Below are 57,033 nucleotides of genomic sequence, written 5' to 3'. Positions count from 1 at the left end.
CCCGGCTTCCGCCGCGGCGGCGAGGAGGTTCCGGGTGGACGTCTGGAAGAACTCCAGCACGGCGGCAGCCTCGAACGAGGGGGAGTTCGACACGTCGACCACGATGTCGGCGCCGTCGAGCACCGCACCCACCCCTTCGCCGGTCAACGTGTTCACGCCGGTCTTCGGCGACGCCGGGACGGCCTCATGGCCCTGCGCGCCGAGCTTGCCCACGAGCTTGGAGCCGATGAGGCCGCTGCCGCCGATAACGACGATCTTCATGGACCAGCCTTCCTGCTGTCAGCTGACGGATGACCCCCGGAGCGGACGGGGTCACGACGACATCAGGCTACGTACCTGCGGATACCTCGCGTGGAGACATCGCCCCTCATGACTGGGTACGGCCACCGGCCGCACCACGACAGCGCAGCTCGGCGGGGCGGCGGGGCGGCGAAAGTCGGTTGCCGGGCGCGGCGGGCTCCGAAAGAGTGGCGTCCATGACGTACTGACGGACAACGCCTCCTGCTCCGAGCACCGGTGACAACATCCCGGTGCCGTGATGCCGTCCGTCCCTGCGTTTCCCTCAGAAGCGAGCGTCTCTTGTCTGAGCACCACTCCCGTCGGGAGTCACTGCCCCCGTCCACTCCAGCGACCCTCTCGGTGGTCGCCTCACCCGTCGGCGCCGCCATGACGTCGACCGTGCGGTACCCGTTTCTGGTGGGCTCCGACATCGGGGGCGGCGTCGCCGTTCTCCCCATCCGGCTCACGGGCGTCGTACCCGAGTGCCTGGCCGGGCGGTTCCCCGACCTCGACCATGCGCTGGATCGAGCGGGACGCCGAGGACCCGACCCGGGCCGTCGTGCCGGGCGACAGTCCGGCCGGCGACCTGGAGGGCCTCGGGGCGGTCGGCCGGGGCAACCACTTCGAACGTACGCGCGTCGACACCTTCTTCGACCCCAGTTGCGCGGGCCGTCCCGGGCTCGGCGCCGGTGACCTCCGTGCTCATCGCCGAGAACGGGCGTGTCGGCTCGGGCGCGGGCGGCCTCGTAGGGTGATGGCATGGCTGAGCGATCTCTGACCTTGATGGCGGTGCACGCGCACCCCGACGACGAGGCGACGAGCACCGGTGGTGTCCTTGCGCGCTACGCGGCGGAGGGGATCACGACCGTGCTCGTGACCTGCACCGACGGGCGCTGTGGCGACGGCCCCGGCGGGGTCAAGCCCGGCGACCCGGGGCACGACGCGGCCGCGGTCGCGGCGATGCGCGAGGCCGAGCTGGAGGTCAGTTGCGCGGCGTTGAAGGTCACCCACCTGGAGACGCTCGGCTATGCCGATTCCGGGATGATGGGCTGGGCGACCAATGACCTGCCCGGCGCGTTCTGGGCCACGCCGGTCGACGAGGCCGCGGACCGGCTGGCGGAACTGATCCGCCGGTACCGGCCGGACGTCGTCGTCACCTACGACGAGAACGGCTTCTACGGCCACCCGGACCACATTCAGGCCCACCGGATCACCATGGCCGCTGTCGCGAAGACGGACGTTCCCGCAAAGGTGTACTGGACCACGGTGCCTCGTACGGCGTTCGCGGAATTCGGCCGGATCATGCGGGAGCTCGGCGTCGATTGGGCCGATCCGGACGCGTCGTCGGCCGAACCGGCGCCGGAGCTCGGCCTGCCCGACGAGGAGATCACCACCTGGGTGGACACGCGCAGCTATGGCGAGCAGAAGTTTGACGCGTTGGCCGCGCACGCCAGCCAGACCGAGAACATCTTCTTCCTGCAACTGGGCCGGGAGCGGTTCACCGAGCTGATGGGCCTGGAGACCTTCGTCCGGGTCCGGGACACCACCGGCGCGCCGGTTCCCGAGGACGACCTCTTCGCCGGACTGCGCTGACGCGTCGACGCGGCGCACAGGCCGCAGAGCTGAAACAGCGCGCAGGCTACCGTTGCCCGGTGCGAGCGGTGGTGGCGGAAGATCTCGTGTTGCTCCGGGACGGGCTGATCCGGCTGTTGGAGGCACACGGCTTCCAGGTGGTCGCCGCCGTGGGCAGCGGGCCGGATCTGCTGCGGGAACTGCTCGCGCAGCGTCCCGACGTGGCGGTGGTCGACGTGCGGCTACCGCCGACGTACACCGATGAGGGGCTGCGGGCCGCGCTCGCGGCCCGCAGCGAGGTGCCGGGGCTGCCGGTGCTGGTGCTCTCCCAGTACGTGGAGCGGTTGTACGCGCGGGAGCTGCTCGCCGACGGCCACGGCGGGATCGGCTACCTGCTCAAGGATCGAATCTCCGACATCGGCGAGTTCGTGGACGCGGTCCGCCGGGTCGCCGGCGGCGGCACCGCGCTCGATCCCACCGTGGTGGCGAAGCTGCTCGACAGCCGTCAGCGGGTGCTGCCGCTGGACCGGCTGACGACCCGTGAGCGGGAGGTGCTCGCGCAGATGGCACAGGGCCGGTCCAACGCGGCGATCGGGACCGCTCTCTTCATCACCGAGAAGGCGGTCGCGAAGCACACCAACAGCATCTTCGCCAAGCTCGGGTTGCAGTCGTCCGAGGACGACAACCGGCGGGTCCTCGCCGTCCTCGCCCACCTCGACGCATAGGGGTACTGGTACCACCACGGGAGGGGTTCCAGGCTCCTCGAAACGCGCCGCGCGAACGGCGAGCCTGGAGCCATGACCGCAACCCCCAGCACCGTGACCCCGCAGGCGGGTCCCGTCCCCCGCGCCGAACGCGCGCTCGCCCCGGACCTCGCCCGCGGCGCGATGCTGCTGTTCATCGCCCTCGCCAACGCCGCGAACTTCGCGTTCGCCGGCCAGCCGGGCCTCGACGGCACACCGCACGGCATGCAGCGCGCCATCAACTTCGTCCTGGCCACACTCGTCGACAGCCGCGCCTACCCGGTCTTCGGCGTCATGTTCGGCTACGGCCTGGTGCAGATCACCCGACGGCAGGGCATCGCGGCGCGTCGGATCCTGCTGCGCCGCAACGCCGCCCTGATCGGCTTCGGCCTGGTCCACGCGACACTGCTGTACTTCGGGGACTTCCTCGGCGCCTACGGCATCGTCGGTATCGCCGCCACCCTGCTGTTGCTGGGCAGGAGCGACCGCTTCCACCGCATTGTGCTGTGGCTGTGGGGCGTCCAGACGGTGTACGCCGGGTTCCTGGCGGTGCTGGCGCTCACCAGCGCGCGTGGCGGGGAGGCGGTGCTCACCAACACGCCCAACCCGTCGCTGGCCGCCGCCTCGTACGGCCAGTCGCTCCTGGACCGGCTCGCCGAGTGGCCGGTGCACACCGCCACCGTCCTCCCGTTCATCGTCATCGTGTGGCTGGGGATCTGGGCCGCCCGTCACCGCGTCCTGGAGGACCCCGCCACGCACCGCACGCTGCTGCGCCGTGTCGCCGTCGGCTGCCTCGGCATCTCCGTCGTCGGCGCGCTCCCCTACGCGCTCATCGCCGCTGGTGCCGTACACGTCGACGCGGCTACCGTCGAGTCCATGGCACTCCTGCACGCGGTGAGCGGCGAGTACGGAGGCCCGGGCTATGTCGCGTTGTTCGGACTGTTCGCGCTCCGACTCAGCGGCGCCCGTCGCGGCCGGGCGCTGCTCGCCCCGGTGATCGCGCTCGGGCAGCGGTCGCTGAGCGGGTACCTGCTGCAGTCCGTGGCCTGGCTGGCGCTGTTCTCGCCGTGGGCGCTGCACCTGACCGGCACGTACACCGCCGCCGGGGCCGCGGTCGCGATCTGGCTGGTCTCCGTCGCCGCGGCGCAGGCCATGAGCGCCACCGGCAACCGTGGGCCCGCCGAGACGCTGCTGCGGCGGATCACCTACCGTCCGGGCCGATGACCGCCGCCACCCGCAGGACCGTGGCCGGGACGCTCTGCGTCGCGGCCACGGTCGCCTGGCTGGTCACCGGCCGCGGCGAGTTCTGGCCACGCTGGGTGTACTTCGGCATCGGCACCGTGCTGCTCGGCCGTCTCCTGCTGCGCCGAGCGCTGCGGGTGCCGACCGGCCGGCGTCGCTGGCTCGCCCTCGACGTCGCCGCCTGCACGTTGCTCATGGCCGTGGACCTCAGCGTCTGGGTTCTCAGCGGTGGCGGGTACTTCTGGCCGATCTGGACCCTCCTCGGCGTGGCGCTGATCCTCGGACTGCACGCGTGGGTCGTCAGCCGCCCACCGGGCGCCCGCGAACGGGAACTCGCCGAGCGGATCGCCACCCTGACCCGTTCCCGGCGCGGTGCCGTGGATCGCCAGGCGGCCGAGCTCAAACGGGTGGAACGCGACCTGCACGACGGCGCCCAGGCCCGGCTGGTCTCCCTGGCGCTGACCCTCGGTCTGGCCGGTGACCTGGTACGCCGCGACGCCGACGGCGCCGAGCGCCTGCTGGAGGAGGCCCGCGCCACCGCGGTCGCGGCCCTCGACGACCTCCGCACGGTCACCCAGAGCATCCACCCGGCCGTCCTCGCCGACCGCGGCCTCGGTGACGCGGTCCGAGCGCTGGCCCTCGACCTTGCCGTGCCAGTCAGGGTGAGCGGCGACCCACCCGAGGACCTCCCACCTGCCGTGCAGACCGCGGCGTACTTCGCGGTGGCCGAGGCCCTGGCCAACGTGGCGAAGCACAGTGGCGCCACGCAGGCGTCCGTGGTGTTCGACCAGACCGGCGACACGCTGCGGATCGTTGTCACCGACAACGGCACCGGCGGTGCCGACCCGTCCCGTGGCACCGGCCTGCGCGGCATCATCGAGCGGCTCGACGCCATCGACGCCCGCCTGCGGGTGAGCAGCCCCGCCGCCGGCCCGACCCGGGTCACGATCACGATCCCGGTCGACCCGTCGCTAGGGTAGGCACATGTCCGACATCGACCCCTGCGAACTGCCAGCCGACCGCCAGCGCGGTTCGAACTTCGGGTGGTCGCTCGGCATGGTGCTGCGGCGCTGGCACGAGTACGTCGAGGAGGCTCTGATGGACCTGCCCCACGGCAGCCGCGGCTACCACATCCTGGCCGTGGTCGTCCACGAGGAGGTGCCGACACAGGTCGCCCTGGCGTCCCGCCTGGTGATCGACCGCAGTGTCCTCACGTACGTGATCGACGACCTGGAGAACGCCGGCCTGATCGAGCGGCAGCTGGACCCGCGCGACCGCCGTGCCCGCCGGATCGTGGCCACCGAGCACGGGAGGCTGGCCCTCGCCGACGCCGAGAAGCGGGTCGCGCACGCCGAGGACCACGTGCTGGCCGGGCTGCCCGAGGAGCAGCGGGCGAGTTTCCGCGACTTCGCCGACCGCGCCGCCGAGGCGATCCAGGCCGCCGCGCCCGGCACCGATCCCTGCGTCGCGGTCACCAGTGTCATGGGGCCGACGGACCAGTCCCCGCGCTGACCCGGGCCCGACGGTCTCACGCGGCATTGTCGGTCTCCTCTCCGCCCTGCCGGGCAGGCGCCGGTGGGATGGGGAAGTTGCGGTTGAAGACGTTGTCCGGGTCGTACGTCGCCTTGACGGCGCGCAGCCGGCTGAGGGTGGGCTCGGGGAAGGCGTCCAGGAGCCGCTCCGGGCTCGTGTCGGACTCGAAGCTGAGGTACATGCCGTCGAGGTGCTCGTCCAGGTCCGCCCAGAGCTTGTCGAGTCGGGACCGACGCTCCGGCACGGTGGCGGCGAGCACGGAGAAGTTCTGGTCCCGGTGCGCGTACGCGGTGGTTTCCCGGGCGAGGTCGTTGACCGCTGCCCCGACGGACCGGAACTGCATGACCATCACGTCACCGGAGCCGATCATCGTCGCCATGACCTCCGCGGCCTGCGGTGTGATGTGATGCAGCAGGCCGCTGTGGCTGTCCGACAGTCCCTGGCCCCGATGCTGGTTGCCGGGCGGCGCGACGAGCGCCGGATACGGCGCGAGCTGCGCCTGCTGGTCGAGGATCGGCCCGATCTCCAGGAACGGGCTCAGCGCGGACTGCGCCGCTTCGATGTCGTCTCCGGCGTACACCAGGGTGACCTGGGCCGTCGGCGGGTCGCCGCGGCGTCCGGGGAACAGGGAGAGGAAGCTGGTCAACTCCCGCGGCGCGTCCTCGACGAGCCGACCCCAGCGACCGAGAACGTCGGCCGTGTCGCTCGCGTCGACCACGAGCCGGGCGAAGACGACCTTGTCGACCTCGTACGCCTCCAGCTCGAGCGCGGTGACGACACCGAAGTTGCCGCCCGCGCCGCGGATCGCCCAGAACAGGTCGGGGTGCTGGTGTTCGTCGACCCGGAGCAGGCTGCCGTCCGCGGTGACGATCTCGGCGGCGACGATGTGGTCGATGGTCAGGCCGTACTTGCGCACCAGGTATCCGACGCCGGCGGTGGTGGCGAGGCCGCCGACACCCACGTCGCCGTAGTCCCCCGAGCTCATCGCCAGCCCGTACGGGGCGAGCGCCTGCGCGACGTTTCCCCAGCGGGCTCCCGGCTCCAGCCGGATCCGGCGGGTGGCCCGGTCGAGCACCTCGACCTTGTCCATCGTGGACATGTCGATGACGAGTCCGCCGTCGTTCGTCGACCGTCCGCTGATGCCGTGCCCGCCGCTGCGGACGGCGAGTGGAAGCTGCTGCGTGCGCGCGTAGGCCACGGCGTCGACCACCTCGGCGGCGTTCCGGGGGCGGATCACCAGGGCCGGTGAGCCCGGCCAGCTGTAGCTGTGCCGCACCCGCTCGTACTCCGGGTCGCCGGGCTCGACGGACGTGCTGGCCAGCGACGCGGGCAGAGCGTCGTAGTCGACGCCGGGCTGGCGCTTGGCCAGGGCGACGCTCGACCGGACCCGGCCGGTCGTGGTTCCGCTGCCGGCGCGCGCCTTGGCCACGGCCTCCCGCAGCGCGGGGGCGATCTCCTGCCCGAACGCCTCGATGAGGCGTGGGTCGTCACGGCCGATCAGGAAGGTGCTGAACCCCTCCTCGAGGACCAGTGGGAGGAGCTGATCGATCCACTGCTCGGCCGGCCCTTGGAGGAAGCCACGGCTACGCGACGACACGTCGACCGTGAACAGGTTGAGCAGGCGGCGGATCTGTCGCGGGTCGCGTCCGGCGGTCACCGCCGCCTCGTCGATGAGTCGGTTGGCGGTGGCCCGGTCCGGTGACCGGAGGTACTCCAGTGTCGGCAACCAACCGTCGGCCTTCTGGCCGGTCAACGCCAGCATCCGGGGCTGGTAGGCGCCGAGCCAGATGTTGATGTCGTGCTCCGGTGCCGGGCCGCGCCGCATGCCCGGAATCGGGTAGTACTTTCCCTCGCGCTGGAGCGGTCCGGCGGGGCCGTCGTCCCAGACGCCACGCAGCACGTCGATCGCCTCGCGCAGCGCCTCGACGCCCTGCCCCGCGGTCAGCCGGCGTACGCCCATCCCCTCGATCCCGTCCCAGGAGGCACCGGCGCCGAGACCGAGTTCGAACCGGCCGTGCGACAGCCGGTCCAGGCTCACCGCGGCCCGGGCCAGGACGGCCGGCGGGCGCAGCGGCAGGTTCAGGACGTTCGCGGAGACCCGGAGCCGCTCGGTGCGGGCGGCGACCCAGCTCAGCAGAGTCCAGGTGTCCAGGAAGTCGGCGTTGTAGGGATGGTCCTGGAAGGTGGCGAGATCCAGCCCCGTCGCCTCGGTCAGCTCAGCCAACGCCACCACCCGGTCCGGGTCGTGCGCGGTCGGCGTGAGGAACGTCCCGAACAGGAGGTCGTGTCCGTAATCGGGCATTGCCGTACCCACCAATCTGCTCCTCGTCAGGTATCTGTTGATCCACAACTTATTTACCCGCCCGCACATTCCGTCCAGGGCGAGGTGTGTTGGTCACAACATGAGTTGTCGAACAAACGGTGAGCATCGGACGCGTTCGGCCGGAGGTCAGGAGCGGTTGCTCTACGCTCACCACCGGGTTCTTGCCAACCGACGAAAGATCGACTCATGGCCACCACGGACACCCCCGCCGCCATCCGCGCCTTCATCGACGCGACCAACAGCGGCGACTCAGAGGCCTTCGCCGCCGCCTTCACCGACGACGCCTACCTCAACGACTGGGGCCGCGAGTATCGGGGCCGTGACGGCGTACGCGACTGGGACGGCACGGACAACATCGGCAAGCAGTCGCACTTCGAGATCGTCGCGATCGAGCCCGGGTCCGATCCCGACAGCTACGTCGTCACCCTCACGGTGACCGGAAACGGCTACAACGGCACCGGCCCGATGACCTTCCACCTGCGCGGCAAACTCATCGCGAGCCTGCGGATCAGCTGACGGCCGCGCCACCTCGGGGCGCCCGGAACCGCGCCGACCCGCCACTCCCGTGGACGTGCGTCCACGATTGACAGCACATCGACGCGCAGCTATTTGTTAACAGAGTTTCCTGATGCTTGCGGCGCCCACGGGGTCGATCCGCCGCACGGGGGCCACCGACCCGCCGGCGGCACGCCACCCCGTCCCCGAGGAGCACCATGCTTCGCAAGAGGTCAGCCGCCTACGTCGTGGGCGCGCTGCTCGGCGGCACCGCGGCGGTCGGGTACGGCCTGCCGTCGGCCAGCGCGGCGGCCGCCGGCCCGATCACCGGCCTCGGCGGCAGGTGCGTCGACGTCGCCGGAGCCAACCCGGCCAACGGCACCGCCGTCCAGCTCTACGACTGCAACGGCAGCGCGGCCCAGACGTGGACGGTCGGCAACGCCGACAACTCGGTCCGGGCGCTGGGCAAGTGTCTGGACGTCACCGCCGCGTCGACCGCCAACGGCGCCAAGGTGCAGATGTACGACTGCAACAACACCGGCGCCCAGAAGTGGACGGCCAACAACGGCGCGCTGGTCAACACGGGCTCCGGCAAGTGCCTCGACGTCACGGATCGGAGCACCGCGAACGGCGCCCGGTTGCAGATCTGGAGCTGCTCCGGCGCCACCAACCAACGGTGGACCCTGCCCGGTGGTGGCACCCCCACCCCGACCGTCCCGGCCGGGCGCAACCTCGACGACCCGGCGAAGAAGGACGTCGCCATGCAGCTCGTCTCGGCAGCGGAGAACTCGTCGCTCGACTGGCGCGCGCAGTTCTCCTACATCGAGGACATCGGCGACGGGCGGGGCTACACCGCCGGCATCATCGGCTTCTGCTCCGGCACCGGCGACATGCTCGAACTGGTCGAGGCGTACACCCGCACCAAGCCGGGCAACGTGCTGGCCTCGTACCTGCCGGCGCTGCGCGCGGTCAACGGCACCCCCTCGCACGCCGGTCTCGACCCCAACTTCCCCCGCGACTGGCGGGCCGCGTCCACCGACACCGTCTTCCGGGCCGCGCAGGAGGCCGAGCGGGACCGGGTGTACTTCAACCCGTCGGTACGCGACGGCAAGGCCGACCAGGTCCGGGCGCTCGGCCAGTTCGCCTACTACGACGCGGCCGTCATGCACGGGTACGAGGGCATGCGGGCGATCCGCAACCGCGCACTGGCCCGGGCGAAGCCTCCGGCGCAGGGCGGCGACGAGCGCACCTGGCTCCACGCCTTCCTCGACGAGCGGGTCATCGAAATGAGGAAGGAGGCGGCCCACTCGGACACGTCCCGCGTCGACACGGCTCAGCGGGTGTTCCTCAACAACGGCAACTTCGACCTGAACACGCCACTGGTGTTCGCCGTCTACGGGGAGCAGTTCCGCATCGGCTAGGTGCCCTTGCCTTGACGTCGGCGACAAGGTTTAGCGTGGTCGTGACGGGCTGGCGGAGGGGGTCGGATGCTGATCGGTGAGCTGGCGGAACGGGCTGGCACAAGCACCCGCGCCCTGCGCTACTACGAGGCGCACGGCTTGGTACGCCCAGAGCGCTCCGCCAACGGCTACCGGGTCTACGACGAGGCGGAACTCCGGGTCGTACGGGAGATCCGGGCGCTGCTCGACGTCGGCTTCGGCCTCGACGACGTCCGTCCGTTCGTCGCCTGTCTTCGGGCTGGCAACGCGTCCGGCGGCGTCTGCCCGGACTCGGTGGTGGTGCTGCGACGCAAGCTCACCGAGGTCGACGCCTACCTCGACCAGCTCGGCGCGGTCCGCCAGCAGCTCCACACCCAGCTCACCCACGCCATCGCGCACCGGGAGGAAACATGCCCCAGGAAACGACAGTCGGCTCACTAGTCACCGTCACCGACGACACGTTCGCCGAGCTGGTGCTGGCCAGCGATCGACCCGTGGTGGTCGACTTCTGGGCGGAGTGGTGCCCGCCCTGCAGGGCGATCGAGAAAAGCCTGGCCGAGCTGGCCGGGGAGTTCGGCGAGCGGATGGTCGTGGCCAAGCTCAACTCCGACGAGAACCCGGAGGCCACCCGGCGCTACGGCGTCATGTCCCTGCCGACGCTGCTGGTGTTCCGCCAGGGCGAGGTCGTCGGCTCGACCGTGGGGTCCAGGCCGAAGACACACCTCCGGCAGATCCTGACCACACAGGCCGACCTGTGAGGGTCAGCGGCGGCTGAGCTCCGCCTCGAGTCGCTGGATGAGCGTCTTGCGGGCTTTTCCATCGCGCTCCCGCCGCAGGGCCGACTTGAGCTGTCGCGTGTCGAGGCCACGGACCAGCTTGACGGCCTCGGCGACCGACATCTCCGGCATCCGTCCGGCCGTCGTGGCGTCCCGGCGGGCCCGACTGGCCGGCCCCGTGTTGGCCACGAACTGTCTGCCGGTTCGCGACGCCTTCCGTTTCTTGGTGTCGGTGGCGCGCTTCTCGTCCTCCGACAGCTCCTCCCAGGCCTTCTTCGGCAGGTAGCGACTGGTTGTGTCGCCGTGCCGGGCCCGGGTGTCGCCCTCCCTGGTCTGCCAGTCCTCCGCGCCCCACCGTTGCAGGGACTTCTGCCGCTCGTCCTTGGGGCCCAGGAATCCCCCGCCGCGCCTCTTGTACTCCTGGGTGACCAGTTGTGACTTCCGCGCCGACCACTGTCCCGGTCTGCCACCCTTGTCGGAGGACTTGATCTCTTCCTTGATCTGCTCTCTGAGCTCGGGCTTCGTGTACCGCGCCATGGATCGCAGCTACCCGGGACCACACCGTCCATGCCTCCCGCGCGGCGGCTTGACCTCAACCTCACACGAGGTTCTAGCCTTCTTCGCGGAGGTACGGCATGAGCATGGAAGTTACCGCGTGGACGTCCCTGCACCACGCGATGAACGCGCAGGACGAACGACCACTGTCCCGGGCGACCCTGAAGCGCATCGCGCGGTTCGCGCGGCCGCACCGAGCTTTGATCATCAGGTTCCTGCTGTTGAGTGTGGTGACAGCGGCCCTCACGGTGGCGGCACCGGTCCTCGCCGGACGGGTCGTGGACGCGATCGTCGACGGCGCCGACAGCGGCATCGTGATCCGGTTGGCCGTGCTGATCGCCGTGATCGCCCTGGCCGAAGCCGGCCTGGGCCTGGTGACGCGGTTCCTGTCCGCCAGCATCGGCGAGGGGCTGATCGTCCAGCTGCGGACAGCCGTCTTCGATCACGTCCAGCGCATGCCGGTGGCGTTCTTCACCCGGACCCGCACCGGTGCGCTGGTCAGCCGTCTGAACAACGACGTGATCGGCGCGCAGCGGGCCTTCAGCAACACCCTGTCGGGTGTGGTCGGCAACGCCGTGACACTGCTCCTGACGCTGGCGGTGATGCTCAGCTTCTCGTGGCAGATCACGCTGCTGGCGCTCGTCCTGCTGCCCATCTTCGTCCTCCCGGCCCGGCGGATGGGTTCGCGGCTCGCCCGGTTGCAGCGCGAGGCGGCGGAGCACAACGCGGCCATGAGCACCCGGATGACCGAGCGCTTCTCGGCACCCGGCGCGACACTGGTCAAGCTGTACGGACGTCCGGCCGAGGAGTCGGCCGAGTTCGCGGCGCGGGCGCGGCGGGTGCGCGACATCGGCATCCGTGCCGCCATGCTCCAGTGGGTCTTCATCACCGCGCTCACCGTTGTCGGCTCGTTGGCGCTGGCACTGGTCTACGGGCTGGGGGGTCTCCACGCCCTTCGGGGCAGCCTCGACGCCGGCACCGTGGTCGCGCTCGCGCTGCTGCTGTCGCGCCTCTACGCGCCGTTGACGTCGCTGGCCAGCGCCCGGGTCGAGGTGATGAGCGCCCTGGTGAGCTTCGAGCGGGTGTTCGAGATCCTCGATCTCAAGCCGCTGATCCTCGACAGGTCCGACGCCCGGCCGCTCCCGGACGGGCCGGTCGCGGTCGAATTCGACGCGGTACGGTTCGGCTACCCCTCGGCCGACAAGGTGTCCCTCGCCTCCCTTGAGGACGTGACGAAGCTCGATACGCGCGGCGGTGAGGAGGTGCTGCACGGCGTGTCGTTCCGCGCCGAAGCGGGGCAGATGGTGGCCCTCGTCGGCTCCTCCGGAGCGGGCAAGTCGACGATCGCCCAACTCGTGCCGCGCCTGTACGACGTCGAGGGTGGCACGGTGAAGCTCGGCGACGTCGACGTACGCGACCTGTCGGCCGAGTCGATCCGAACGGCACTCGGCGTGGTGACCCAGGACGGGCACCTGTTCCACGAGAGCATCCGCGCCAACCTGGTTTTCGCCCGGCCGGATGCGACCGAGGAGGAGATGTGGGAGGTACTGGGACGGGCCCGGCTCGACACCCTGATCCGCTCACTTCCGGATGGGCTCGACACCGTCGTCGGTGAACGGGGGTACCGCCTGTCGGGCGGGGAACGGCAACGCCTCACCATCGCGCGGCTACTGCTGGCCCGTCCCCGTGTGGTCATCCTCGACGAGGCCACGGCGCATCTGGACTCCACGTCGGAAGCCGCCGTACAGGACGCCCTCGCCGAGGCCCTGACCGGCCGGACCAGTGTGGTCATCGCGCACCGGCTGTCCACCATCCGTGCGGCCGACCAGATCCTCGTCGTCGAGGACGGACGCATCGTGGAACGCGGGCGCCACAGCGAGCTGCTCGCCGCCGGTGGCCGGTACCAGGACCTGTACCGCACCCAGTTCGACCAGGACGGGCCGGCGGCCCAGGAGGAGCGCGTCGCGGCCGTCTGAGAAATGCCTTCGTACCGCCGCCCGCCACGGTGCGTCCGTAGCGGGCGGCGGCAACCCGGCGTCAGTCGTCGTCGCCGGCCCTGTCGTCATCGTCATCGTCGTTCCGGTCGTCGCCGTCGTCGTCACCCTCGTCGACGGACTCCTGTTCGGCCTTGACCACCGTGCCGTTGTCCCGGTCGACGTCCACCTCGTGCTCGATGTCGCCGGCGATGATCTCGACGCTCCAGACTGGTCGGCCGTGCTCCTGCTCGGCCTCCACCTCGGTGATCCGGCCGCCGCCGGCCCTGGCGAGCGCGATCTCGCCGGCGCGCTGCTCGTTGACCGCCGCGCCCGCCGGCGAACCACCTCCCGACGGCGTACCGCTGGTGCTCGGCGCGGCGGTCGTACCGCTGGTGCTCGGCGCGGCGGTCGTGCCGCTGGTACCCGGCGCGGGCGTCGTGCCGCGGGTGGCGCTGTCGTCCGGCGCGTCCGTGGCCGTCGGACCGACGGTGGCGGCGGCGAGTGTCGTGCCGCTGGCCCGTGGGTCGCCGGCGGCGCTCACGCCGACGGCGACCCCGGCCACGGCCAGCACCGCCGCTCCGCCGACCGACGCCAGGAGCAGAGAGCTGCGCTTCATCGTGATGCCCACCTTTCCTCGGTTGTCGACTTCGAGGATCGGTTGGATCGGGATAGCGCCGCGCTGTCCGGACGCTAAGGCCGGGTTAAGCCGTTCCCGGCGGGCCTGGGCCCGCCGTCCACCGCTGGTCGCCCGGGCGTCGGCGGCCCGAGCCGGAGCAGCACCTGCGCCCCGCCCTCCGGACCGGTACGCAGCTCCAGCCGACCGCCGCCGGCCTGCGCGGCACGGCGGGCGATGTCTAGGCCGAGGCCGGTCGACCCGGCCGGGCTGGCACCCCGCCGCACCGCCCCGGCCGGCATCCCCGGGCCATCGTCGGTGATCGTGAGCAGCGCCTGGCCCTCTTCCCAGGCGAGCCGGACGGCGAACGGCGTGCCGTCGGGGGTGTGCGCGAAGACGTTGCCGAGCAGGGCGTCCACGGCCGCCGCCAGATCGTCGGCGGGCACACCGACCGGAAGCGGGCCGGGCGCCAGGTCGAGGGTGACGGTCCGGCCGGTGTCCTCGGCCAGCACCGACCAGAACGCGACCCGGTCGGCGACGATCGTCGCGGCGTCCGAGGTGGCCGCTCCCGTCGCCGGTGACCGGCGCCAGCGGGCCTGCCGGATCAGGCCGGTGACCGCCCGTTCCAGCCCGTCGGCGGCGGCGGTGATCCGTGCCGCGTCGTCCGGGTCGCGCAGCGACTCCGCCTCCAGCCGCAGCGCCGTCAGCGGCGTCCGCAGCCGGTGCGACAGGTCGGCGACCTGCTCGCGCTCCTGGAGCAGGAGCACCTGGATCCGCCCGGCCAGGTGGTTGAGGGCCCCGGCCACCTCACGCAGCTCCGCCGGGCCGGCCGGCACAACCCGGGCGTCCAGCTCGGCGTTCGCGAGCCGGTGGGACACGGCGGAGAGGTCGCTGATCGGCCGGACCAGGGTGCGCGCCAGCCGGTCGGCGACCACCAGCCCGATCACCACCAGCACCACTCCGAGCAGGGCCAGCACCAGCCAGGCCCGGGTCACCCCGGCGGTCAACTCGTGCGGGGGCACCAGGATCCGGATCACTCCGGTGCCGTCGGCCCGGCCCTGCACCGCGATGACCACCTCCCGGCCGGCCGCCGACTCCCCCGTGAGGCTCTGCCCGCGCGCGGCCAGGGCCACCGCGGGCGTACGGGGCACCGGGGCGCCGAGCACCGTGCCGTCCGGCAGGAAGACGCTCACCGGTCGACCGGACTCCGCGGCGAGCTGCTCGACGGTGAGCCGGATGGTCGCCGCGTCGGCGGTGCCGACCACCGGTGCCAGGCTCTGCGCGTCAGCGGTGGCCCGGACCGTGGCCCGGTCCTCGGCGACGGTGCGGACCAGCAGCGCCAGCGGCACGAGGAACGCGATCAGGGTGAGGACGCTGACCGCGGCGACCAGCAGCGCGAGCCGGGCCCTCACCGCTGTGCCCCCGGTGCCTCCAGCCGCACCCCGACGCCGCGCACGGTGTGCAGGTAGCGGGGTTCCAGAGCGCTCTCACCCAACTTGCGGCGCAACCAGGACAGGTGCACGTCGACGGTCTTGTCGGCGCCGCCGTACGGGATCTGCCAGACCTCGGTGAGCAGCTCGCGCTTGGTGACCACCTGACCCGGCCGGCCGGCGAGGTGGTGCAGCAGATCGAACTCGCGGGGCGTCAGCTCGACCGTCGTGCCGTCCAGGGTGACCTGTCGGGCCCGGGGGTCGATCCGCAGCCCGCCGACGGTGAGTGCAGGGTCCTGCGCGCCGGCGCCGGAGGTGCCCCGCCGGAGCACGGCCCGCGCGCGGGCGTCGAGCTGGGCCGCGGTGAACGGCTTGACCACGTAGTCGTCGGCCCCCGCGTCGAGGACCCGGACGATTTCGGCCTCGTCGTCGCGGGCGGTGGCCACGATGACCGGCACCGAGCTGACCGCCCGCAGCATCCGCAGCAGCTCACGGCCGTCCAGGTCGGGCAGCCCCAGGTCGAGCACGACGAGGTCGGGCCGGTCGTCCAGCGCGTCGCGGAGCCCGGCCATCGCGGTCGAGGCGGCGGCCACCGCGTGGCCGCGTTCCCGCAACGCCCGGATCAGCGGTGTACGGATCGTCAGGTCGTCCTCGATGAGCAGCAGGCGGGCCACAGCTGGCAGGCTAGCCGCTGCGGCGGGGAGCGAGGCGCACGTTAACCGTGCCTTAGCCTCCGGATATGCCGACGACAACGATGGATCGGGGATAGTCGGGTGATGGGCCGTCGTCCGATCCTCGTCGCCACCGGGTGGGTGGCCACCGCCGCCGTGGCCACCCTGATCGGGTTGGGCGCGATCCGGCTGGTGGGCGAGAGCATCACCGGCACCCCGGGCGGGATACGCAGCGAGGCGGACATCGAACGCGCGCTCGCCTCGCCGGAGCCGGCGCCCGCCGGCACGACGGGCGCCTCACCGACCACGGCGAGCGCGGCGCCGACCGCGAGCTCCGGGGTCCGTCGGGGTTTCGCCACCGCGGGCGGCACGGCCGTGGCCGAGTGCGGCGCCGACGGGGTACGCCTCGTCTCCTGGGCTCCTGCCCAGGGCTACCGGGTCCGCGACGTGGATCGGGGGCCGGACGACGACGTCGAGGTCAAGTTCGAGGGGTCGGCCGGCGAGTACGAGCTGAAGGTGCGCTGCATCGGCTCGGAGCCGGTGGCCGTCGCCGACGACTAGCCCGCTGGCCGCTCACGATCCGCGGCCCTGCCGATGGCGACCATGCGCAGCGTCTCCTCCCGGCGACGGACGAGCAGGGCCCCGGCCAGGAACGTCACCGGTGGGACGAGAACCAGCATCGCCCACTGCACGGGCACCAGGCCAATGGTGTGTCCCATGTGCATCGTGGAGGTGGCCCAGCCGGCGAGGGCACTGTCGATCACGAGGGCGAGCGCGGCCACCGGCAGGAGCATGACGACGATCCGCCGACGTACCCCGGGGTCGAGCGTGGCCAGCGCGACCAGCATGGCCAGCGCGGCGGCCACCAGACCGGCGACGTAGAGCCAGAGGACCAGCTCACTGCTGGCCTCAAGGCCGTAGAAGATTTGGTAACTGACCCCGCCGTCAGGGTCGAACCCGGGCCTGTTCACCCGGTTGACCTCCAGCAGCGCGACCGCGGTGGCCGGCGCGAGCAGCAGCGCCACCAACCGGCGTACGCCCAGCAGCGCGAGCAGCCGGTGCCGCGGAGCCGGCACCGTCAGTGCGGCGGCCGCCACCACGGCGAGCGCGAACTGCGGCAGGGTGTCCACCACGTACGTCAGGTTGTCGCCGGCCTGCGGGGCGACCAGCGCGCCCCAGCCGATCACGCCGGCCCAGGCCAGACCGGCGGCCACCCAGCGCCACCCGGCCAGAGCGGCCGCGCAGACGCCCGCCCAGCCGGCCACGCGCAGCCAGTCGACGAGGTCGGGGCCTCCCGGCCCGAATCCCGGCGGCAGACCCGGGTTCCGGATGAGCTGGTCGAGCAGCGACTTCCCGGCGAGGGCGAGCAGAACGAGGCCGACCAGCAGGCCGGTCACCGCCGCCGCGTCCGCCCAGGTCGACTCGGTGAACCCCCGTGCGCTCACCCGCAGCCGGGCCCGCAGCCCGGCACCGACCAGATTCAGCACGTCACCGGCGACGGGTCGCCGCTGGCCCGGCCGCGCGCCGGCGACGAGCACGGCCAGCATCTCGTCCTCGTACGCCCGGCGGTGCTCCCACGGGTAGACGGCCAGCAGCCGCCGGTAGCGGCGCTCCAGGTCGTCGCTGCTCACGCCGCACCCCCGTCGGTCAGCAGGCCGCCGCGGCGCAGCCGTACGCGAGCCGCGTCGGCGTTGTGCCGCAGGCGGGCCGCCTCCTCGGCGAGTCGACGCGCGCCGAGGGCGGTGAGTCGGTAGTAGCGGCGCAACCGCGACTGCACCACCTCCTCGCGCTCGACCTCGATGAGGCCGTCGGCGCGGAGCCGGTCGAGAACGGCGTAGAGGGTGCCCGCGCGAAGGCGCACCCGGCCGTCGGAGATGCGCAGCACGTCCTCGATGACGGCATAGCCGTGCCTGGGTGCCTCGGCCAACGCGGTGAGCACCAGGAACGTCGGCTCCCGAAGTGGACTCTCGGTCATACCGAAAAGCATATACCGATAGCCGGCATATGCAATGGAAGTCCAACACGGACGTGGCCAGCACGGGTTTCCCCGTGCCGGCCACGTCATCGGTGATGGTTCAGCTCGCGTACGCCTCCAGCTCCCAGAGCGAGTGGCCCCACGGCGTGCCCCGGGCGGTGCCGTAGATCCGCAGGTAGCGACCGTTGGCGCCGAGCGCGGTGTGCTCGTCCACACCGCCGTCGGCGCCGGTCACCGTCTTCACGGTGGTCCAGGTGGTGCCGTCGTTCGAGGTCTGGATGACGTACGCGCTGCTGTACGCCGCCTCCCAGCTCAGCTTCACCCGGCCGATCGCGGTCGGGCTGCCGAGGTCGACCCGGATCCACTGCGGGTCGGAGAACGCGCTCGACCACCGGGTGGTGAGGCTGCCGTCCACCGCCTGGGCGCCGGACACGTCGGCCCCCTCGTTGCTGGACGTCAGAGTCGGCTTGTTCAACAGCAGGTTGGGGCCGGGGCCGGTCGGGCCGCCGGTGCCGCCGTACACCTCGAACTCGAACAGCGAGTAGCCCCAGGCGGTGCCCCGGGTGGTGCCGGTGAGCCGGATGTACCGGCCGGAGCCGGTGAGCCCGGTCAGGTCGTCCACCCCGCCGTCACCGCCGGTCACCGTCCGGATCGTGGTGAAGTTGACCCCGTCCGGTGAGGTCTGGATCTGGTATCCACTGCCGTACGCCGCCTCCCAGGTCAGCTTGACCCGGTTGATGCTGCAGCTCGCGCCCAGGTCGACGTCGATCCACTGCGGGTCGCTGAACGCGCTGCCCCAACGGGTGCCGAGCGCCCCGTCGAACGCGTTGGCCGCGACGTAGGCGCCCTCGAAACTGGATGCCCGCGCCGGCTTGCCCCGGGCCAGGTTGGCCCCCGGCTCGGGGTCCGGGTCGGGTCCGGGACCGCCGGGGCTGGTGGAGAGGGTGAACTCGTCGACGTCATACATCCCGCCGCCGCCCTTGAACACCAGGAACAGGGTGCGCGTACCGGTCGGGGCGGTGACCCCGCCGGTGAACGAGGCGAACGTGCCGTGCCCGCCGGTGGGTGTCACGGTGGTCGAGCCGACCAGCGGCCCGGTGGGCGAGTCGACCCGTAGCTCCAGCGTGCCGCCGGCACCGGCCGGGGCTCCTGCCCGGACGCTGAACGACTGGACGCCGGTCAGGTTGTACGGGCGGAACGAGATCCAGTCGTTGTTGTCGATGTACCCGACCGCGGCGCCACCGTGGGCCGCACCCGGCGCGACGACCTGGACGCCGGACGAGTCACCGAAGTGCTCGGCCTGCCGTACCCGTGGCTGCAGGACCGCCTGGGTGTGCGTGGTCAGCGGCGGCTGGCCGCCCCCGCCCAGGTCGGTGTACTCGGCGTCGATGATGCCGAAGATGTTCGCCGCGGTGTCGTGCTCGCCGTCGGCCGAGGTCTGGATGACCCCGGTGCAGCCCTGCACACTGCTGAGCTGGTGGCCGTGCGAGTCGTGACCGAGGACGTAGTTCACCTTCACCCGGGCGCAGTCGATCGCACCGTCCTGCGCGTCGGTGACGGTGACGGTGAACGGCACGGCGTCCCCGAAGGCGAACGTCCGCCCGTTCAACGGGGTGTTCACGGTGACCACCGGCGCGCTGTTGCCGACCGTGATGACCACGCTCGCGGTGGCCGTCTTGCCGGTGGTGTCCCGGACCGTCAACGTCGGGCTGCGGGTCCCGTTCGTGGTGTACGTGAAGCTCGGGTTCGCCGCCGTCGAGTCGGTGGTGCCGTTGTTGTCGAAGTCCCAGGCGTAGGTGAACGGGTCACCGTCCGGGTCGAGGGTGCCGGCCGAGGAGAAGGCCACGGTCAACGGCGCCGTACCGCTGGTCGGGGTGGCCGAGACCACCGGACGTGGCGCCCTGCCCGTGCGGGCGTACTCGATCCGGTAGAGCGCCGAGTTGGCGTCGCCGTTGAACCAGCCGGTGCCGTAGTCGAGCACGTAGAGCGCGCCGTCCGGGCCGAACTCCATGTCCATGACCTGGTTGCCGGTCCACGGGAACGGATTGATCTTCAACGGTTGGCCGGCCGGGTCGAGCTTGATGTTCTTGATCCAGCGACGGCCGAACTCACCGGCGAAGTAGGTCCCGTCGTAGTACGCCGGGAACGCCACGTCGGAGGGGTTGTTCGGGTTGTACCGGTATACCGGGCCACCCATCGGGGACAGCCCGCCCCCGGTGAACTCCGGCGGGGAGCCGGAGCCGCCGTAGGGCAGCCACGCCGGGACCGCCGGCGGCAGCTGGGTGACGCCGGTGTTGTTGGGCGAGTTGTTCACCGGTCCGCCCGCGCAGTCGAACTTCGGCCCGGACGGGCCGGACGGGAAGGTGTAGTCGTTGTAGGCGTCGTTCCGGGCCGTGCAGTACGGCCAGCCGTAGAACCCGGGCCGGTCGATCCGGGCGAACTCCACGTTGCCCGCCGGCCCTCGGTTCGGGTCGGCGGTGCCCGCGTCCGGACCGTAGTCACCGAGGTAGACGATGCCGGTGGCCCTGTCCACGCTCATCCGGAACGGGTTGCGGAAGCCCATCGCGTAGATCTCCGGACGGGTCCATGCGGTGCCCGGGGCGAACATGTTGCCGGCCGGGATGGTGTACCCGCCCGCCGCGCCGGGCTTGATCCGGAGGACCTTGCCGCGCAGGTCGTTGCTGTTCGCCGAGGTGCGCTGCGCGTCGAAGGCCGGGTTACGGCCGGCCCGCTCGTCGATCGGGGTGAACCCGGCCGAGTCGAACGGGTTGGTGTCGTCGCCGGTGGACAGGTACAGGTTGCCGGCCGCGTCGAAGTCCATGTCACCGCCGACGTGACAGCACATGCCCCGGCTCGTCGGCACGTTCAGGATCAGCGTCTCGCTTGCCAGGTTGAGGGTGTTGTCCGCGTTGACCGTGAACCGGGTCAGCCGGTTGACGCCGTCCCAGCGGGCGAAGTCGGCCGGGGTGCCGGTGGCCGGTGCGCCGCCAACGGGGGTGTCCAGTGGTGGCGCGTAGTACGCGTACACCCAGCGGTTGGTGGCGAAGTTCGGGTCGGCCTTGATGCCCTGCAGGCCCTCCTCGTCCCCGGTGTAGACCGGCAGGGTGGCGGCGACCTTGGTGTTGCCCGCCGCGTCGGTGTGCCGGATCACGCCGTTGCGCGAGGTGTGCAGCACACCCCGGTCGGGCAGGACGGTCAGGCTCATCGGCTCGCCGGTCTCGGCCGCGCCCTTGGCCAGCTCCACCTGCTGGAAGCTGCTGGTGACGGTGGCGCCGCAGTCCGCGCCGACCGTCCCGGACGCCGTCATGATGCCGCCGAGCAGGTGCTGACGGAAGTTCGCGTCGGTGTACGACGCGTCGGTGTGGCCGAGGCCGGTGTACCAGGACCGCCCTCCGGAGTAGTTCTGGCACCAGGAGATCGGGTGGTCGGGGCCCATGCTCCCGCCGCTGTAGGTGCTCTCGTCCAGGGTCGCCAGCACGTGCACGTTGCCGCGTGGGTTGGCGCGGTAGTTGTACAGCTCGTCGAACCGGCTCCACCGCTGCGGCAGCGTCGCGGTGGACGGGTGCACCTGGTCGGCGACCTTGACGGTGGCGGTCTGCTCGGCCGGGTGCGAGGCGAAGTACGCCCCGACCAGCCCGCCGTACCAGGGCCAGTCGTACTCGGTGTCGGAGGCGGCGTGCACACCCACGTACCCACCGCCGCCCTGGATGTAGCGCTCGAACGCGGCTTGCTGGGCGGCGTTGAGCACATCGCCGGTGGTGGACAGCCAGATCACCGCGGCGAACCGGTCCAGGTTGGCGTCGGTGAACTGGGCCGCGTCCTCGGTGGTCTCGACGGTGAACCCGTTGGCGGCGCCGAGCTGCTGGATGGCGGTGATGCCCGGGGTGATGGAGCCGTGCCGGAATCCGGCGGTCTTGGTGAACACCAGCACGGTGAACGGTGCGGCGCTGGCCACGGGTGGCACGGCCGCGATGCCGCCCACGACGAGGATCGCGCTCAGCACGGCGCCGAGCCACGATCTCAGGGATCTGCGCACGGTAGGTCCTTTCCCGGTGCGGGGGGCGTGCGCCGATCACGCCTGGGTGGTGGGCAGGGTGGTGCCGAGCCTGGTTGCGGTCGCCGGAGGTGCCGTTCGCCGCCACGAGCGCGACACATGTAAATGCATCGTTGCGGCTGGGTCACCGGCGCGTCAAGCGCTCTCCCACCATTCGTGAGAGCGTTATCTCCGCACGTCAGCCGCGACTCCAGCAGGCGAGATCAGATTACGGTTTTTCATCCGGGCGTCCGCCCGGACTCAGATCCTCGGGCTGGCGGCGCGTAGCCTGGGCGGATGGCGATTCTGCGCTTCGCGAGGGGTCTCGGTGGCTGACGCGGACGATGTTCGCCGTCTGGCGCTGGCCCTGCCGCAGGCGGTCGAGATCGACAGCGAGGGCTTCGACTTCCGCGTGGGTGGCAGGGGTTTCGTCTGGTCCTACCCGGAGCGCAGTCCGGGCAAGCCGCGCCAGATCCGAACCGATGTCGCGGTGGTGTTCGTCGGCGACGAGGCCGAGAAGCAGGCTCTGCTGCTCGGGGAGCCCGACCTCTTCTTCACCACGCCCGGCTACGACGGCCTGCCACTGGTGATGCTGCGCCTGGCGGAGGTGGGCGTCGATCGCCTGACGGAGCTCGTGACCGACGCGTGGCGGATGCGTGCGCCGCAGGCGCTCCTCGACGACCTCGGGGAAGGAAGCCTTCGCCTGGGCTGATCCGTCCGCCCCGGCGAGGGCGGCGGACTCAGTCGCGAGGGTTGCCCCGGTCCTCGAACTCGTACGTCGTGGTCAGGGCCTCCGGCAGATCGGGGACCAGGGCGTTGGTGCCGTCGACGACCTGGACGTAACGCTTGCCCTGGAAGATCGAGTAACTGCCGTCGGCGACCTGCTCGATCGTGAAGAGCTGCGTCTGCGCGGTCGTGTCACACACCCGACCGCGGACGCTTCCCGGCACGGCGTCGTGCACCACGGTCATGCAGACCCGGCTGGCGCCGCTTGCCGCGGCCAGCATGATCCGGAATCTGTTTCCTTCGGGGCGCAGGACCCAGAGCGCGCGGTCGTCGATGCCCTGCTCGGTGCTGGCCCGCACCCGGTCGTCGTCACGGCCGATCGCCAGCGCCGCCCGACCGATGCCGGGCACCACGATGAGAACCTGCCGCCGGCCGCCGAGGATCTCCTGCGGTCCGGCCGGGGCGGTCACGGACGGGACGACCGACGGCGAGACCGTGGCCGTGGCCGTGGCCGCAGGCCCGACAGCCCGATCCGGCGTCTGGTCCCGTGCCGGCAGGAGGGCGGCGCCAGCGGCCACGACCAGCACGGCCAGCCCCGCCCCGTAGACGGCCGCGCGGCGCCGCCGGCGCTGCTCGCCACGGCGGCGCAGCGTCCCCGCTGCGGGCAGCGTCGTGACTCGTCGGACCGCGTCCGCGATAGCCGTCAGGTCGTGGTGCGGATCAGTCATGGGAGGTTTCCTCCTGCCGAGCCTCGTTCAGCATTCCGGCCATGGCCCGCCGGCCACGGGCGAGGTACGTCTTGACGGTCCCGACGGGCGCCTGCATCTCGGCTGCCACCTCGGCGACGCTGAGATCGTTCAGGTGGTGCAGCACGACGGCGCGACGCTGGTTGGCGGTCAGCCGTTGCAGCGCCTGCAGCAGGGCGACGTGGTCCTCGTTGAGTCCGGGCACGCTCTGGTCGACGGCGGCCCGGCGGTGTGCGCGCAACCGGTTGAACGTCTTGCGCCAACTGCTCACCGCGATTCGGGAGGCGACCCGGCGGACCCACGCCTCCGGGCTGTCCGCCTCGCGGACGGTCGACCAGCGCTGCCACGCCCGGGTGAAGGCCTCGGCGACGGCGTCCTCCGCCTCGCTGCGGTTGCCGGTGAGGGCATAGACGTGACCCACGATCCGGCCGGCGCAGGCCGCGTAGAGGGCGTCGAACTCCTCGGCGTCACGCATCTGACCTGCGCTCTCCGACGTCTCGTCCCGTGGTCACCGGCGCATGTAACCGGGAGGGGCACCCGGGCGCGCCCGCGCGGTGGGTGATTGTGGCGATCGTCACACCCCTGAAGATCAACCCGCCGGCCGTGCCAGGCGTCATCGTGCCGTCCCGGGAGACGCCCGTGGCGGAGAGGACGATGTGCGACGACGGCAACGACGCGCCCTGACAGCCGGAGTGCTCGCGACCGCGCTGGCAGCGGCGGGCCTCACGGCTTCCCCGGCCGGCGCGCAGGAGAAGCCTGCGGCAACGGTCTCCGGACCGCGCGGCACCTTCACTTTGATCACCGGGGACCGGGTGTCGCTGGACGCGGACGGCCACCCGCGGATCGAGCGGGGACCGGGACGGGCCGGCATGCGGTTCGTGAGCAGCCGAGAGGGTGGCCACCAGTACGTCATCCCGGTCGACGCGGTGCCGATGCTGCGTGACGGGCGGCTCGACCGGCGGCTGTTCGACCTCACCGCGCTCGGCGACTTCGGCTACGACGACCGGAGGGCCGAGCTTCCGCTGCTGGTCACGTACCCGGAGAACATGGCGACGCGGGCGCGGTCCGCCGCCGGAGCCGCGCGGGTGCGGGCCGACCTGCCCGCCGCCAACGCGCTGGCCGTGCGGGCGGGCCTGGACGACCGGGTCGAGCTGTGGTCGTCACTCACCCGCGGCACGTCGTCGGCGCGCGCGCTCGCCGCCGGGATCACCCACGTCTGGCTGGACGGCAAGCGCCACGTCTCCCTCGATCGCAGCGTGCCGCAGATCGGCGCCCCGACGGCCTGGCAGGCGGGCTTCGACGGCGACGGCGTGACGGTCGGGGTGCTGGACACCGGCATCGACGCCAGCCACCCCGACTTCGCCGGGCAGATCGCCGCGATCCACGACTTCACCGGCGGCAACGACCCCGGCGACACGGTCGGCCACGGCACCCACGTGGCGTCGACGATCGTGGGCAGCGGCGCCGCCTCCGGCGGCAGGTACCGGGGCGTGGCACCGGGCGCGAAGCTGGTCGTCGGCAAGGTCTGCGCCACCACGGAGTGCCAGGACTCGGACATCATCGCCGGGATGCAGTGGGCGGCGCCGCAGGCCCGGGTGATCAACCTGAGCCTCGGTGACACGGACACGCCGGCTCTCGACCCGCTGGAGACCGCGGTACAGGACCTCAGCCAGCGGTACGGCACCCTCTTCGTGGTCGCCGCGGGCAACGAGGGTAAGCCGAAGTCGGTCTCGACGCCGGCCTCCGCTGACGACGCCCTCGCCGTCGCCGCGGTCGACGCCGACGACGAGCGGGCCTACTTCTCGAGCCGGGGCCCCCGCGTCGGCGACAACCACATCAAGCCCGAGATCAGCGCGCCCGGCGTCGACATCGTGGCGGCCGCCCCCGGTGGCGGTTACGCCCCCATGTCGGGCACGTCGATGGCGACCCCGCACGTGGCGGGCTCGGCCGCGATCCTCGCCGGGCGCCACCCCGACTGGTCCGGCGCCCAGCTCAAGGCTGCTCTGATGGGCTCGGCCAAGCCGGCCGGCGCCGACAGCCTCTACGACCAGGGCGCCGGGCGGGTCGACATCGGTCGTGCCGTCGCACAGCCCGTCGCCGCTGAGGTCGCCGCGATCGACTTCCCGGTCCAGCGCTGGCCCCACGCCGACGACACCCCGTTCACCCGTGTCATCGGTTACCGCAACACCGGCACCGCACCGGTCAGCCTCTCGCTCACCATCACCCCGGCTCCCACCGGCATGATCACTGTCAGCCCGGCCACGCTGATGGTGCCGGCCGGCGGCCGCGCCGAGGCCACGATCACCGTGGACACCCGGGTGGACGCCCCCGACGGCCTCTACCCGGGCGCGCTGACCGCGACCGGCGCCGGGGACCTGCGGGTGCGGACGCCGTTCGCGCTCAACCGGGAGATCGAGAGCTACGACGTCCGGCTCGACCACACCGGGCGCGACGGCAGACCGGCCACGGAGTACGACACCGTGGCGGCGAACCTGAGCACCGGTGAGTTCACCACCCTCGCCGGGCAACCCGGCGGTGGCACGATGCGGCTGCCCAAGGGCCGCTACGCGCTGTACAGCACGATCCACGAGGGCGACGTGTCGACGCTGCTCGTGCAGCCGGTCCTGGACGTACGGGGCCCGGTCACCGAGGCGCTCGACGCCCGCACCGCCCGGCCGGTCTCGCTGACCGTGCCCCAGCGGGACGCCGCAGCGCTCTCGATCAACGTGAGCGCGAACTGGAACGACAACTTCCGCTACCCGGGCGTCCAGCTCAGCGGGACGTCGTTCGCGGACGTCTTCTTCGGCCGGATCGGGCCCGCCGTCGCGGCCCCCGAGTTCGCGGTCACACTGGGCGTCGGGCTCGGCCGCCCGGGCCGGGACGGGACGTTCCGGAACAGCCCCTACACGTACGACCTCGCGTACGTGAGCAAGGGCGACATGTTCACGGGCCTGACCAGGAAGCTCTCCCCGAAGAACCTCGCCACCGTCAAGACGACCTACCGCAGCCAGTCCAGCATCGCGACCGCGACCCGCTTCCACCGTGCGGCGTCCCCCGGGGGCCCGGGCCCGATCGGTTCGAGCACCTCGTTCGACCTGCCGTTCCACGCCACCGAGTACTACAACACCGACGGCGGACTCGTCTGGACGTCCACGTTCGTCGAGGGCGACAACCTCACCACGCAGGAGTCCACCTTCCGGGCGGGCAGGACCTACCACCAGACCTGGAACGCGGCGCCCTTCGGGCCCACCGTGGCGCAGCCTCCGGCCTGGTCGCCGCTCGGTTACGTGGGCCGCGACGGGGACACCATCTCGGTCGCGTCGCCGCCGCTGTTCGCCGACGCCTCCGGCCGCCCCGCCAGCCGTGACGACCTGCAGGTCCACTACCGGTTGTCCAGAAACGGCAAGGAGATCGCCACCGCCGACGGCTCGTACGCGGACTTCCCGGTGCCCGCCGACAAGGCCACCTACCGCCTGGAAGCGACCGTCACCCGCGGTGCTCCGGACACCCTGTCGACGTCGGTCTCGGTGGCCTGGACCTTCACCTCGGCACACACGTCGAAGCCGGAGCCGCTGCCCCTGACGACGGCCCGGGCGACGCCCGCGTTGGACGACACCAACACGGCCCGGGCGGGCCGGGCGATGACCATCCCCGTGGCACTGGACCGGCATCCGGGGTCGACGGCCGCGCCCAACCGGACGCTCGGCGTCTCCGCGTCGTTCGACGATGGCAGGACGTGGGTGGCGTTGCCGGTCCACCACGGCGTCGCCCTGATCAAGCATCCGCGCCGGCCCGGCTTCGTGTCGCTGCGCATGACGGCCACCGACACCGCTGGCAACACGGTGGCGCAGACGATCCAGCGGGCCTACCGGATCGCCTGACCCAGGCCCCGGTCCGGGGTGGGCGGCGGCGTTTCGCCGTCCACCCCGGACCAGTGCCATCGGGGGCGTCGGAGCAGCCGGTTCCGGTGCGGCCACGACCGGCAGGGCCGTGACTACCCTCGGCGGAGCAGTCCGGCGATGAGCAGCTCGACCAGGCGCCGGGCGTCGTAGTTGGGGTCGCTGTCGGCGCCGATGCAGAGATTGCCGACCCCGCGCATCAGTTCGTACGCATCCATGCCGGGGCGTATTTCGCCGGCCTCCGCTGCCGCGTCGAGCAGTTGGTTGCACACAGGCACGAGGCGGTCGAGGAAGTAGCCGTGCAGCGTGTCGAAGCCGGCGTTGTCCGGCTGCAGCACGCCGGCAAGTCCGCGCTTGGTGACCAGGAAGTCAACGAAGAGGTCGATCCATCGCCCGAGGGCGGCGTGCGGAGTCGCACTGCTCGCGAGCAGAGCCGGACCGGCCTCGGCGCAGGCGTCGACCTGGTGCCGGTAGACGGCGATGATCAGATCAGCGCGCGTCGGGAAGTGCCGGTAGATCGTGCCCGTCCCGACGCCGGCTCTGGCCGCGATGTCTCGTACCGGCGCTTCCACGCCCGAGTTCACGAAGACGGCGGCGGCCGCGTCGAGCAGGGCCTTCTCGTTGCGTACGGCATCGGCCCGCTTGCGCGGGGACACTCCCGCCACAATCCCGTCGCCCTGGGTCACCGCGCTGTTCCCTCCGTCACCGGCCTTGGCAAACGGAACACTGTTCCGTATGGTTCTAACGGAACGAGGTTCCGCTTGCTCATGATGCCAGAGCAGAGGACCGACAACCAACCGACCAGTGGAGGAAACACGTCATGCAGTACCGCACCTTGGGCCGCACCGGTGTGCAGGTCAGTTCTCTCGCGCTCGGAGCGATGAACTTCGGCAAGATCGGCCAGACGACCCAGGACGAGGCCACGGCCATCGTCGACGTCGCCCTCGAAGCCGGGATCAACCTCATCGACACCGCCGACATGTACAGCCAGGGCGAGTCGGAGGAGATGGTCTGCAAGGCGATCGCCGGCCGCCGCGACGACATCGTGCTGGCCACGAAGGCGAACATGCCCATGGGCGACGAGCGCAACCATCAGGGCAGCTCGCGCCGCTGGCTGGTCACCGAGTTGGACAACAGCCTGCGCCGCCTGGGCGTCGACCACGTCGACCTCTACCAGATCCACCGGTGGGACCCGCGGACCAGCGACGAGGAGACGCTGTCGGCCCTGACCGACCTGCAGCGCGCCGGAAAGATCCGCTACTTCGGCTCCTCGACCTTCCCCGCGTACCGCATCGTGCAGGCCGAGTGGGCCGCCCGGGAAAACCACCTGAGCCGCTACGTCACCGAACAGCCCGCCTACTCGATCCTGCAGCGCGGGATCGAGACCCACGTCCTGCCCGTGACCGAGCAGTACGGGCTCGGCGTGCTGGCGTGGAGCCCCCTGGCCTCCGGCTGGCTATCCGGCGCGATCCGCGAGGGCCAGGAGATCGCCACCAACCGCTCCGCGTTCATGCCGCAGCGCTTCGACACGACCATCCCCGCCAACCGGGCCAAGCTCGACGCCGTCGAGCGGTTGGCCAAGGTCGCCGACGAGGCCGGCCTGACCATGATCCAGCTCGCGCTCGGGTTCGTCACCGCGCACCCCGCCGTCACCAGCGCGATCATCGGCCCCCGCACCATGGACCACCTGCGCTCTCAGCTCGCCGCGGCGGACACCGTGCTCACCGCTGACGTGCTCGACGCGATCGACGCGATCGTCCCGCCCGGCGTCGACCTTGCCGCGCACGAGAAGTTCGACACCCCGCCCGCCCTGCTCGACCCGTCATTGCGGCGCCGGCGACCGCTCCCGTGACGCTCGGCCGTCCACGATCGCGTCGTGCGACCGTCAGGCCTGCCGGCGGACGAACGGCGCGGTCTGGTCGGCGACGTCGCCGTACTCCGCCGGCAACTGGGTGACCACCTGTTCATAGCCGGCGGGGTCGAGGGCGTCCCGGAGGACGTCGAAGACCGCCGTGACTCCGTCCCTCGCCGCGTCCGCGTCGACGTCCGCGCGGCCGCTGACCCGGTCGACGAAGGCGTCGAGGCCGAACCGTTCCGCGGTCTCACTGCCGCCGAAGGCGTACGCCCGCAGCCCGTCGGGAAGCTGGCCGGCCAGATCACGCGCCTCTCCGCCATCGATCCGTTCGGCCAGGGTGGTCAAGGTGGCCTGCGTGACGGCAGTCGCCTGCTCCGACGACATCCCGGATCGCGTCGCCACCAGGTCGAGGAACTCGTTGTCGTTCACCGTGCGGCCCTCCTCTCGCCGTTGAAGCAGTCGAGTTCCCAGGCTCCATGTCGACAAACGAGGTCACACGACGGCGCGGGGCACGGCGTACCCGATCCGTCTGCTCATCCGGATTATGCGGTTCGGGCCGGTCCGGGCTTCTTGTCGGGTTCGATGTGACGGTGAACATGCGTCCGCTGTATTTGCTTGACGAAGCAAGCTGTTGACGTACCGTTGCGTCGCCACGCAAGGACACCGCTCGGGTGCCCCGTACAAGGAGGAACCGCACATGACCAGGATCGGCATCATCATCGGCAGCACCCGGCCGGGACGAAACGGCGCGGCCGTCGGGCAGTGGGTGTACGACGTCGCCAGGCAGCGCACGGACGTCGAGTACGAGCTCGTGGACCTGCTCGACTACAAGCTGCCGCACCTCGACGAGGTGTACCCGCCGGCGATGGGCCAGTACCAGCAACCGCACACGCTGGAGTGGGCCCGAAAGATCGCGTCGTTCGACGGCTTCGTGATGGTGACGCCGGAGTACAACCACTCGACGTCCGGCGCGCTGAAGAACGCGATCGACTTCCTCTACAGCGAGTGGAACAACAAGGCCGTCGGGTTCGTCAGCTACGGCTCGGTGGGCGGCGCGCGGGCGGTGGAGCACCTGCGGCTGATCTCTGCTGAGTTGCAGCTGGCCGACGTGCGGTCCCAGGTGGCGCTCTCGCTCTTCACCGACTTCGAGAACTTCAGCGTCTTCAAGCCCAACGACTTCCAGCGGGACGCGCTGAACGCCACCCTCGACCAGGTCGTGGCCTGGAGCCAGGCCCTCGCTCCCCTGCGCGCCGCGTAGGGCTCGACCGGACCGATCAACGCCACCCCCCGGAAAGCGTGGAAGGAAACTGCGCGATGCGTGGACTCAAGGACAAGGTCGCCCTCGTCGCCGGTGCGGCGCCGGGCAATATCGGCGGCGCGACGGCGATCCGCCTCGCCGAGGAAGGCATGCTGGTCGTCGCGGCGGATCTGAACCAGGCCGCCGCCCAGACCGTGGTCGACGACATCACCGCCGCCGGCGGAACAGCCGTGGCGCGAGGCTTCGACATCACGAACGAGGAGTCCTACCGGGACGTCATCACCTTCACCGTCGACCGGTTCGATGGCCTGCACGGCCTGTTCAACGTGGCCGCGGATCTGTCGCCACGAAACCTCGGCCGGGACGCCGACGTCACCTCGGTACCGTTCGACGTCTGGCAGCACACCATCGACGTCACCCTCACCGGCTACATGTACGGCATCCGGCACGCCCTGCCGATCATGATGAGGAACGGCGGCGGCTCGATCGTCAACACCATGTCGAGCGCGGTGTGGCTGGGCGAGCCCGAACGCGTCGCCTACCAGGCGGCCAAGAGCGGACTGATCGGCCTCACCCGGCACACCGCGAGCCTCGGCGGCAAGCACGGCGTCCGTACCAACCTTCTGTCGCCGGGCGTGGTTCTCACCGGCGCCGCGCTCGAGTCCACCACCGAGGAGTTCCGCGCGCAGATGCTCGCGACGGTACGTTCGCCGCGGCTGGGTCGGCCGGAGGACCTCGCCGCCATGGTGGCGTTCCTCTTCTCCGACGACGGCGCCTACGTCAACGGCCAGTCACTGCTCGTCGACGGCGGCGCCAGCTTCACCTGATCCGCACCGGGCGTGCGCTCGCACGCGGGGCCAGCTACCGGCGTGGGCCGGCGAGCTTTCGCGGACGCCGACTCATTCCTCGTCGCGCGGGTCGAGATTCGCGCGAAGCGCCTCCGCGATCTCGCCCGCCGCGACGAGTTGCTCCGGCGTGAGAGCGTCGACGAAGAGCTCGCGAATGGCGCGCAGGTGCGGAACGGTGGACCCCTGGAACGCCTCGGCGCCGGCCGGCGTGAGCAGCACCTCCGCCCCTCGGGGGACGGTGGGGCACGCCTGGCGGCGGATGAGTCCGCGCCGCTCCATGCGCCCGAGGTGGTGGGAGAGTCGGCTCCGCTCCCAACCGATGTGTGTCGCGAGTTCGGACGAGCGCATCTGACGGTCCTGCGCCTCGCTCAGGGCGAGCAGCACGGCGTAGTCCGCCGGCGAGAGCGCGGACTCGATCTGGAGGCGGGACGCGAGCTGCGCCTTGAGTTCTCCGGTCGTCTCGATGAAGTCCCGCCAGACCCGTAGCTCCTCCGCGGTCGGCAGTTGGCGTCCTCTCCGCCGCTCGGGTGTGGCCCTTGTCATCCGATTCTCCTTGGTTGACGCGTCAATTGGCAGGTTAGCATCATTGACGTGTCAACCGCTAAGGCCCCTTTCCGGGGTGTCGGCGGGACCGCATGAGGAGGAGACATGACGGCTGAAGGCTTCGAACTGGGCCTCAACTCGTTCGGGGAGGTGGCCACCGATGGCGACCGGGTCCTGAGCGACGCCGAGACCGTGCGGCTGCTCGTCGACGAGGCGCGGCTCGCGGAGTCGGTCGGGCTCGACGTGTTCAGCCTGGGTGAGCACTACCGGGAGGGCCACAACGACTCGGCCACCCCCGTGCTGCTCGCGGCGATCGCCACGGCGACGCATCGGATCCGCCTCGGCACCTCGGTCACGGTGCTCAGCACGAACGACCCGGTGCGGCTCTACCACGAGTTCTCCACCCTCGACGCGGTGTCCAACGGCAGGGCCCAGCTTGTTCTCGGGCGCGCGTCGGCGACCGAATCGTTTCCCCTGTTCGGCTACGACCTGGCGGACTACGAGCGGTTGTTCGAGGAGAAGCTCGACCTCTTCGTACGGCTCCAGCGCGACGAACCGGTCACCTGGTCCGGCACCGTGCGCAGCCCACTGACCGCGCAGCGGCTGCATCCGCGGATGCGGGCAGGCGGCATCCCGACCTGGATCGGCGTCGGCGGGAGCCCGAACTCGGTGGTCCGCGCCGCCCGCTACGGGCTTCCGCTCATGCTCGCGATCATCGGCGGACGTCCCCAGCGGTTCGCCGGCCACGTCGACCTCTACCTCCGGGCGCTCAAACAGGCCGGGCATACTGTGCGGCCGATCGGGCAACACTCGCTCGGCCTCGTCGCGGACACCGACGAGGAGGCGGTGGAGACGTGGTGGCGGTACTGGCAGCCGGTCGTGGCGGCGCTCGCCGAGGAGCGCGGCTTCTACAAACCGGACCGCGCGCGCTACGAGGCCGAAATCGACCACGGAGCGCTGTTCGTCGGGTCGCCGGAGACGGTCGCGCGGAAGATCGCCACGGTGGCCCGCGATCTGCGGCTGAGCCGCTTCGACCTCAAATACGACATCATGCACCTGCCCCGCGAGGCACGCGCGCGCACCATCGAGCTGCTGGGCAGCGAGGTCGCGCCGCGGGTCCGGGAGCTGCTGGCGAAGGAGCCCACCAATGTCTGACCTCGAGTTCGGCCTCGACACCTTCGGCGACGTACCGCAGGACGACTCAGGCAAGCCGATCTCCTACGCGGCGGCCATCCGGCAGGTCGTCGACGAGGCGGTGCTGGCCGACCAGCTCGGCGTGGACGTCATCGCCCTCGGCGAGCACCACCGGCCCGAATATTCGGTCTCGACGCCGGAGACCGTGCTGGCCGGTATCGCCACCCGCACCTCGCGGATCCGGCTCGCCTCCGGAGTGACCGTGCTGAGTTCGGACGACCCGGTCCGGGTGTTCCAGCGCTTCGCGACGGTCGACGCGCTGTCGCACGGCCGGGCCGAGGTCATCCTCGGCCGTGGCTCGTTCACCGAGTCCTTCCCCCTGTTCGGTTACGACCTGCGCGACTACGACGTGCTGTTCGAGGAGAAGATCGAACTGTTCGCCAAGCTGCTGGACGAGCAGCCGGTCACCTGGAGCGGCACGATGCGGGCTCCGCTGGAGAACGCGGACGTCTTCCCGAAGACGGAGTCGGGGCGCCTCACCACCTGGGTTGGCGTCGGCGGGTCGCCGCAGTCGGTCGTGCGTACCGCCCGGTACGGCCTCCCGCTCATGCTCGCGATCATCGGCGGGGCTCCCGACCGCTTCGCGCCCTACATCGACCTCTACCGGCGGGCCGCCGAGCAGCTCGGCACGACCGCGCACCCGGTCGGGATGCACTCCCCCGGCTTCATCGCCGACACCGACGAGGAGGCGAAGGAGCTGTACTGGCCGCACTACCGGGTCATGCGGGACCGGATCGGCAGGCTGCGGGGCTGGCCGCCGATCCGTCGCCAGGAGTTCGACGCCGAGGTGGAGCACGGTTCCCTCTACATCGGCTCACCGGAGACCGTGGCCCGCCGCATCGCTGGGGCGATCCGCAGCGTCGGTGTCGGCCGCTTCGACCTCATCTACACGGCGGGAGCGCAGCCGGTCAGTGCCCGGATGCGCGCCGTGGAGCTGTACGGCAGCAAGGTGATCCCCCTGGTCCGCGACATCCTGGCCAGCTGACCCGTTCCACCGCCCGCATCGGCCCCCGGAAGGAAGACATGAACGGCAACGGCCGGAACATTGCACAGACCCTCGCCGTCCTCGGCGCCGGCAAGGTGGGCACCGTGCTCGCCCGGCTCGCCCTCGCCGCCGGCTACCGGGTGCTCGTCGCCGGCTCCGGCGACCGGGAGAAGATCGCCCTCACCGTCGAGGTGCTCACGCCCGGAGCGGTCGCCACCACCGCGGCCGACGCCGCGGCCGGCGCTGACATCGTGATCCTCGCCCTTCCGCTGGGCAAGTACCGCAGCGTCCCCGCCGAGGCACTGCGCGGCAAGCTCGTCGTCGACGCCATGAACTACTGGTGGGAGATCGACGGCATCCGCGACGACCTCACCAACCCGCGCACCTCGTCGAGCGAGACCGTCCAGGAGTTCCTGTCCGGCTCCCGGGTCGTCAAGGCCTTCAACCACATGGGTTACCACGATCTTGAGGACGAGGCGCGGCCCGCCGAAGCAGCCGGCCGCAAGGCCATCGCGATTGCTGGCGACGACTCCGCCGATCTCGCGGTGGTCGCGTCCCTTGTCGACGCGCTCGGCTTCGATCCGGTCGTCGCCGGTCCCCTCGCCGAGGGCGTACGGCTCGAACCGGGCAGCGAGTTGTTCGGCGCCAACGTCACTGCCGACGAGGTGCGGGCCATGCTCGACCGCTTTCCCGGATCCGAACGTGGACGGACCATTGCCGCTGCGCGATCCGCGCCGTCGCCGGATGCGGCGTAGCCGATCAGCGGCCGGCGCGTACGGCTTCCCGCGCCGCCCGGGCAAGTTGCTCGTCGTGCGGCCGGCGCAGCTCACGCGCGAGTTCGATGGTCCGGTCGAGCAGCGCCAGCGCCTCGTCACGGCGACCCGCCACACGGCACGTCTCGGCGTAGGTGTGCAGGAAGTCGATCTCCATCTGCACCTCGGCGAGCGGTTCCAGCAGCTCGAAGGCGCGCCGGTGATGTTCGAGAGCCTTCTCGGGTGAGCCCATGACCCGCAGCGCCACGCCGAGATAGTTGTGGCACCACGCCTGGTTGTGTTGGAGGTTGTTTTGCTCGGAGAGCCGCAACGCGTCGTGCAGCGCCCGCAGTGACTCTGCCGGGTCGCTCGACGCCAGTGCGACGCCGAGGGTGACCAGCCCGGTGATCTGGGCGGGCCCGTCGGCCAGGGCGACGGATGCCCGGGCGAGTTCGACGGCTTCGCCGTGCCGCCCGAGGTGCAGTGTCACCCAGCCGTCGAAGGCCAGCGCCTGGGACTGCCCGGCGCGGCGCCCGATCTTCTCGAACAGCTCGCGCGCCCGCCGGAAGTGCGGTTGCGCCCCTTCGAAATCGCCGAGATCCCGGCGGACCAGGCCGATGCGCAGCGCCAGACCGGCTGCCAGGTCGTCGTCGTCGGGCCCGGACCGCTCCGCCAGCTCGTAGGCGGAGACCGCCTCGGTGAGACGTCCGGCGGCGGCACGGGCGTAGCCGAGGTCCGCCAGCAGCGAAGCGCGCTGCTGGTCGCGGCCCAGACGTGCCGCTGCCTCGGCGGCAGCTTCCAGCAGGCGTGCCTGGTCGTCGGTGCCGCGGTGCCGGAAGAACCAGACCCGCATGGCCTGCGGCAGTTCGGCAACCACCTCGTCCATGCCGAGGCGCACGGCGGCGTCGAAGCAGGCGATCAGGTTGACGTACTCGAGGTCGAACCAGGCCATGGCCTTCGCCGGATCGCCCGGCGCGGGTTCGCTGCGGTACGGCGAGGGCAGCGTCCGATCGTGGGCGACCGCCTGCGCCAGATAGTGCGTCAGGACCCGGCGCAGGGCTGCTTCGGCCTGCGGCTCCTCGTCGGCGGCGAGGTCCGCCGCGTACTGCCGGATCAGGTCGTGCGTCCGGTACCGTCCGGGCGAGATTTCCTGGATCAGGTGGGCGTCGACCAGCTCCTCCAGAACCACGTCGAGCCGGTCGGGCGGCAGGTCGACGAGCGCGCCCGCCACCGCCGCGTCGAAGTCGGCGCCCGGCAGCAGGCCCAGTAGCCGGAACACGCGCCGCTGGACCGCGTCGAGCTGCTGGAGCGACATGCCGAACACGGCATCGAAACGGCTGGCCGTATCGCGCAGTCGCTCGGCCAGCACCGCTACCGTCCAGCCTGGACGGTGACGGAGCCGTGCGCCCGCCATCCGTAGTGCCAGCGGAAGCCCGCCGCACTGCCGCAGCACCTGGCCGACCGCCTCCTCCTCGGGCAGTGCGAGGCCGGCCGCCCGGCCGAACAGGGTCGCCGCGTCGCCGTCGGCCAGTGGCTCCAGGGACACCGGCGGCACCCCGTCCAGAGTTACCAGCCGGTGCCGGCTGGTAACCAGGACCGTCGACTTGCCCGCGCCGGGCAGCAGTGGGCGCACCTGGTCCGCGTCGACCGCGTTGTCGAGCACGACGAGCGCCCGCCGGCGGGACAACTCCGACCGCCAGAGCGCCGCCCGTTCGGCGGCGCCGGCCGGAGGGTGCGTGACGTCCAACGCGCTCAGCAGCCGGCCCAGCGCGATCTGCGGATCCAGCGGCTCCTGGCCCGGGGTGAAGCCGTGCAGGTCGAGGTAGAGCCCGCCGTCCGGATACGAAGGGGCGAGCCGATGGGCCACGTGCACGGCCAGGCTGGTCTTGCCCACGCCCGCCATGCCGTCGATGGCAACCGCGCCAGCGGTACGCAGCAGCTCTTCGACCAGCCCGGACTCCGCCTCCCGGCCGGTGAAGTCGAACAGGTCGGCCGGCAGGTCGTTGCGGCGTGGGACGGGTGCGGGGCCGGCCTGAGCCGCCTCGGCCCACACCGCACGCAGTGGCCGGGGGTCACGCCCCACGGCCCGGCACAGCGTCACGACGGCGTCCCACGGCGGCACCAGCCGACCGGTCAGGTACCGGGACAGCGAGGAGCTGCTCAGACCGGACTCGCGGGCGAGGGCGCGCAGGCTGAGCCCGCTCAGCTCCTTGATCCGGGCCAGCTGAGCCACCAGTCGCTCCTGGGGGCTGGACACCTGCAACACCGTACCGTCCCGGCCCGCGCAAGCGGATCGGCGCTGCGTTTGCGCTGCTGGACAGGGGTCTCCGTGTCCCACGGTGTCCCACGGACCGCGCATGCCCCGGCACGCCGATGGTCGGATGACTCCCGTCAGAGACACCGACGACGAGGACGAAGGAGAAGCCATGTCGACCGAGCGCATGCCGAACCCGGCGGTTCTGCTCCCCGACGCGATGGAGGCCCTGATGGCCGTCAACCGGGCCGTCGCGGGCGGCGGGCTGGACGGCAGGCTGCTGGCGCTGAGCCACCTGCGGGCCAGCCAGATCAACGGCTGCGGCCCGTGTGTGGCCGGGGGCGCCCACCAGGCCCGCCAGCATGGTGCGACCGCGGACCAGGTGCACGCCGTCGCCGCGTGGCGGGAGACGCCCTGGTTCAGCGACGAGGAGCGGGTCGCGCTGGCGCTGACCGAGGCCGTGACCCGGCTCGCCGACCGACCGGACCCGGTGCCGGACCAGCTCTGGGACCTGGCCGCCAAGCACTTCGACCAGAAGGAGCTGGCCGCACTGCTGCTCAACATCGCGATGACCAACGCCTTCAACCGGCTCAACGCGCCCACCTGCCAGCAGGCGGGCACATGGTGACCTGTTCCTGATCGAACCGGCAGTACCGCACCGACCCGTACCACCCGAAGCCACACTCACCGATGGAGTTGTCATGTCGACCACCACGAAGACCACCACCGCCGACCGCGAGCAGCACGGCGGTTTCACCGACGAGGAGCGCGGCGCGATGAAGGAGCGCGCCAACGAGCTGAAGACGGGCGCCCGGCGGGGTGCCAAGGCCGACCCGGAGAAAGACGTACTCGCGAAGATCGCCGAGATGTCGGAGTCGGACCGCGTGATCGCCGAGCGGCTGCACGCCGTGATCAAGGCCAACGCGCCGGTCCTCACGTCGAAGCTCTGGTACGGGATGCCCGCGTACGCCCGCGACGGCAAGGTGGTCTGCTTCTTCCAGAGCGCGGCGAAGTTCAAGACGCGGTACGCGACGCTCGGCTTCAGTGACCAGGCGAACCTCGACGAGGGCAGCATGTGGTCGTGCTACTTCGCGCTGACCGAGCTGACGGCCGACGACGAGGCGAGGATCGGCGCCCTCGTGAGGCAGGCGGTGAGCTGAGGACAGGGTGCTTCTCGGCGGGAGGTCGGAGGTGCTCACGCCGACCTCCCGCCGAGGCGTTTCACTCCTTCGTGGCGTCTCTGAGTGCGTCGATCAGTGCGCCCAGTGCGGGCTGCGTCAGCGAGGCCTCCCGGACCGCGGCGTAGATCGTCCTGATCGGCTCCGGGCGACGGACCCGGCGGATGGTGACGCCACGATGGCGGGTGCCCAGCCCCAGTCGGGGGATGAGGCTGATGCCGAGGCCGGCCGCGACGAAGCCCTGAGCCGTGGCGTAGTCCTCCGACGTCGCCACGATGTTCGGGCTGAAGCCCGCCGCGGCGCAGGCGTCGATGATGGGCTCCAGGCAGGGACCGGGGGGTTCGCTGCCGACCCAGGGCTCGCCCGCGAGGTCGGCCAGGTCGATCACCCGTTGCGCAGCGAGCGGGTGCCCGGTGGGCAGCACGGCCTGGTACGCGTCGTCGAGCAGATGCACCACGCGGATGCCCTGGTGGCTGTCGTCGCTCGGTCGGCGTACCACGATGGCCAGGTCGGCACTGCCCTGCTCGACGTTCGGCAGCGGATCATCGGGATCGGTCACCTTTGCATCGATCGTCACGCCGGGGTGCTCACGCCGGAGTCTGGCGAGGGCGGGCGCCAGCAGGCTCGGGCCGATCGACGCGAAGTAGCGGATCGTCAGCCGGCCGGTACGGCCGGCGCGCAGGTCGGCCAGCGCGGTCTCGGCCTCGGCGACGTGCTGGCTGATGATGGCGGCGTGCCTGGTGAGCAGTCTGCCCGCCGCCGTGGGTTGCACACCTCGGCCGATTCGTTCGAGCAGTGCGATGCCGGCCTCCTTTTCCAGCGCCGCCACCTGCTGGCTGACGGCGGAGGGGGTGTAGCCGAGGTGCGCCGCCGCCGCAGTCACCGACCCGCTGGTGACCACCGCCCGCAGCACCTGCATGCGTCGCACATCAATCATGTAGCAGAGCTTAACGCTCATACAGAACTCTTTGCTTTTCCTTTCGAGTCGGGCACGGCACTGTTCGTGGGGACGAATCGAGGAGGTCCGGGTGAACGGTGCTGTGGGCAGGACGTGGGCGTGGATGCGGGTGGGGGTGCTCGCCCTGTTGTGGGGCTCCACCTTCCTCTGGATCGAGCTGGCCCTGGACGCCCTGACTCCGGTCCAGGTCACCCTCAGTCGTTGCGTACTCGGATCGGCCGCTCTGCTGGTGGTGTGCCTCGGCTCGGGTCGACGGCTTCCTCGGAGTGGGGCGGTCTGGGTTCACATCGTCGTGGCGGCCTTCTTCTGCAACGCCCTGCCGTTCGCCATGTTCAGCATCGGCCAGCAGACCATCGACTCCGGGGTCGCCGGGGTACTGAACGCGACGACCCCGCTGTGGTCGGTGCTGATCGGCATCGTGATCGGCTCGGAGCGCGGGCTCCGGCCGCTCCGGCTGGGCGGACTCCTGCTCGGGTTCGCCGGAGTTGTGCTGATCTTCGGGCCGTGGCAGACGACCGGGCCGGTCGGGTGGGGTGCCCTTGCCATCGTCGTCGCGGCGGCTAGTTACGCCGTCGGCTTCACCTACATGGGCCGCAACCTGGTCGGCAGGGGCATCCCCACCATCTCGCTGTCCGCGGCGCAGCTCGTCGCGGCGACCGGCCTGACCGCGCTGACCCTGCCGGCCGGTGGCCTGACCTTGATCGAGATCGACCCGAAGACCCTGGTCGCCGTCGTGATCCTGGGCGTCGTCGCCACCGGGATCACCTTCCACCTCACCTACCGGGTCATCTCCGCCGAGGGGGCCACCAACGCCGCGACGGTCGGCTACCTGCTGCCGGTGGTCTCGGTAGCGCTGGGGGCCATCGTGCTCGACGAGGGTCTCAGCCTTCGGATCGTCATCGGAATGGTGGTCGTGCTCGTCGGGGTCGGCCTGGTTCGCCGCGGAAAGCCAACGCCGCCGACGCCGGCCCCCGGAAGAGGCCCCGGCGGCGCTGGCCGCGCCGAGAACCTGACCGTCGCCTTCCGCAGAGAACAGGACGTACGACAGTGACCGCACTATCGACAAGCACGATCCCCCTGGCGCTGCTGCCCGCGGACTGCGTCGTGATCGGCACCGCCAAGGGCCCCCGGGGCCCGGTGCTGGCGCCCGGCGCGGCGGCGGTGGCCAAGGCGTTCGACGGCACACTGGACGAGCTCTTCAACGCCCTGGGTGCAACCGGTGCCGAGGGCGAAGCGGTCAGGCTCCCCGCACCCGCCGGCATCCAGGCTGGGCTGGTCCTCGCGGTCGGCCTCGGCGACGCCGCCAACAACAACGAGGAGTACGACGTCGAGGCTCTGCGCCGAGCCGCAGGGGTGGCCGCCCGGGCGTTGGCTGGCGCCGGAACGATCGCGCTGGCGCTGCCGACCGGCACCGCCGAGGCCGTGGAGGCGGTGGCACTGGGTGGCCTACTCGGCACCTACGCCTTCACCGCCTACCGCACCACCGACCACGCCGCGCCCCCGGTCCGCGAGCTGACGATCTGCGTGAACCGCGACGACCGGACGGACGCCGAGGGCGCCGTGCGACGCGCCGCCGTGCTCGGCCAGGAGGTCAACCGAGCCCGGTGACCGCCGACGCCGTCGCCTGGCGATCCCATGACCGTTGAGGATCCGGACGTGCGGGCCCGGCAGAATTCAGTGAAAGTGACTCAAGTCACTCGGAGTGAACTTTCACCCGCCGGTCACGTCCGGAACACCTGGATACCTCTCGAGTTCATCCAGGGAGAATGATGCGTTCAGTTCGCAAGTTATCGGCGCTGGCACTGCTGGTGCTGGGCGTCTCGGCGGTGGCCCCGGGTGGTGTGCCGGCATCGGCGCAGCCCCGGGCCGCGAAGCCGGCGGCCACACCCCCGGTCGCGTCCAAGCCCCGGACGGTCACTCTGCTCACCGGCGACACCGTCCATCTCAGCACCGTGGACGGCCAGACGGCGGTCGACGTCGTTCCGGGCAAGGGACGGGAACGGATCCCATTTATCACCCACAGCGCCGGCGAGGACGTGCGGGTCATCCCCGCCGACGCCGTCGGCCTGCTCAACCGGGGCAAGCTCGACGAGCGGCTCTTCGACATCTCGACGCTGGTCCGCTTCGGCTACGACGACACCCGGGCAACCCTGCCGCTCATCGTCCAGCACGGCAGCGCCACCCCCGCCGGCCTCTCCGGCGCCCGGACCACCCGGGAGCTTCCCGGGGCGAGCGCCGTCGCGGAGAGCCGCGCGGACGCGGTGGCCTTCTGGAACAACCTCACCTCGGCCGCGAGTGGCACCAACCGGCAACTGCGGCCCGGGTTCGACAAGATCTGGCTCGACGGGCTGCGCCAGCCCACCCTGGACGTCAGCGTCCCGTTGACCGGCGCGCCGGAGGCCTGGAAAGCCGGCTGGACGGGCACCGGGGTGAAGGTCGGCGTGATCGACACCGGCGTCGACCAGACCCACCCCGACCTGGCTGACCGGGTCGTCGCCGCGGAGAACTTCACCGCCGACCCGGACACCCTCGACCGCATTGGCCACGGCACCCACGTCGCCTCGACCATCGCCGGCACCGCCGCCGCCTCCGAAGGCCGGTACAAGGGCATGGCGCCCGGCGCGAGCCTCTACAGCGCCAAGGTCTGCGTCGAAGAGGGCTGCCCGGAGTCGGCGATCCTGGCCGGCATGACCTGGGTGGCGCAGCAGGGCGTCAAGGTCGCCAACATGAGCCTCGGCGGCCCGGACAGCCCGGAGACCGACCCGATCGAGGCAGCCCTGGCCGACCTCACCCACCGCTACGGCGTGCTCTTCGTCGTCGCCGCGGGCAACAGCGGCGAGGCCGGCGAGTCCACGGTGAACTCGCCCGGCAGCGTGGCCGAGGCACTGACCGTGGGCGCCGTGACCAAGACGGGCTACCTGGCCTCGTTCTCGAGCCGCGGTCCGCGCGCGGCCGACGCCGGTATCAAGCCGGACGTCACCGCGCCAGGCGTCGGCATCGTCGCCGCCCGCAGTTCGACCTCCGGCATGCAGCCGGTTGACGAGAACCCGCAGTACACCAGCCTCAACGGCACTTCAATGGCGACTCCGCACGTGGCCGGCGCGGGGGCGATCCTGGCTCAGCAGCACCCGGACTGGGGGCCTGAGCGGATCAAGTCCACGCTGATGGCGGCCGCGCAGCCGAACGCCGCCGTCGGCGTCTACGAGCAGGGCGCCGGCTTCCTCAACGTCGGCCGGGCCATCCAGCAGACCGTCACGGCGAGCCCGGTCAGCGTCGCGTTTGAGCGGACCACCACTGCGCAGCAGAACACGATCACGTACGCGAACAGCGGCTCCTCCGCCCTCACCCTGGCTGTTCGTTTCGACGCCAAGGACGCCGACGGCGGCCCGGCGCCGGCCGGCCTGTTCAGCCTCAGCGCCTCCTCGGTGACGGTCCCGGCCGGCGGCACGGCCACAGTGACCGTCAACGTGCAGGCCGGCACCGACCTGCCCGACCGCTACTTCGGCGGTGAGGTGACCGCCACCGGCGGCAGTGCGCAGGTGCAGACGCCGGTCGCGCTCGACATCACCCGCCACCAGCTGGCCCTCAAGCTCATCGGGCCAGACGGCGGTGCGCCCACGCCCGATCAGGGCTGGGTGACCGCCCTGACCGACCTGGACCAGAAGTCCATTCTGGTGTTCGACAACCCCGCGGTCACCACGTACCGGATCCGCCCGGGCCGCTACCTCGTCCAGACCTACATGTTGACCGGTGACCCGTACCTCCCGTACATCAGGTCGCTGGTGCGCCCGGTCCTCGACCTGACCAGGGACCAGGCACTCACCGTGGACACCCGCCTGGCCAAGCCGATCACGGTGTCGGTGCCGAATCCGAAGGCCACCGCCGTCCACCAGGAGTCCGGCTGGACGATCCGGACGGAGGAGCCGCAGATCTACGGCAGCAATGACGCGTACGGCCTGCTGATGAACCTCCCCTTCGACCACCTGCGGACCGCGCAGATCGGGGCCGGCAAGACGCCCGGTTTCGTCTCCTATGTCAACGGGATGTGGGGCCAACTGGATCAGGACGGCGCCACCCACAACAGCCCTTACGTCTACCGGGCCTACTTCTACGAGCCGGAGAAGATGATGACCGGGCTGACCCGCAAGCTGCGCGCGGGCGACTTCGCCACGGTCCGCTCCCGGATCAGCGCGGACGTGGCCGACGTACCGGTCTGGCGGCTCGCGGTCGCGCACGCGCCCGGCAACTCGCCGCTCTTCCGGGGAGGCGACGGGCAGGTCCCGCGGGGCTTCACCTACGACGTGCCGAACACCATCACCGAGTACTACAACCACGACAAGCAGGCGGTGTGGCAGTCGATCTCGGGCCAGTCGGGCTACACGCGCTACCAGTCGGCGTGGACCAGCTTCCGGCCTGGGCGCACGTACACGGTCAAGTGGGCCAACGGGGTGGTCGGGCCGGTCTTCCCGGAGCCGGATTTCGCCCAACAGTTCGCCACCCGCTACTGGGGCGACACCATGGAAGGACCGGGGCCACTGCACGGTGACGGCGCCGGGCACATGGGTTTCCGGCACGTCGTCGGTGGCAGCGCACAGCTGAACCTCTATCGCAACGGGGTCAAGATCGCCGAAACGATCAACAAGGTGCCCGAGGCATGGCAGGTGCCTGCGGCGGCGGGTGACTACCGGCTGACCGCGACGTTCCACAGCGACCCGGCGTTCACCCTGTCGACCCTGGTCGACGCGGAGTGGACCTTCAAGTCCGCCCACGTGGCCGACGGCGATCTGGTGAAGCTGCCGATGACGGCGATCCGGTACACCCCGGAGCTGGACATCGAGAACCGGGCACCGGCCGGTCGGCTCTTCGCGATCCCGGTCTCGCTCGACCGTCAGGTCGGGGCGGCGAAGGGCCGGACCAGGACCCTGACCGTCGAGGCGTCCTTCGACGACGGCAAGACCTGGCGGCAGCTGCCCGTGCAGCGGTCGGGCGAGAAGGCGGTCGCCTGGGTGCGCAACCCGACTGGCACCGGTTTCGTCTCGCTGCGCTCCGCCGCGACGGACACCGGCGGCAACACGGTCAAGCAGACCGTGATCCGCGCCTACCGGTACTGAAGGTGGGACCCGGACGCGGTGCCCACCGGCGCCGCGTCCGGGTCACCGGTGCCAGAGCAGCCGGTCGCGGATCCGCCGGGCCAACGGCGAGTCCGTCCCGTCGAGCTCGGCGAGGGCCTCGCTCCACGCCTGCCCGGCCAGGGCCGGGTCGCCGTTGGCGGAGTGGAAGTCGCCGATGGCGACCAGCACCTCTGCGGTGTGGTGGGGGGCCCGGGCGCCGCGGAAGGTGGCGATCGCCTGCTGCCAGGTCGCCATCGCGTGTGGCAGGTCGTCGATCATCGAGTACGTGTGCGCCAGCCAGGCCTGGGTGGTGCCCACCCCGTGCAGATCGCCGAGGGCCTCGAACTGCCGCCGCGCCTCGACGAACATGCCCAGCGCCTCGGCGTGCCGGCCGAGCCAGCCCTGTGCCCGCGCGATGACCAGCAGGGCGTTGGTGGCGCCCCGCACGTTGCCCTCGGTGTGAAAGAGCGCCCGCGCGGCCTCGGCATGGCGGATCGCCTCGTCGTAGCGCCTCTGGTCCAGCCGGATCTCGGCGATGTTGTTCTCCACGTGGCCCTGCTCGGTCCGCCGGCCGAGCCGGTCGAAGAGCATCCGGGCGTGCTGAAGGTGCGACAGCCCATGGTCCAGGTCGGCCAGGAAGTAGCAGGCGCCAGCGAGGCTGCGGTGTAGCAGGGCCTGAGCGGCGGGGTCGTCCCCAGCCGTCGCGAGGCCCGCGCCGACCACTTCCGCCCACTGCTTGAACTGCGCGGTGTCCTGGAAGAAGTTCTGCATGGCCAACGCGATCCGCCAGGTCCCGGGAGGCCGGCCGCGCTCCCTGGCCCGCGCGACGATGTCGGTCAGCACCCGCTGCTCGGCGGCGAACCAGGCCATCGCGTCCGCGCGGTCGGTGAACCCACGCCCGGTGGCCCCGCGCTCGGACGGCTCCGGCTGCGGCAGCGGCACCTGCGGCAGCAGAGGCAGATGCGCCGCGTACGCGCTGAGCTGGTAGTAGTCGTGGACCCGGTCGATGGCGGCGTCCCGCTCGGCCGCGTCGTCGTGCTCCTCCCCGAGCTCCACGGCGTAGGCGCGCAGCAGATCATGCATTCGCCACCGACCGTCGGCGGCCTGGACCAGCAGCTGCGCCCCCAGCTCGGCGAGCAGGCCGCGGGCGGCGCGCACGGACAGGCCGCCCAGGGCGGCGGCCGCTTCCGTGCTCAGTCCCCCGGCGGGGTGCAACGGCAGCAGCCGGAAGAGCCGGCCCGCCTCGGGAGTCAGTGCCCGGTAGGACCAGGAGAAGATCGACTCCAGATCGGCGTGCCCGTCCCCGAAGCCGGTCAGCCGGCCGTCAGCCTCGGCCAGCTCACCGGCGACCGCGGGCAGGCTGAGCCCCGGCCGGCCGACGCTGCGGGTGGCGACGAGCGCCAGGGCCAGCGGCAGGCGTCCGCACCGCGCGATGATCTCGTTGACGGCGTCCGGGTCGGCGGCGGCCGCGTCGCCGAGCCGGCGGGTGAGCAGCTCGCGGGCCTCGGCATCGGTCAGCAGGTCGAGGTGCAGCGGGTGGGCGCCCGCCGGGCCGACGACACCGGTGATCCGGCGGCGGCTGGTGGCGATGACGAGGCTGCCGCCGGCGCCGGGAAGCAGGTGCCGGATCTGGTCCCAGTCGCGGCAGTTGTCGAGCAGGATCAGCATCCGGCGCTCGGCCAGGATGCTGCGGTACAGGCCCGCCTGGGCGTGCAGTTCGGCCGGTATGGCGGTCGGCGCGACCCCGAGGGACCACAGGAAGCCACGCAACGCCTCCGCCGGTGTCATCACCGAATCGCCGGCGTCGAAACCACGCAGGTCCGCGTGCAACTGCCCATCGGGGTAGCGGGCGGCCAGCTGATGGGCCAGGTGCACGGCGAGGGTCGTCTTCCCGACCCCGGGCATTCCGTCGATGACCAGCGCCGTCGTCCGCCCGTGTCCGACCAGCAACTCCTTCGCGGCGGCCACGACGCCGCGACGACCAGTGAAGTAGGGATGGTCGGCCGGCAACTGCGCCGGCGGCTCGGCCCGGGTCGACCGCGACAATTCCAGCTCGGCTGGCGGCCATGATTCGGCCTCCGCGCCGCCAGCCGGCGCTGCGGGCCGGATGAAGGCCGGTCTGACGCCGCGCCGCGACCTGGAGCCGTCGGCCGGCGCGTCGTGGTCGAACAGGCTGTCCCGGGCTTCGCGCAGGTCGCTGCCCGGCTGGATGCCGAGCTCGTCGGCGAGCCGGTGCTCGATGTTGGCGTACGCCGCGAGAGCCTCGGCCCGCCGGCCGTCCGCGGCGAGCGCGAGCAGCAGGCGCGCCTGCAGCGCCTCGTCCAGCGGCTCGTCTTCGGCGGCGAGCCGGATCGCGGGCAGCACCGTGTGGACGCATCCGGCCCGCAGAGCGACGTCGGTCGCCGCCCGGACCGCCGCGAACCGCTCGCCGTCGACCGCGACGAACTCCGGATGGGCCCGGCCGTCGGCCTGCAGGCCCGAGGCGCACCGATCGCGCCACAGCGCCAGTGCCTCCCGGTAGAGCTCGACGGCCGGCTCTCCGGAGCTGGCATCGGCCTGGGCGACCAGGCGCCGGAAACGCAGCAGGTCGAGCGACTCCCCGTCGATCCGTAGCCGGTATTCGGCGCCGTCACGGATCAGCACCGAGCCCGCTGCCCGGGTCGGCAGGCCCGGCTCGAAGCACCGCCGGAGCATCCCGACGTGCCGGTGCAGCACATTGACCGCGCTGGGTGGCGGGTCGGATTCCCAGAGCAGGTCGACGAGCTCGGCAACGCTGACCGCCCCGCTGGCGCGGGCGAGCAGCAACGCCAGGATCAGCCGCTGCTGTCGGGTGCCCAGGTCAATTTCGGACTGGCCACGCCAGGCCCGCACCGGGCCGAGAACGGCGAAGGAGAGCGGGCTGGTCATGGTGATGCGATCCGTAGGGGGCTGGTTGCCACGATCGCCAGAGCATGGCAGGGCTCGCCCCGCGAGATGGGCACGTGTTGCGGCAGTGTGAGCTTCCGCTCAGCGGTCGGCTCGCCCGTCGGTGGAATCGCCCCTGCTCAGGCCGCATCCAGACCGGTGCGCAGGGCCCGCAGCGCGTAGTGGGTCCGTGATTTCACCGTGCCGATCGGCACTCCCAACCGGCCCGCGACCTCCTCCGGTGACCGCCCGACGAGGTACACCTCGGAGAGCAGACTGCGCTGCGCCGGGCTCAGCCGGCGGAGCGCGCGCCGGATGGCGTACGACGCGAGCGCAGTGCCGGTCGTGTCGTCGCGAGCGGGAATCCAGGTCATGTCGACGAGATGGACCTCGGCAGGGCGGCCCGTGCGCAGCCGGACGCCGTCGATGACGAGCCGCCGTGCGACGGTGACGAGCCACCGCCGAGCGGCGGCAGGTTCGGCCGGCACCGAGTCGAGGTGCCGCCAGGCCCGCAGCATGGTGTCCTGGAGCAGATCCTCGGCGGTTTGCCGCTGGTTGCGGGTCAGCACGAGCAGGAGACGCAGTACGGCGCGGGCGTGGTCGGCGTGCAGCGCGGTCATGCGCTCGGCCCGGCCGGCCGGTGATTCGTCGGATGCCCGGAGCACGGTCCACCCCCAGAGGCAGAAGCAACGGCGAGTGCGGCACGAGCCTAGGGACGAGCGATGCGAATGGACTGACGTGGAAGTGTGAATCGAGTGCCGTCGCCGATCGCAGTCGGTCACGGACGCGACGTGACCGCCGCGAGCAGGCCGGCCAGCCGCTGCCCGGTGGGCGTCTGCGCGTACGGGATCAGGGCCCGTGCCTCCTGCCATGCCCGCACCGCGGTGTCCTGTTCGCCGGCGGCGGCGAGGGCGTCGCCGAGCAGCGCCAACACCTCCGCGGCCGGCGCCGGCGCCGAGGCCTCCTGGTAGGCGACGGCCGCCTCGCGCCAGCAACCGGCCGCCGTGTCGAGCTCCTGACGAGCGAAATGGGCCCGGCCGAGCACCTCCCACGCCTCGGCGACGCCCAGCCTGTACTGCGCTCCGCGCGACAGCGCCATCGCCTGCTCGGCGCAGCGCACGGCCTCTTCCGCCCGGCGCAGCTCGGCGTTGCTCGCCGCCATGATCACCAGGACGTCCGCGAGCAGCCTGTCGTCTCCAACCGCGCGGGCCGGCCCCAGCGCCGCGGATAGCGTCCGGACGACCTCCTCGTGTCGCCCCTGGGCGCCCAGGATCATCGCCCGGTTGATCCTTGCCCGGGTCAGCTCTCCGGGCAGGCCGAGCCGGGCGAGCAGCTCGACAGCCCGGTCGAGATGCCCGATCGCGGTGTCGTGCTCGTGTCGGAAATAGGCCGCCCCGGCCAGGCTGCGGTGCATCCGGGCCTGCCCGACCAGGTCGCCGCCGGCCCGGGCGGCGTCGAGGGCCACCTCGCCGGTCGTCGTCCAGTCGACCCACCGGCCGCTGCGGTCGAAGAAGTGCTGCATACCCAGAGCGAGCTGCCAGGCCTCAGTGTGCCGGCCCTGCCGGGCGGCCCGATCGACCAGCGCGATCAGTACCTGCCGCTCGGCGGCGAACCAACGCATGGCGTCGTCGTCACCGGCGAAGCGCAGCGGTGTCTCGCCCACCCCCGGCTCGATCATCGGGTGATACTCGGAGGTCAGCAGCCGCTGGTCCGCCTGATAGCTGGTGGCCCGGTAGAACTGCACGCAGCGCAGCTCCGCGGCGGCGCGCTCGGCTGGGCTGTCGTGCTCCTCGCCGAGCTCCGTGGCGTAGGCCAGCAGCAGGTCGTGGGTGCGGTAGCGGCCCGACCGGTCCTCGCTGATCAGGTGCGCGCGGCTCAGCTCACCGATCAACGCCCGACCGGTCCGCAGCGAGACGCCGGCCAGGCCCGCCGCCGCGGCGATCGAGATGTCGGGGCCGGGGTGGATCGGCATCAGCCGGAATAGCCGGGCGGCCGGGGCGGAGAGCGCCTGGTAGGACCAGGAGAAGACGGCACGCAGCCCGGTCTGCGGGTCGTCGCCGTCGAAGCCGTCCAGGCTCCCGGGCGACTGGGCCAGCTCGGCGGCGATCTGCCCCGGTGGTGTCCGCGGCAGGCTCGCGGCGCGGGCGGCCACCACGGCCAGCGCGAGCGGCAGCCGCCCGCAGCTGGCGATGATGGCGTCGATCGCGGCCCGGTCCGCCGCGACGGGGCCGACGCCGAGCGGCCGCAGGAGCGCCGCGCGTGCCTCGTCGACACTCGGCAGGCCGACCGGCAGCGGGTGGGCGCCAGCCGTGGTCAGCAGGGTGCTGAGCCGGCTGCGACTGGTGACGATCACCAGACAGCCGGGGGTGCCCGGCAGCAGGTGCCGGATCTGCTCGACGTCCCGGCAGTTGTCGAGCAGGATCAGCAGGCGTCGGCCGGCAAGGCTGCTGCGGTACATGCCGGCTTGGGCGTGCAGCTCAGCGGGGATGCCCTCCTGAGGCACCCCGAGCGAGCCGAGGAAGCCACGCAGCGCCTCGGCCGGACTCATCGCCGGCTCCCGTCCGTCGTATCCGCGCAGGTCGACATACAGCTGCCCGTCCGGGTAGCCGACGACGAACTCGTGGGCGAGGTGGACGGCGAGGGCGGTCTTGCCGATCCCGGGCATGCCGTCGATCGCGAGGACCGCCGGCCCGTCCGGGCGCGAGATCACCGCGCGGGCCTCGGCGAGGAGGTCGTCCCGGCCGACGAAGAAGGCCAGGTCCGGGGGCAGCTGCGCAGGCCGGGGCAGTGGCGGGGGTAAATCGGCACGTGCCGGCCGGGTGCGCTGGTGCAGCAGCCGGTCGTACGCCTCCCGCAGCTCCTCGCCCGGATCGATGCCCAGGTCGTCGGCGAGCCGGCGGCGAATTACCCGGTACATCTCGACGGCTTCCGCCTGGCGGCCGTCGGCGGCGAGCGCCAGCAGCAACCAGCTCTGCAACGACTCGTCGAGCGGGTGCTGCTCGGCAGCCTGCCGCAGCGGCGCGAGTACGTCGCTCATCCGGCCGCAGCGCTCGGCGGCGTCGGCGGCTTCGCGCACCGCTTGGGCGCGTTCGGCCTCCACGGCGAGGAACGTGGGATGCCGGCGGGAGGCTGGCTCCAGGCCCGCCGCGCACCGGCCGCGCCACAGCCGCAGCCCTTCGAGGGAATGCCGCAGCGCCGACTCCGGGTCGCCGTCCTGCAGGCTCCGGCCCGCCAGCCGGCTCAGCGACCGGAACTTCAGCAGGTCAAGGGACTCTTCGTCGGCGCGCAGCCGATAGCCCGACAGGTCCCGGAGGATGTGCCGGCCCGCAGAGCGGTTCGGCAGGCCGGGTTCGAGCAGGCGTCGGAGCAACCCGACGTGGCGGTGCACGACGTTCGCGGCGCTGGGCGGGGGCTCCTCGTCCCAGAGCAGGTCGACCAGTTCGGCCAGGGAGACCGGTGCACCGGCCCGGGCCAGCAGCAACGCGAGCACGAGGCGCTGCTGTCGCGCGCCCAGGTGCAGCTCGGCGCCGGCGCGGACGACCCTGATCGAGCCGAGCACCGAGAACCCGATCGTCTCGCCCGCCTCCGCTCGCACGCCGGCAACGGTAACCACCCGGACGTCGCGGTCGCGGATGGGGACGCTGTGCGCGTTTCGCGGCGACGGCTCAGCGACGCAGGGCGGTCGCACGCTCCATGTGTGACAGCTTCTCGGGGTTGCGCACGGCGTACAGCCCACTGATGAGGCCGTCGTCGATGCGCAGCGCGATGACCGTGTCGATCTCGCCGTCGAGCCGGAGAACCAGCGCGGGGTAGCCGTTGACCTGGGCCGGGTGCAGCGACGTGGCGGCGATCCTGACCTGCTTGGAGGCCATCAGCCGCGCTACCTTGCCAGCCCCGGCGATGGGCCGCAGCACGGCCTGCCTGACTCCGCCGCCGTCACCCAGGAGCACGACGTCCGGCGCGAGGATGTCGAGCAGGCCCTGCACGTCGCCGGTCTCGACCGCCCGCTGGAACGCCTCGATCGCGCCTTTGGACTCGGCCGGAGAAACCACCCCGCGGGGCCGGCGCGCGGCCACGTGTGCGCGCGCCCGGTGAGCGATCTGGCGGACCGCGGCCGGGCTCTTGTCGACGGCTTCGGCGATCTCGTCGTAGGCCAGATCGAACACCTCGCGCAGTACGAACACCGCCCGCTCGGTCGGAGCGAGCGTCTCCAGCACCAGCAGCATCGCCATCGAGACGCTCTCGGCCAGCTCGACGTCCTCGGCGACGTCGGGCGTGGTCAGCAGGGGCTCGGGGAGCCAGGAGCCGACGTAGGACTCCTTGCGGCGGCCGAGCGTACGCAGCCGGCTGAGTGACTGGCGGGTGGCGATCCGGACCAGGTATGCGCGCTGGTCCCGCACGGTGTCGAGGTCGACGTCCGCCCACCGCAGCCAGGTCTCCTGGAGGACGTCCTCGGCGTCGGCGGCGGAGCCGAGCATCTCGTAGGCGACCGTGAAGAGCAGGTTGCGGTGGGTGACGAACGCGTCGGTGGCGGGGTCCGTGCGGCGACCCTCCCTCGTGGCGGCGCCTGCAGCGTCCGGAATTGCGCTGGCCATGGGTCGCTCCTGTCGCTTCGATCCCGACTGCGTCGCCCACAAGACGCTGATCCATCACATGCTGTGACACCCAGCGTTCGTGACGGGCGTCACCCGCACCGGCTGACCGGGCCGGCTCGGCGTCATGGCTCACTCGGGCAGCTTGGCCCCTGACTGCTCGCTCGCCATGTACGACGCGTACCAGTCGGGCCAGTTCTCGTCCGCCTTGCCGGTGCGCTTCTCGTGCTCGCCATGGGCGGCGGCCGCGCGCCGGAGCGCGCTCGCCAGGTCGCTCGCGGAGCCGAACGACGTCACGCCACCCTCGACACGCCCGGGAAGCCTGGTCGTGATCTCCTGCATCAACCAGGTGTTGCCGTCCGGGTCGCGGAACGTGGCACGCGAGAAGTAGCTGCGCCGCTCGGGATCCAGCCCGTCGACCGGGCCGTCCGCGGTGGCGTGGACGATGCCGCTTACCTCGACACCGGCGGAGACCAGGGCGCTGCGGGCCGCCTCGACGTCCGACACGATCAGGTACGCCTTGGCCGAACCGGGCGCCGCCGAGGTGAGCTCCGGGCCGAACTGCACGGAGCACCCGGAGCCGTGCGGGGTGAACTGGACCACGCCCGGCGGTGTCTGGTCGAGCCGCCACCCGAGGCGCCCGTAGAACTCCTTCGCCCGGTCGACATCCGACACCGGCACGACGATCACCTCGAGCTTCAGGTCGAGGTTCTCGACGCTGGACGTCCCACTCGCGTCGCTCTGGGATTCCCTCGGGCTCATCGCGGCCTCCCTGGATGAGTGCGGCGCCAGCGCGAGCCACCGCACCGCCGGGCGACGCCGGCTCGATCACCACGCTACTGCCTGCGCCCCGCCCGGATGCCCGTTCCCAACATCAGCCGGGCGCCATCCTCGTCGCCCTGCGCACCCCGAGCAGTGCGACGAGGGCGAGGAGGATGACGGCGATGGAGTACTCGTCGGCGGTCCGAGGGACGCCGCCGGCGTAGACCACGAGGAAGCCGGCGATCACGGTGGGGAGGCCGAAGCCGATGTAGCAGACGAGGTAGAGCAGGGACAGCACGCTGGAGCGTTCGTGCGCCTCGACCAGTGGCATGATCGTCTTGAGGCTGCCCTGGAAACCGCCGCCGAAGCCGACCCCTCCGAGCGCGAGGCCGACGAAGAATCCGGGGACGGACTCGGCCATGATCGCCACCAACGTGACGACCATGCCCAGGATGAGCGCGGCGATCCCGATCAGGATCACGGTCCGCGCGGCGGTGTTCCGCAGCAACAGGACGGCGATCGACCCGAAGAGGGCGAAGACGAAGAGGACCAGACCGCCAACCACGATCGACGTGTTCATGAGGGCGCGCACCAGCGCCGGGCCGAGCGCCCCGAAGAAACCGGCCAGGGCCCAGACCGCGAACAGCACCGGAACGACGACCAGGATCGGCTCGCGTACGGAGCGGGGCAGCTTGATGTCCGGCCGCAGGCTTTGTCGCGCTCCCGCCATCCTCGTGACCGTCTCCGGCATCAGCGCGATCCCGACGGCCTGGATCAGCAGGATGACGAGTAGGACGACGTACACCAGCCGCGTCGGCGCGGGCAGGAACTGGATGAGCAGCGCCGAGAGCAGGGCGCCGCTGCCGGTCCCGATACCCGGGGCGATCGAGTTCGCGAGCGTGCCACGGGCGCGGTCGATGTCGAGCATGGCGGCACCGATGGCGCCGGTGGCGGCGCCGGCCGCGAGCCCCTGCACGAGACGGGCGGCCAGCAGCGCGGGTACGCCGTTGGCGAAGACGAAGACGACCAGCGAGACCATCTGCACCGCGATCGCGACGGCCAGGACCGGACGACGGCCGACATGATCGGACAACTTGCCGAACGTGAGCAGCGACGCCAGCACCGCGAGCGCGTAGACGGCGAACACCACGGTGGTCGTGACCGGCGAGAAGTGCCAGCGCTCCTGGTAGATCCCGTAGAGCGGCGTCGGGGCCGCCGACGCGGCCAGGAACGACACGAGAATCGACGCGAGCAGCACCAGTGAGACCCTCGGCGAGAGTCGTGCCTGCCCCGCGATACTCATGTCGGTGCTCCTCGGCGGCGCTGGAAGCGGTCAGACCTGGACGCCCCGCTGGCGGTAGGGCCGCAGCGGCGTACCCGGTGTGCTCTGCCGCATGCACGCGCCTTCATCCGCTGGCGGATGGGCGGATGGGCGACGCCGGTCCGGCGAGTCGTCGTACGGTCGGGGCATGGGTGCGCCGACCAGGTCGGGCTACGCCTTCCGGGAGGACGTGTGTTCGCCAATTCCGAGGAACTGCTGCGGTACCTCAAGAACGAGGACGTGAAGTTCGTCGACGTTCGTTTCTGTGACCTGCCCGGCGTGATGCAGCACTTCAACCTGCCGGTCGAGTCCGTCAACGACGACCTGTTCACCGACGGCCTCGCGTTCGACGGCTCATCGATCCGCGGTTTCCAGGCCATCCACGAGTCGGACATGCTCCTGCTCCCGGACGTCGCCACCGCGTTCATCGACCCGTTCCGGGCGCAGAAAACCCTCGCGTTGAACTTCTTCATCCACGACCCGTTCACCCGCGAGGCCTACAGCCGCGACCCCCGCAACGTCGCCAAGAAAGCCGAGGCGTACCTCGCCGCCAGCGGCATCGCCGACACCGCCTACTTCGGCGCCGAAGCCGAGTTCTACATCTTCGACTCCATCCGCCACGAAACCTCCGCGCACCAGTCGTTCTACTACATCGACTCCATCGAAGGCGCCTGGAACACCGGGCGTGAGGAGCCGGGCGGTAACCGCGGCTACAAGACCGCCTACAAGGGCGGCTACTTCCCCGTCCCCCCGGTCGACCACTACGCCGACCTACGCGACTCCATCGTGCGCCGCCTCGTCGACGGCGGCTTCACCGTGGAGCGTTCGCACCACGAAGTCGGCACCGCCGGCCAGTCTGAGATCAACTACCGGTTCTCGACGCTGCTGCACGCCGCCGACCAACTCCAACTGTTCAAGTACATCGTCAAGAACGAAGCCTGGGCCAACGGCAAAACCGCCACCTTCATGCCCAAGCCCCTGTTCGGCGACAACGGCTCGGGCATGCACACCCACCAAAGCCTCTGGCTCAACGGCGAACCACTCTTCTACGACGAGACCGGCTACGCCGGCCTGTCCGACATGGCCCGCTGGTACATCGGCGGCCTGCTACACCACGCCCCCTCACTGCTGGCGTTCACCAACCCCACCGTCAACTCCTACCGCCGACTCGTGCCCGGCTTCGAAGCACCCTGTCAAGCCCCGGGTTTGATGGAGAGTTGGTTAGCTGGTTTTCAGGGGTGCGGTGACCGGGTGGGTCATCGCGTGTAGTGCTTCGTGTTCGGCGGGTGGTACGTGCCCGAGTTCGCCGTGTAGGCGTCGGTTGTTGTACCAGTTGATGTACTCGACGGTGGCCATCTCGAGGTCGTCGAGTCCGCGCCAGGGTCCCTTGTTGCGGACGAGTTCGGCCTTGTACAGCGAGTTGAACGCCTCGGCCATGGCGTTGTCGTACGAGTCGCCGACCGAGCCGACCGACGCGACCGCGCCGGCGTCAGCGAGCCGCTGGGTGTAGCGAATCGCCCGATATTGGACTCCCCTGTCGGAGTGGTGAATCAGCCCTTGCAGGTGAGCGCCCTGGTTCTCGCGGCGCCAGACCGCCATCTTCAGCGCGTCGAGAGCCAGATCTGTGTAGAGGCTGGTGGCGACCTACCAGCCGACGATCATGCGGGAGTACACGTCGAGAATGAACGCGGCGTACACCCAGCCCACGCTGGTGCGCACGTAGGTCAGATCGGCGACCCACAGCTGGTTCGGGCCCGTTGCGGTGAAGTCCCGTCTGACCAGGTCAGCAGGGCGGCTGGTCTCGGCCGCGGGTCGGGTCGTGCGCGGCGACTTGTCGCGCAGCAGCCCGCGCAGCCCAGACTCACGCATCAGCCGCTCGACGGTGCACCGGGCCACCCGCACGCCGCGTCGGTGCAGTTCGTGCCAGATCTTGCGGGCGCCGTAGACGCCGTAGTTCTCCTGGTGGATCCGCTCGATGATCGCGGTCAGCTCCTCGTCGCGCCGTGAGCGGGCGCAGGCGGGGCGGGTCTTGGCGGCGTAGTAGGTCGACGGTGCGATCTGTGCCGGCGTTTCTTCGAGCGCCTGCAGGACCGGCTGGACACCGTGTTCGGCCTTTTGGGAGTCGACGAAGTCGACCTTCATCGCGACGGACGGTCCAGCTCCGCCGCGAAGAAACTCGCCGCGGACTTCAGGATCTGGTTGGCCCGCCGCAGCTCACGCACTTCCCGTTCCAGGGCCGCGAGGCGTTCCGCGTCGCTGCTGGTGGTGCCCGGCCGGTCACCGGCGTCGGTCTCGGCCTTCTTCACCCACGTACGCAACGCCTCCGGATGGATCCCAAGCTGGCCAGCGATCCGGCGGATCGCCCCTACCGCCGACGCCGGATCCCGGCGGGCCTCGACCGCCAACCGGGTAGCACGCTCACGCAGCTCGTCGGGGTACTTCTTCGGTGCGGGCATCGCTGGTGTTCCTCCCAGGTTTCGATGTCTCCATCAAACCCGGTGCGGAACACCCGTCAACCTGGTCTACTCCCAGCGCAACCGCTCCGCCTGCACCCGCATCCCCGTCACCGGCGCCAACCCCAAGGCCAAGCGCGTCGAGTTCCGCGTCCCGGACCCGTCGGCCAACGTCTACCTCGCCTTCTCCGCCATGATGATGGCCGGCCTGGACGGCATCAAAAGCAAAATCGAGCCGCCCACGCCGATCGACAAGGACCTCTACGACCTCCCGCCCGAGGAGTGGGGCGACGTCAAGCAGGTCCCGGGCTCACTGCCGGCCGTGCTCGACTCCCTGGAGGCCGACCACGACTACCTGCTCGACGGGGGTGTCTTCACCCCCGACCTGATCTCCACCTGGGTCGAATGGAAGCGCACGAACGAGGTTCAGCCCATGGTGCTGCGCCCAACACCGCATGAGTTCGCCCTCTACTTCGACTGCTGATTCGACCGGACGTGGCGCAGCCGCAGCGGGTCACGCTTCCCTGCTGGACCGCGTGACCAAATGGAAGGCTGGCGAGTTGAGCCTCCGGGATCCGTAGGCAGGGTGGAGGCCGCGTGCAGGAGTACCTGTCTCTTGAGGACCACGGACTCATCGGCGACTTGCAGACTGCCGCACTGGTCGCCCGCGATGGCACGATCGACTGGTTCTGCGCGCCGCGTTTCGACTCCCCCAGCATCTTCGCGGCCTTGCTCGACCGGCGTCGCGGCGGATACTTCCGCATTTCCCCCGACGGCATCAACTACGTGAGCAAACAGCTGTACCTGCCCGACACGCCTATCCTGATCACCCGATTCATCAGCCCAGACGGGGTCGGCGAGCTCATCGACTTCATGCCGGTCGCTGGCGACCAGGTCACCGATCAGCACAGGCTGGTGCGGATGCTCAGGGTGATTCGGGGCAGTGAGGTGATCTCAACAAGGGTCGGGGCGCCGATCGGGGTGACACGGGCATTGCGTCCATAGCGGACAGTGGTGGATATGGGCGTGGAGCCATCGG

General features: G+C 71.2%; 46 protein-coding genes and 5 pseudogenes (1 of these 51 only partly in view). 28 read left to right on the top strand and 23 right to left on the bottom strand.

The annotated features are described in order from the left end of the window. A protein-coding gene (locus tag ACFYPS_RS23995) for an SDR family oxidoreductase (protein ID WP_354966079.1) crosses the window boundary here: on the bottom strand, positions 1-261 show its 5' portion. The gene continues 486 nt to the left of window position 1, outside the view; 261 of the gene's 747 nt are visible here — the first part of the coding sequence; the start codon lies at positions 259-261; its stop codon lies off the left edge, out of view. Between the two features lie 348 nt (positions 262-609). On the opposite strand from ACFYPS_RS23995, the pseudogene ACFYPS_RS23990 reads away from it, so the two are divergent. The 6 genes and pseudogenes from ACFYPS_RS23990 to ACFYPS_RS23965 all read left to right on the top strand — a co-directional run. Further along, positions 610-1,013 (top strand): annotated as a pseudogene (locus ACFYPS_RS23990) (RNA ligase RtcB family protein); the annotation flags it as partial. A 25-nt stretch (positions 1,014-1,038) separates the two neighbouring features. Beyond that, the gene (locus ACFYPS_RS23985) at positions 1,039-1,872 is read left to right on the top strand and encodes a PIG-L family deacetylase (RefSeq protein WP_354966080.1); all 834 of its coding nucleotides are present in this window, start codon (positions 1,039-1,041) and stop codon (positions 1,870-1,872) included. A gap of 59 nt (positions 1,873-1,931) precedes the next feature. Further along, the gene (locus tag ACFYPS_RS23980; RefSeq protein ID WP_354966081.1) at positions 1,932-2,576 is read left to right on the top strand and encodes a response regulator transcription factor; all 645 of its coding nucleotides are present in this window, start codon (positions 1,932-1,934) and stop codon (positions 2,574-2,576) included. Between the two features lie 72 nt (positions 2,577-2,648). Further along, a complete protein-coding gene (locus ACFYPS_RS23975; protein ID WP_354966082.1) occupies positions 2,649-3,818 on the top strand; it encodes a DUF418 domain-containing protein in 1,170 nt (389 codons plus the stop codon). Further along, a complete protein-coding gene (locus ACFYPS_RS23970) occupies positions 3,815-4,816 on the top strand; it encodes a histidine kinase (protein ID WP_354966083.1) in 1,002 nt (333 codons plus the stop codon). The genes ACFYPS_RS23975 and ACFYPS_RS23970 overlap by 4 nt, the downstream gene beginning before the upstream one ends. A 4-nt stretch (positions 4,817-4,820) precedes the next feature. Next, on the top strand, positions 4,821-5,348 hold the full coding sequence (locus ACFYPS_RS23965; RefSeq protein ID WP_354966084.1) for a MarR family transcriptional regulator: 528 nt from the start codon (positions 4,821-4,823) through the stop codon (positions 5,346-5,348). A 16-nt stretch (positions 5,349-5,364) separates the two neighbouring features. Here the strand turns inward: ACFYPS_RS23965 and ACFYPS_RS23960 are convergent, their stop codons facing one another. Further along, positions 5,365-7,671, bottom strand: coding sequence for an LLM class flavin-dependent oxidoreductase (locus ACFYPS_RS23960; RefSeq protein ID WP_354966085.1), 2,307 nt, complete (start codon positions 7,669-7,671; stop codon positions 5,365-5,367). A gap of 207 nt (positions 7,672-7,878) precedes the next feature. On the opposite strand from ACFYPS_RS23960, the gene ACFYPS_RS23955 reads away from it, so the two are divergent. From ACFYPS_RS23955 to trxA, 4 genes are all read left to right on the top strand, one after another. Further along, positions 7,879-8,208: a nuclear transport factor 2 family protein gene (locus ACFYPS_RS23955; protein ID WP_354966086.1), complete on the top strand. Its 330-nt coding sequence runs from the start codon at positions 7,879-7,881 to the stop codon at positions 8,206-8,208. A 197-nt stretch (positions 8,209-8,405) separates the two neighbouring features. Further along, entirely contained in the window at positions 8,406-9,608 is a 1,203-nt protein-coding gene (locus ACFYPS_RS23950; RefSeq protein ID WP_354966087.1) for a chitosanase, read from the top strand. Positions 9,609-9,674: 66 nt separating this feature from the next. After that, a complete protein-coding gene (locus ACFYPS_RS23945; RefSeq protein WP_354966088.1) occupies positions 9,675-10,067 on the top strand; it encodes a MerR family transcriptional regulator in 393 nt (130 codons plus the stop codon). Further along, entirely contained in the window at positions 10,037-10,384 is a 348-nt protein-coding gene (gene trxA, locus ACFYPS_RS23940; RefSeq protein ID WP_354966089.1) for a thioredoxin, read from the top strand. The genes ACFYPS_RS23945 and trxA overlap by 31 nt, the downstream gene beginning before the upstream one ends. A gap of 3 nt (positions 10,385-10,387) precedes the next feature. Here trxA and ACFYPS_RS23935 read toward each other — a convergent pair whose 3' ends face one another. Next, on the bottom strand, positions 10,388-10,939 hold the full coding sequence (locus ACFYPS_RS23935) for a DUF5872 domain-containing protein (RefSeq protein ID WP_354966090.1): 552 nt from the start codon (positions 10,937-10,939) through the stop codon (positions 10,388-10,390). A 98-nt stretch (positions 10,940-11,037) separates the two neighbouring features. Here ACFYPS_RS23935 and ACFYPS_RS23930 point away from each other — a divergent pair, with 98 nt between their 5' ends. Continuing rightward, complete coding sequence (locus ACFYPS_RS23930; protein ID WP_354966091.1) at positions 11,038-12,933, top strand: ABC transporter ATP-binding protein; 1,896 nt, start codon at positions 11,038-11,040, stop codon at positions 12,931-12,933. 61 nt (positions 12,934-12,994) lie between these two features. Here the strand turns inward: ACFYPS_RS23930 and ACFYPS_RS23925 are convergent, their stop codons facing one another. The 3 genes from ACFYPS_RS23925 to ACFYPS_RS23915 all read right to left on the bottom strand — a co-directional run bounded on the left by ACFYPS_RS23925 (position 12,995) and on the right by ACFYPS_RS23915 (position 15,650). Continuing rightward, positions 12,995-13,549 carry a PepSY domain-containing protein gene (locus ACFYPS_RS23925; protein ID WP_387327055.1) on the bottom strand — a complete coding sequence of 185 codons (555 nt, stop codon included), beginning with the start codon at positions 13,547-13,549 and terminating at the stop codon, positions 12,995-12,997. Positions 13,550-13,623: 74 nt separating this feature from the next. Continuing rightward, complete coding sequence (locus ACFYPS_RS23920) at positions 13,624-14,958, bottom strand: ATP-binding protein (protein WP_387327053.1); 1,335 nt, start codon at positions 14,956-14,958, stop codon at positions 13,624-13,626. After that, the gene (locus tag ACFYPS_RS23915) at positions 14,955-15,650 is read right to left on the bottom strand and encodes a response regulator transcription factor (RefSeq protein WP_354966094.1); all 696 of its coding nucleotides are present in this window, start codon (positions 15,648-15,650) and stop codon (positions 14,955-14,957) included. Before ACFYPS_RS23915 ends, ACFYPS_RS23920 begins: the two co-directional genes overlap by 4 nt. A 102-nt stretch (positions 15,651-15,752) precedes the next feature. Between ACFYPS_RS23915 and ACFYPS_RS23910 the strand changes: the two genes are divergently transcribed. Next, entirely contained in the window at positions 15,753-16,208 is a 456-nt protein-coding gene (locus ACFYPS_RS23910; RefSeq protein WP_354966095.1) for a septum formation initiator, read from the top strand. Here the strand turns inward: ACFYPS_RS23910 and ACFYPS_RS23905 are convergent. From ACFYPS_RS23905 to ACFYPS_RS23895, 3 genes are all read right to left on the bottom strand, one after another. Next, the gene (locus ACFYPS_RS23905) at positions 16,205-17,278 is read right to left on the bottom strand and encodes a hypothetical protein (protein WP_354966096.1); all 1,074 of its coding nucleotides are present in this window, start codon (positions 17,276-17,278) and stop codon (positions 16,205-16,207) included. The genes ACFYPS_RS23910 and ACFYPS_RS23905 overlap by 4 nt on opposite strands. Beyond that, positions 17,275-17,622, bottom strand: coding sequence for a PadR family transcriptional regulator (locus ACFYPS_RS23900; RefSeq protein ID WP_354966097.1), 348 nt, complete (start codon positions 17,620-17,622; stop codon positions 17,275-17,277). The genes ACFYPS_RS23905 and ACFYPS_RS23900 overlap by 4 nt, the downstream gene beginning before the upstream one ends. A gap of 100 nt (positions 17,623-17,722) precedes the next feature. After that, the gene (locus ACFYPS_RS23895) at positions 17,723-21,658 is read right to left on the bottom strand and encodes a ThuA domain-containing protein (RefSeq protein ID WP_387327050.1); all 3,936 of its coding nucleotides are present in this window, start codon (positions 21,656-21,658) and stop codon (positions 17,723-17,725) included. 325 nt (positions 21,659-21,983) lie between these two features. Here ACFYPS_RS23895 and ACFYPS_RS23890 point away from each other — a divergent pair, with 325 nt between their 5' ends. Next, complete coding sequence (locus tag ACFYPS_RS23890) at positions 21,984-22,367, top strand: hypothetical protein (protein ID WP_354966099.1); 384 nt, start codon at positions 21,984-21,986, stop codon at positions 22,365-22,367. Between the two features lie 28 nt (positions 22,368-22,395). Here the strand turns inward: ACFYPS_RS23890 and ACFYPS_RS23885 are convergent, their stop codons facing one another. Then, a complete protein-coding gene (locus ACFYPS_RS23885; protein WP_354966100.1) occupies positions 22,396-23,109 on the bottom strand; it encodes a hypothetical protein in 714 nt (237 codons plus the stop codon). Beyond that, positions 23,102-23,602, bottom strand: a complete 501-nt coding sequence (locus tag ACFYPS_RS23880; RefSeq protein ID WP_354966101.1) for a SigE family RNA polymerase sigma factor — start codon at positions 23,600-23,602, stop codon at positions 23,102-23,104. Before ACFYPS_RS23880 ends, ACFYPS_RS23885 begins: the two co-directional genes overlap by 8 nt. Positions 23,603-23,783: 181 nt before the next feature. On the opposite strand from ACFYPS_RS23880, the gene ACFYPS_RS23875 reads away from it, so the two are divergent. Further along, complete coding sequence (locus ACFYPS_RS23875) at positions 23,784-27,008, top strand: S8 family serine peptidase (RefSeq protein ID WP_387327047.1); 3,225 nt, start codon at positions 23,784-23,786, stop codon at positions 27,006-27,008. 113 nt (positions 27,009-27,121) lie between these two features. Here ACFYPS_RS23875 and ACFYPS_RS23870 read toward each other — a convergent pair whose 3' ends face one another. Further along, on the bottom strand, positions 27,122-27,712 hold the full coding sequence (locus ACFYPS_RS23870) for a TetR/AcrR family transcriptional regulator (protein WP_354966103.1): 591 nt from the start codon (positions 27,710-27,712) through the stop codon (positions 27,122-27,124). A 134-nt stretch (positions 27,713-27,846) separates the two neighbouring features. On the opposite strand from ACFYPS_RS23870, the gene ACFYPS_RS23865 reads away from it, so the two are divergent. After that, positions 27,847-28,878 carry an aldo/keto reductase gene (locus tag ACFYPS_RS23865; RefSeq protein ID WP_354966104.1) on the top strand — a complete coding sequence of 344 codons (1,032 nt, stop codon included), beginning with the start codon at positions 27,847-27,849 and terminating at the stop codon, positions 28,876-28,878. A gap of 33 nt (positions 28,879-28,911) precedes the next feature. Here the strand turns inward: ACFYPS_RS23865 and ACFYPS_RS23860 are convergent, their stop codons facing one another. Next, positions 28,912-29,310: a DUF2267 domain-containing protein gene (locus tag ACFYPS_RS23860; RefSeq protein ID WP_354966105.1), complete on the bottom strand. Its 399-nt coding sequence runs from the start codon at positions 29,308-29,310 to the stop codon at positions 28,912-28,914. 268 nt (positions 29,311-29,578) lie between these two features. On the opposite strand from ACFYPS_RS23860, the gene ACFYPS_RS23855 reads away from it, so the two are divergent. After that, positions 29,579-30,139 carry an NAD(P)H-dependent oxidoreductase gene (locus ACFYPS_RS23855; RefSeq protein ID WP_354966106.1) on the top strand — a complete coding sequence of 187 codons (561 nt, stop codon included), beginning with the start codon at positions 29,579-29,581 and terminating at the stop codon, positions 30,137-30,139. A gap of 56 nt (positions 30,140-30,195) precedes the next feature. Next, positions 30,196-30,966: an SDR family NAD(P)-dependent oxidoreductase gene (locus ACFYPS_RS23850; RefSeq protein WP_354966107.1), complete on the top strand. Its 771-nt coding sequence runs from the start codon at positions 30,196-30,198 to the stop codon at positions 30,964-30,966. Positions 30,967-31,038: 72 nt separating this feature from the next. On the opposite strand, the gene ACFYPS_RS23845 is transcribed toward ACFYPS_RS23850, so the two are convergent. After that, positions 31,039-31,530, bottom strand: a complete 492-nt coding sequence (locus ACFYPS_RS23845) for a MarR family transcriptional regulator (RefSeq protein WP_354966108.1) — start codon at positions 31,528-31,530, stop codon at positions 31,039-31,041. A gap of 105 nt (positions 31,531-31,635) precedes the next feature. Between ACFYPS_RS23845 and ACFYPS_RS23840 the strand changes: the two genes are divergently transcribed. Genes ACFYPS_RS23840 through ACFYPS_RS23830 form a run of 3 tightly spaced genes read left to right on the top strand, consistent with a single transcriptional unit; the run spans position 31,636 to position 34,464 of the window. Next, the gene (locus tag ACFYPS_RS23840; protein ID WP_354966109.1) at positions 31,636-32,685 is read left to right on the top strand and encodes an LLM class flavin-dependent oxidoreductase; all 1,050 of its coding nucleotides are present in this window, start codon (positions 31,636-31,638) and stop codon (positions 32,683-32,685) included. After that, positions 32,678-33,709: an LLM class flavin-dependent oxidoreductase gene (locus ACFYPS_RS23835; protein ID WP_354966110.1), complete on the top strand. Its 1,032-nt coding sequence runs from the start codon at positions 32,678-32,680 to the stop codon at positions 33,707-33,709. Before ACFYPS_RS23840 ends, ACFYPS_RS23835 begins: the two co-directional genes overlap by 8 nt. A 38-nt stretch (positions 33,710-33,747) precedes the next feature. Then, complete coding sequence (locus ACFYPS_RS23830) at positions 33,748-34,464, top strand: NAD(P)-binding domain-containing protein (RefSeq protein ID WP_354966111.1); 717 nt, start codon at positions 33,748-33,750, stop codon at positions 34,462-34,464. Positions 34,465-34,468: 4 nt separating this feature from the next. On the opposite strand, the gene ACFYPS_RS23825 is transcribed toward ACFYPS_RS23830, so the two are convergent. Continuing rightward, positions 34,469-36,718, bottom strand: coding sequence for a tetratricopeptide repeat protein (locus ACFYPS_RS23825; RefSeq protein ID WP_354966112.1), 2,250 nt, complete (start codon positions 36,716-36,718; stop codon positions 34,469-34,471). Positions 36,719-36,887: 169 nt separating this feature from the next. Here ACFYPS_RS23825 and ACFYPS_RS23820 point away from each other — a divergent pair, with 169 nt between their 5' ends. Together ACFYPS_RS23820 and ACFYPS_RS23815 are read left to right on the top strand one after the other, a co-directional pair. After that, positions 36,888-37,343, top strand: coding sequence for a carboxymuconolactone decarboxylase family protein (locus tag ACFYPS_RS23820; protein WP_354966113.1), 456 nt, complete (start codon positions 36,888-36,890; stop codon positions 37,341-37,343). 73 nt (positions 37,344-37,416) lie between these two features. Beyond that, positions 37,417-37,875 (top strand): DUF1801 domain-containing protein, encoded by a 459-nt coding sequence (locus ACFYPS_RS23815; protein ID WP_354966114.1) that lies wholly within the window; start codon positions 37,417-37,419, stop codon positions 37,873-37,875. 61 nt (positions 37,876-37,936) lie between these two features. Here ACFYPS_RS23815 and ACFYPS_RS23810 read toward each other — a convergent pair whose 3' ends face one another. Then, positions 37,937-38,830, bottom strand: coding sequence for a LysR family transcriptional regulator (locus tag ACFYPS_RS23810; RefSeq protein ID WP_354966115.1), 894 nt, complete (start codon positions 38,828-38,830; stop codon positions 37,937-37,939). Positions 38,831-38,921: 91 nt separating this feature from the next. Here ACFYPS_RS23810 and ACFYPS_RS23805 point away from each other — a divergent pair, with 91 nt between their 5' ends. The 3 genes from ACFYPS_RS23805 to ACFYPS_RS23795 all read left to right on the top strand — a co-directional run bounded on the left by ACFYPS_RS23805 (position 38,922) and on the right by ACFYPS_RS23795 (position 43,962). Beyond that, entirely contained in the window at positions 38,922-39,902 is a 981-nt protein-coding gene (locus ACFYPS_RS23805; protein ID WP_387327041.1) for a DMT family transporter, read from the top strand. Then, positions 39,899-40,459, top strand: coding sequence for a M17 family peptidase N-terminal domain-containing protein (locus ACFYPS_RS23800; RefSeq protein WP_354966117.1), 561 nt, complete (start codon positions 39,899-39,901; stop codon positions 40,457-40,459). Before ACFYPS_RS23805 ends, ACFYPS_RS23800 begins: the two co-directional genes overlap by 4 nt. A gap of 161 nt (positions 40,460-40,620) precedes the next feature. Continuing rightward, on the top strand, positions 40,621-43,962 hold the full coding sequence (locus tag ACFYPS_RS23795) for a S8 family serine peptidase (RefSeq protein ID WP_354966118.1): 3,342 nt from the start codon (positions 40,621-40,623) through the stop codon (positions 43,960-43,962). A 42-nt stretch (positions 43,963-44,004) separates the two neighbouring features. On the opposite strand, the gene ACFYPS_RS23790 is transcribed toward ACFYPS_RS23795, so the two are convergent. The 6 genes from ACFYPS_RS23790 to ACFYPS_RS23765 form a co-directional block, all read right to left on the bottom strand. Further along, the gene (locus ACFYPS_RS23790) at positions 44,005-46,869 is read right to left on the bottom strand and encodes a BTAD domain-containing putative transcriptional regulator (protein WP_354966119.1); all 2,865 of its coding nucleotides are present in this window, start codon (positions 46,867-46,869) and stop codon (positions 44,005-44,007) included. A 137-nt stretch (positions 46,870-47,006) separates the two neighbouring features. Then, positions 47,007-47,531, bottom strand: coding sequence for a sigma-70 family RNA polymerase sigma factor (locus ACFYPS_RS23785; RefSeq protein ID WP_354966120.1), 525 nt, complete (start codon positions 47,529-47,531; stop codon positions 47,007-47,009). 113 nt (positions 47,532-47,644) lie between these two features. Next, complete coding sequence (locus ACFYPS_RS23780) at positions 47,645-50,461, bottom strand: BTAD domain-containing putative transcriptional regulator (protein ID WP_354966121.1); 2,817 nt, start codon at positions 50,459-50,461, stop codon at positions 47,645-47,647. Between the two features lie 70 nt (positions 50,462-50,531). Continuing rightward, positions 50,532-51,461, bottom strand: a complete 930-nt coding sequence (locus ACFYPS_RS23775) for an RNA polymerase sigma-70 factor (RefSeq protein WP_354966122.1) — start codon at positions 51,459-51,461, stop codon at positions 50,532-50,534. Between the two features lie 129 nt (positions 51,462-51,590). Continuing rightward, entirely contained in the window at positions 51,591-52,220 is a 630-nt protein-coding gene (locus tag ACFYPS_RS23770; RefSeq protein ID WP_354966123.1) for a VOC family protein, read from the bottom strand. Between the two features lie 112 nt (positions 52,221-52,332). Then, positions 52,333-53,523 carry an MFS transporter gene (locus ACFYPS_RS23765; protein ID WP_354966124.1) on the bottom strand — a complete coding sequence of 397 codons (1,191 nt, stop codon included), beginning with the start codon at positions 53,521-53,523 and terminating at the stop codon, positions 52,333-52,335. Between the two features lie 210 nt (positions 53,524-53,733). Here ACFYPS_RS23765 and glnA point away from each other — a divergent pair. Further along, positions 53,734-54,732 (top strand): annotated as a pseudogene (glnA, locus tag ACFYPS_RS23760) (type I glutamate--ammonia ligase); the annotation flags it as partial. Positions 54,733-54,762: 30 nt separating this feature from the next. Here the strand turns inward: glnA and ACFYPS_RS23755 are convergent. After that, positions 54,763-55,997 (bottom strand): annotated as a pseudogene (locus ACFYPS_RS23755) (IS3 family transposase). 52 nt (positions 55,998-56,049) lie between these two features. Between ACFYPS_RS23755 and ACFYPS_RS23750 the strand changes: the two are divergent. Both ACFYPS_RS23750 and ACFYPS_RS23745 read left to right on the top strand, forming a co-directional pair. Continuing rightward, a pseudogene (locus ACFYPS_RS23750) lies at positions 56,050-56,478 on the top strand (type I glutamate--ammonia ligase); the annotation flags it as partial. 113 nt (positions 56,479-56,591) lie between these two features. Continuing rightward, positions 56,592-56,939: pseudogene (locus tag ACFYPS_RS23745) on the top strand (trehalase-like domain-containing protein); the annotation flags it as partial. Positions 56,940-57,033: the final 94 nt, after the last annotated feature.

Origin of the sequence: Micromonospora sp. NPDC005087, assembly GCF_042872965.1 — a bacterium.
Taxonomy (GTDB): Bacteria; Actinomycetota; Actinomycetes; order Mycobacteriales; family Micromonosporaceae; genus Micromonospora.
This window is presented reverse-complemented; position numbering and strand designations above follow the sequence as displayed.

Bases quoted from the DNA above. Each gene is read 5' to 3' on its own strand.
- ACFYPS_RS23955 (WP_354966086.1), top strand. From the start codon at position 7,879: ATGGCCACCACGGACACCCCCGCCGCCATCCGCGCCTTCATCGACGCG.
- ACFYPS_RS23910 (WP_354966095.1), top strand. From the start codon at position 15,753: ATGGGCCGTCGTCCGATCCTCGTCGCCACCGGGTGGGTGGCCACCGCC.
- ACFYPS_RS23820 (WP_354966113.1), top strand. From the start codon at position 36,888: ATGTCGACCGAGCGCATGCCGAACCCGGCGGTTCTGCTCCCCGACGCG.
- ACFYPS_RS23770 (WP_354966123.1), bottom strand. From the start codon at position 52,220: ATGAGCCCGAGGGAATCCCAGAGCGACGCGAGTGGGACGTCCAGCGTC.
- ACFYPS_RS23845 (WP_354966108.1), bottom strand. From the start codon at position 31,530: ATGACAAGGGCCACACCCGAGCGGCGGAGAGGACGCCAACTGCCGACC.
- ACFYPS_RS23815 (WP_354966114.1), top strand. From the start codon at position 37,417: ATGTCGACCACCACGAAGACCACCACCGCCGACCGCGAGCAGCACGGC.
- ACFYPS_RS23945 (WP_354966088.1), top strand. From the start codon at position 9,675: ATGCTGATCGGTGAGCTGGCGGAACGGGCTGGCACAAGCACCCGCGCC.
- ACFYPS_RS23960 (WP_354966085.1), bottom strand. From the start codon at position 7,671: ATGCCCGATTACGGACACGACCTCCTGTTCGGGACGTTCCTCACGCCG.
- ACFYPS_RS23930 (WP_354966091.1), top strand. From the start codon at position 11,038: ATGAGCATGGAAGTTACCGCGTGGACGTCCCTGCACCACGCGATGAAC.
- ACFYPS_RS23970 (WP_354966083.1), top strand. From the start codon at position 3,815: ATGACCGCCGCCACCCGCAGGACCGTGGCCGGGACGCTCTGCGTCGCG.
- trxA (WP_354966089.1), top strand. From the start codon at position 10,037: ATGCCCCAGGAAACGACAGTCGGCTCACTAGTCACCGTCACCGACGAC.
- ACFYPS_RS23795 (WP_354966118.1), top strand. From the start codon at position 40,621: ATGCGTTCAGTTCGCAAGTTATCGGCGCTGGCACTGCTGGTGCTGGGC.
- ACFYPS_RS23790 (WP_354966119.1), bottom strand. From the start codon at position 46,869: ATGACCAGCCCGCTCTCCTTCGCCGTTCTCGGCCCGGTGCGGGCCTGG.
- ACFYPS_RS23865 (WP_354966104.1), top strand. From the start codon at position 27,847: ATGCAGTACCGCACCTTGGGCCGCACCGGTGTGCAGGTCAGTTCTCTC.
- ACFYPS_RS23830 (WP_354966111.1), top strand. From the start codon at position 33,748: ATGAACGGCAACGGCCGGAACATTGCACAGACCCTCGCCGTCCTCGGC.
- ACFYPS_RS23985 (WP_354966080.1), top strand. From the start codon at position 1,039: ATGGCTGAGCGATCTCTGACCTTGATGGCGGTGCACGCGCACCCCGAC.
- ACFYPS_RS23810 (WP_354966115.1), bottom strand. From the start codon at position 38,830: ATGATTGATGTGCGACGCATGCAGGTGCTGCGGGCGGTGGTCACCAGC.
- ACFYPS_RS23880 (WP_354966101.1), bottom strand. From the start codon at position 23,602: ATGCGTGACGCCGAGGAGTTCGACGCCCTCTACGCGGCCTGCGCCGGC.
- ACFYPS_RS23855 (WP_354966106.1), top strand. From the start codon at position 29,579: ATGACCAGGATCGGCATCATCATCGGCAGCACCCGGCCGGGACGAAAC.
- ACFYPS_RS23765 (WP_354966124.1), bottom strand. From the start codon at position 53,523: ATGAGTATCGCGGGGCAGGCACGACTCTCGCCGAGGGTCTCACTGGTG.
- ACFYPS_RS23925 (WP_387327055.1), bottom strand. From the start codon at position 13,549: ATGAAGCGCAGCTCTCTGCTCCTGGCGTCGGTCGGCGGAGCGGCGGTG.
- ACFYPS_RS23850 (WP_354966107.1), top strand. From the start codon at position 30,196: ATGCGTGGACTCAAGGACAAGGTCGCCCTCGTCGCCGGTGCGGCGCCG.
- ACFYPS_RS23775 (WP_354966122.1), bottom strand. From the start codon at position 51,461: ATGGCCAGCGCAATTCCGGACGCTGCAGGCGCCGCCACGAGGGAGGGT.
- ACFYPS_RS23965 (WP_354966084.1), top strand. From the start codon at position 4,821: ATGTCCGACATCGACCCCTGCGAACTGCCAGCCGACCGCCAGCGCGGT.
- ACFYPS_RS23840 (WP_354966109.1), top strand. From the start codon at position 31,636: ATGACGGCTGAAGGCTTCGAACTGGGCCTCAACTCGTTCGGGGAGGTG.
- ACFYPS_RS23900 (WP_354966097.1), bottom strand. From the start codon at position 17,622: ATGACCGAGAGTCCACTTCGGGAGCCGACGTTCCTGGTGCTCACCGCG.
- ACFYPS_RS23950 (WP_354966087.1), top strand. From the start codon at position 8,406: ATGCTTCGCAAGAGGTCAGCCGCCTACGTCGTGGGCGCGCTGCTCGGC.
- ACFYPS_RS23975 (WP_354966082.1), top strand. From the start codon at position 2,649: ATGACCGCAACCCCCAGCACCGTGACCCCGCAGGCGGGTCCCGTCCCC.
- ACFYPS_RS23935 (WP_354966090.1), bottom strand. From the start codon at position 10,939: ATGGCGCGGTACACGAAGCCCGAGCTCAGAGAGCAGATCAAGGAAGAG.
- ACFYPS_RS23885 (WP_354966100.1), bottom strand. From the start codon at position 23,109: ATGACTGATCCGCACCACGACCTGACGGCTATCGCGGACGCGGTCCGA.
- ACFYPS_RS23835 (WP_354966110.1), top strand. From the start codon at position 32,678: ATGTCTGACCTCGAGTTCGGCCTCGACACCTTCGGCGACGTACCGCAG.